Below are 57341 nucleotides of genomic sequence, written 5' to 3' on the forward strand. Positions count from 1 at the left end.
GACGACCGCGGTGGCGCCGATCTCGACCTTGGCGGTGTTGATCACGGCACCGATGCCGGTGGTGACGCCGCAGCCGATGTAGCAGATCTTGTCGAAGGGCGCGTCNGGNTTGACCTTGGCCAGNGCGATCTCGGGCAGCACGGTGAAGTTGGAGAAGGTCGAGCAGCCCATATAGTGAAAGATCTTGTCCTTGCCGATCGAGAAGCGCGANGAACCATCGGGCATNAGGCCCTGGCCCTGCGTGGCGCGGATCGCCGTGCAGAGGTTCGTCTTTCTCGACAGGCAGGACGGGCACTGGCGGCATTCGGGCGTATAGAGCGGGATGACGTGGTCGCCCTTCTTGAGCGAGGTGACACCCTTGCCGACATCGACGACGACGCCGGCGCCTTCATGGCCGAGGATGGCCGGAAACAGACCTTCCGGATCGGCGCCCGACAGCGTGAATTCATCGGTGTGGCAAATGCCTGTCGCCTTGATCTCGACCAGCACTTCGCCCTCGCGCGGGCCCTCGAGGTCGACCTCCATGATCTCCAGCGGCTTTCCGGCGGCGACAGCGACAGCGGCGCGGGTTTTCATCAGGCGTCCTCCAATACGAATTTTTTTCCAAGGTTTCAGGTTTTGCCGACACGATCAACTGGCAGCTGGCTCCCCGACTGGGCCACAGCGATGAATTGGAATCGCAAGTCGATTGAAAGGCAGTGAATTGCATGGTCGGCTTGACCCTGCAAGCACAGGCCATAAAAGGAACGGCCGACCCGAGGGATGACATTTCGCATGTTCACCAAGATCCTGATCGCCAATCGCGGCGAAATTGCCTGCCGCGTCATTAAGACGGCGCGCAAGATGGGCATTGCCACGGTCGCGGTCTATTCCGATGCCGATCGCGACGCCGTGCATGTCGAGATGGCCGACGAGGCGGTGCATATCGGGCCTTCGCCAGCCGCGCTGAGCTATCTCGTCCCTGAAAAGATCATCGCCGCGTGCAAGGAGACGGGAGCCCAGGCCGTGCACCCCGGCTACGGATTCCTGTCCGAGCGGGCGGCCTTCTGTGAGGCGCTGGAAGCGGAAGGCATCATTTTCATCGGCCCGAAGCCCAAGGCGATCAAGGCGATGGGCGACAAGATCGAATCGAAGAAGTTCGCCAACGCCGCCAAGGTTTCCACCGTGCCCGGCTGGCTCGGCGTCATCGAGAATGCCGATCATGCCGAAAAGATCGCCGGCGAAATCGGTTATCCCGTGATGATCAAGGCTTCGGCCGGCGGCGGCGGCAAGGGCATGCGCATCGCCTGGAGCGAAGCCGAAGTGCGCGATGGCTTCGACCGCGCGCGCTCGGAAGCCAAGAGTTCGTTCGGCGACGATCGTCTCTTCATCGAGAAATTCGTCGTCGATCCGCGCCACATCGAAATCCAGGTGCTGGCCGACGCGCATGGCAACGCGCTCTATCTCGGCGAGCGCGAATGCTCGATCCAGCGACGCAACCAGAAGGTCGCCGAAGAGGCGCCGTCGCCATTCCTGGACGCAGCGACACGCAAGGCCATGGGCGAGCAGTCTGTGGCGCTGGCCAAGGCCGTCGACTACCAGAGCGCCGGCACGGTCGAATTCATCGTCGACAATGACAAGAACTTCTATTTCCTTGAAATGAATACACGATTGCAGGTCGAGCACCCGGTGACGGAGCTCATCACCGGCATCGATCTGGTCGAGCAGATGATCCGCGTCGCCGCCGGCGAAAAGCTTGGCCTGAAGCAAAGCGACATCGAGCTGAACGGCTGGGCGGTGGAAAGCCGGCTCTATGCCGAAGACCCTTACCGCAATTTCCTGCCTTCGATCGGCCGGCTGACGCGCTACCGGCCGCCGGAGGAAGGACAATTCGGCGATGTCGTCATCCGCAACGACACCGGCGTCACCGAAGGCTCCGAAATCTCGATGTTCTACGATCCGATGCTGGCCAAGCTGTGCACCTGGGCGCCGACGCGTCTGGAAGCCATCGATGCCATGTCGGAAGCGCTCGACAGCTTCGTCGTCGACGGAATCGAGCACAACATTCCGTTCCTGGCTGCCTTGATGCAGCATCAGCGTTGGCGGGAAGGGCGGATATCGACCGCTTTCATATCGGAGGAATATCCCGACGGTTTCGCGCCGGTCGTGTCGAACGACGACGAGAAAGCGGTGCTGGCGTCGATCGCGACCGCAGTGGAACTGCTGCGACGTGATCGGCTTGATCGGCTGGGCGGGCGCCTGGCGCCGCATTCGGGAGCGCTGAAGCGCGACTGGGTCGTGAAGATCGATGATGACTATCTGTCGGCGTCCATCATCGAGGGCATGATTTCCATTCCGATGGAAGTCGATCTGTCGATCGCGGGCGGCAAGGCGCTGACCGTTGCATCCGACTGGCGGCCGGGCGATCTGGTCTGGCGCGGTACGGTCGGCAAGCGCAAGGTTACGGCTCAGGTCAGGCCGGTCGCCAATGGCTTTCGCATCGCCTGGAAAGGCATGTCGGTGACCGCGCGCCCCATGCTGCCGCGCACCGCCGAACTGGAAAGGCTGATGCCCGAAAAGGTAGCGCCGGACACGTCGAAGCTGCTGCTTTGCCCGATGCCCGGCCTTGTCGTGTCGATTGCCGTTGCCGAAGGCCAGGAGGTCAAGGCAGGCGAGACATTGGCGGTGGTCGAAGCGATGAAGATGGAAAACGTGCTGCGCGCCGAACGCGACCTTGTCGTCTCCAAACTCAACGCCAAGCCTGGCGACAGCCTGGCTGTCGACGCTGTGATCATGGAGTTTGCTTAGGGCTAGCCGGGCAGGCAGCCTGTGATCAGCAGTGGTTTGTGCTGGACTGGCATCGCGCGGTCCCGGACAATACATCTCCATCGACTCAAGGACCTTCACGCAGCACCATGGCCGACGAAAAACTCCCCCGCGATCCCTTGAAGCGCGAAGCGGCGATTGCTGCGGCGCGGCCGGAGGCCCCGGCGCGGCCCTTCGTCCATTTGCGCGTGCATTCGGCCTATTCGCTGCTGGAAGGCGCCTTGCAGATCGGCAAGGTGGTGGCTCATGCGGTCAAGGACGAAGCCCCGGCCATCGCCGTCACCGACACCAACAACCTGTTCGGCGCGCTCGAATTCGCGCAGAAGGCGGTGAAGGACGGCATCCAGCCGATCATCGGCTGCCAGACGGCGCTCGCCTTTTCCGGCGAAAACAGCGATGGCCAGCGCGACCGCCGACGGCAAGGTCCCGATATGCGGCCGGTCGTCCTGCTTGCCGCGACCGAGGCGGGCTATTCCAATCTGGTCAGGCTGGTCAGCCGCGTCTACCTCGAAACGCCGCCGGGCGAAGCCGTGCACCTGACCACCGAAATGATGGAAAGCTATTGTGACGGGTTGATCTGCCTCAGCGGCGGACCGCGCGGACCGATCGGCACCGCGCTCAAGGAAGATCGCCGCGATCTGGCCGAAGCCCGGCTTTTGACTCTCAAGGAGATGTTCGGCGACCGGCTCTATGTCGAGCTTGACCGGGTTTCCGGTTATGATCGCCTGATCGAAAAATCCTCGATCGATCTGGCCTATGCCCATGAACTGCCGCTGGTCGCCACCAACGAGGCGTTCTTTTCCTCTCGCGACGACTATGACGCACATGACGCGCTGATTGCCATTGCCGAGGGATCGGTCGTTGCCGCTGACAACCGCCGCCGGCTGTCGCCCGACAATTTCCTGCGCAGCCAGGCCGATATGGCAAGGCTCTTTGCCGACCTGCCGGAGGCGATCGACAACACTGTCGAGATCGCGCTGCGTTGCTCCTATTACCCGAAGAACCGCAATCCGATCCTGCCGCGCTTCACCGGCGGCGATGTCGCCGACAATGACGCCGCCGTGCAGGCGGAAGCCGACGAACTGGCCCGCCAGGCCCATGAGGGGCTCGACGCGCGCCTTGCCATGCATGGCCCGACCGCGGGCTATACGGTCGAGCAATACCGCGAGCGGTTGAACTTCGAGCTTGGCATCATCACCAAGATGAAGTTTCCCGGCTACTTCCTGATCGTTGCCGACTTCATCAAATGGGCCAAGGCGCAAGGCATTCCGGTCGGGCCTGGCCGCGGTTCGGGCGCAGGCTCGCTGGTCGCCTATTCGACCACCATCACCGACATTGATCCGCTGCGCTTCTCGCTGCTGTTCGAGCGCTTCCTCAATCCCGACCGCGTGTCGATGCCCGACTTCGACATCGACTTCTGCCAGGATCGGCGCGAGGAGGTCATCCGCTACGTCCAGCAGAAATACGGCCGCGACCAGGTCGGCCAGATCATCACCTTCGGTACGCTGCAGGCGCGCGCCGTGCTGCGCGACGTCGGCCGCGTCCTGCAGATGCCCTATGGCCAGGTCGACAAGCTCTCCAAGATGGTGCCGCAGAACCCGGCCAATCCGGTCAAGCTCGCCGACGCCATCGCCAACGAGCCGCGCTTTGCCGAAGAGGCCGAGAGGGAGCCGATCGTCCAGACGCTGCTCGACATGGCGCAGAAGCTGGAAGGCCTCTACCGCCATGCCTCGACGCACGCCGCCGGCATCGTTATCGGCGACCGGCCGCTGTCGGAGCTGGTGCCGATGTACCGCGATCCGCGCTCGGACATGCCCGTCACCCAGTTCAACATGAAATATGTCGAGCAGGCCGGACTGGTGAAGTTCGACTTCCTCGGCCTGAAGACGCTGACCGTGCTGGAGACGGCGGTGAAGCTGATCCGCCGGCGCGGCATCGAGATCGACCTGGCAACCATCCCGCTCGACGATCCCGAGACCTACGCCATGCTGTCGCGCGGCGAAGTGGTCGGCGTGTTCCAGGTGGAAAGTGCCGGCATGCGCAAGGCGCTGATCGGCATGCGGCCCGACTGCATCGAGGATATCATCGCGCTGGTCGCACTGTATCGACCCGGCCCGATGGAAAACATCCCGACCTACAACGCCCGCAAGCATGGCGAGGAGGAGATGGCCTCGATCCATCCCAAGATCGACCATCTGGTGAAGGAGACGCAAGGCGTCATCGTCTACCAGGAACAGGTGATGCAGATCGCGCAGGAGCTGTCGGGCTACTCGCTCGGCGAAGCCGATCTGCTGCGCCGCGCCATGGGCAAGAAGATTCGCGCCGAGATGGACAAGCAGCGTGAGCGCTTCGTCTCCGGCGCGGTCGAGCGTGGCGTCGGCAAGCCGCAAGCCGACTTCATTTTCGACCTGCTGGCCAAGTTCGCCGACTATGGTTTCAACAAATCGCACGCCGCCGCCTATGCGGTGGTTTCATACCAGACCGCCTATCTCAAGGCGCATTATCCGGTCGAGTTCCTGGCGGCGTCGATGACGCTCGATATGGGCAACACCGACAAGCTCGCCGATTTCCGCCAGGACGCGCTGCGCCTCGGCATCGAGGTTCTGGCGCCGTCGGTGACATCGAGCTTTCGCCCCTTCGAGGTCGGCGAGAACCGCATCTACTATTCGCTGGCAGCGCTCAAGGGCGTCGGCGACGCGGCGGTCGAGCACATCGTTGCCCAGCGTGGCGAAAAGCCGTTCAAGAGCCTCGCCGATTTCTGCGAGCGGGTCGATCCCAAGATCGTCGGCAAGCGCGTCTTCGAAAGCCTGATCATGGCCGGCGCGCTCGACTGCTTCGGCCACGACCGCGCGTCGATGATGGCGGGCGTGGAACGCATGATGGGGCTGGCGTCGCTGGCGCAGCAGAACGCGGTTTCCGGACAGCACGACATCTTCGGCGCCTCGCTCGGCGCCCAGTCGCAGGCACTCAATCTGCCGGCGACAGAGCCGTGGCTCGCCGCCGACCGGCTGCACCGTGAATTCCAGGTGGTCGGCTTCTACCTCTCGGCCCACCCGCTCGACGAGTACAAGGCGGCCCTGCAGAAGATGCGGGTGCAAACGTGGGCCGAGTTCTCGGCGGCCGTCAAACGCGGTGCCGCCGCCGGCCGCCTGGCCGGCACGGTGACATCCAAGCAAGAACGCAAGACGCGCACCGGCAACAAGATGGGCGTCATCGCCTTTTCGGATACATCAGGCCAGTACGAAGCCGTGCTGTTTTCGGAAGGACTGGCACAGTATCGCGACCTGCTCGAGGCCGGCCGCTCCGTCGTCATCACCGTTGCGGCCGAGGACAGGCCGGAAGGCGTCAATCTGCGCATCAACTCGGTGCAGTCGCTGGAGGATGAGGCAAGTCGCATCCAGAAGGCGCTGCGTATCTTCGTGCGCAACGCCACGCCGATCAACACGCTGGCCGGCCAACTGACCGTCAGGGGCGAAGGCCAGGTCAGTTTCGTGCTGATCAAGGAAGAAGGCGAGGGTGAAATCGAGATAGAGCTGCCGAACCGCTACCGTATCTCGCCGCAGATCGCCTCGGCGATGCGCGCGGTGCCGGGCGTGGTCGAAGTGGAATTGGTGTGACCCCCGCTCGTTTCGGCGCGCGGCAATCAGCCGGGCGGTCGCTGCCGCCAACGCCGGCGCAGTCAGCATGAAGCCGGCGCAGAGGAATGGGTCGCAGGCGGTTTCGGTCTTGGCGCGGCTGCGTGACCGGCTGCGCAGGCTTTATCATGGGCGCACGCCGGCCGCTTTCCGGTTCCAACTGGTGGCCGTCGTCATCGACCTCGCCATCATCGCCTTCTTCATCGCGACGCCGGTTCTCCAGGACAAGCCGTCATTCCTCTGGCTCGACTATTCGGCGGCCGCGCTGGTTGCCGCGGACCTCGCTGCCCGCCTGCTTGCCTCCAAGAACATGCTGCGGCTGATGAAGCAGCCGACGTCGTGGGTCGATGTCTTCATCCTCTTGACGCTGCTGATGCCAACGGCGTTTGCCAATCTCGCCTTCCTGCGCATCCTGCGGCTGTGGTCGCTGTCGCGCAGCGGTTCGCTCTGGCGGCATTTCGAGATGCGAGGACTGCGGCCGTGGCGAGAGGCCAGCCACGCGGTCATCAACCTTTTGACCTTCCTGTTCGTCATCACCGGCTTCGTCTACACGTTCTTCTTTCGCACTGGCGCCGGCCTGGAAAACTATATCGACGCGCTTTATTTCACTGTCGCCACGGTGACGACGACCGGCTTCGGCGACATCGTGCTGCCGGGCATGGCCGGCAAGCTGACGGCAATCGTCACCATGATCATCGGCATATCGCTGTTTGTCAGACTGGCTCAGGCGATCTTCCGGCCAGCCAAGGTGTTGTTTCCCTGTCCGCAGTGCGGCTTGCGGCGGCACGAGCCGGACGCCGTGCATTGCAAGGCCTGCGGCCATCTTCTCAACATACCCGACGAAGGGAACTGACGGCCGGCGGGACTACGACGCCGCCACTTCGGCCGGCTTTATCTGCCTGCGCTGCAGATTGAGCAGATTGCCCATCAGGATCAGCAGCGCGCCGCCGGCGGTGAAGGCGTCGATCTGCTCGCTATAGAGCAGCCAGCCGATCAGTGCCGATAGCGGCACGCGTAGAAAATCCATCGGCGAGACGATGGTCGCGTCGGCATAGCCAAGCGCGCGGGCCATGCAGAAATGCGACGACATGCCGGTGAAGGCGATCAGCACGATCCATGGCCATAGCTCCAGTGGCGGGTTGCGCCACGTATAGAGCGCCGGGATGAGACCGACCACCGACTGGACAATCAGCATCCAGCAGATGATGCGTACGACGCTGTCCGTCCGGGTCAGCGACTTGACGGTGACCACCGAGATGCCGAAGCAGGCCGCGGCGCCCAGCACGACGAGATGTCCAGGATCGACCGAGCCGACACCGGGGCGCACGATGATCACCACGCCGATCAGCCCCAGCGCGATCGCTGCCAACTTGGGCCGGTTCAGCCTTTCGCCCAGAAAGATCACCGCCAGGATAGCTGTCCAGATCGGAGTGGTGAATTCGATCGAGATCAACACGGCCAGCGGAATCAAGGTGAGGGCGTAGAGCCATGCCGCCTGGCCCGTGTAATGGATGACGTTGCGGGCGATATGGGCAACCGGGCGCTGCGTGCGCATGGCTTGAAAGCCGCCACTCATCATCACCAGCGGCAGCAGGATGAAGAAGCCGATCACGGAGCGCAACTCCAGCACTTGGAAGACGTTGAGCTCCGCTGTCGTGGCCCGGCCGGCGACCGTCATGCCAAGGAACGAGGCGATAGACAGCGCCATCCAGAACGCGGCCTTGGGGATCGAGGGGGTGGGTGCCATTCGCGCTATGTCGCAGGCCAGCACCTCTGCCGCAACCGCTAGCCAAGGCATTCTTCTGGGCCAGTCGCGACTGGCTCGATGTTGTAAAACAGTCATGTGGCGGACGGAACCTGAAACGGTAGGTGGCGTTGAGTCCCGATGGTCAGCCGTGCTCGTGGATCGCCCCGCCTTTTTTCGAAAACGACAAGGAGAGCTTCGATGAGATCCTTCGCGCAATTCGCGCTTACCGGCGGTCTATTGGTTGCGGCAGGCGCAGCACATGCCGACGAGACCCAATTTCTCCAGTCGTTCAAGGGCAATTTCGCCGGCAAGGGCACTGTCCAGGTAACCACGGATGCTCCGAACGTCAGCGTATCGTGCAGCTTCAAGTCGAATGCGACCTCAACCTCGCTATCGCTGGATGGAAATTGCCGCGGTCTCATTGTGGTGTCGCGGGCCATCAGCGCCAATCTGAAAGTTACAGGTGCCAAATACAGCGGCACCTATGTCGGCTCTCGCACGGGGCCGGCGCAACTCAACGGCAGCCGTTCGGGCAATGCGATCAACCTGGGCATTCGCTGGGCCAAGGAGGTCAATGGCGACCGAAGGGCGCAGATGAAGGTCGAGAAACGCGGCGAGAACGGCATGCGGCTGACCGTCATCGACACCGACCCGAAAACCGGCAAGAGCGTGGTGACGAGCAGGATAGACTTGCAGCGCACCTAATCCTCGAGCGGCTCCGGCGGATGGGCATCGCGGCCCTTGCCGAATGTGTAGCCGGTTTCCACCGCCTTGCGGCCGAACTTGTCGCGCAAGGCATCGATGGCGCCTTCAGCCATGGCGCGCTTGCGCGACTGGATGTCGACCAGATCGGGCGGGTCGGCCTTGTCGTCGTCCGAGAGGTCGCTGACGCCGATGCCGAGCAGCCGATACTTCGTGCCGTCGGTTTCCTTGCGCAGAAGCTCCACCCCAGTCTGAAAGATGCGGTCGGCGAGCCGGGTCGGGTCGCCGAGCTGGCGATTGCGCGTGCGCAGCTTGAAATCCTGGCTCTTCAGTTTCAGCACCACGGTGCGCCCGGCAATGCCTGACTTTTTCAGCCGTGCCGAAACCTTTTCCGAAAGCCCCCTCAGCACCGCCACCAGCTCTTCCAGCGACGCGATGTCGGTATCGAAGGTGGTTTCGGCCGATACGCTCTTGGCATCCTGATCGGGATCGACGCGGCGGACATCCTCGCCGCGCGAAAGGTGGTAGAGCCGGTCGCCCATCGTGCCGTAGCGGCGCATGAGATCGCCGCGATCCATCTGCTGCAGCTGGCCGATGGTGCGGATGCCGTCACGCTCCAGCGTTGCGTTGAACGCCTTGCCGACACCCCAGATCATGGTCACCGGCTGCGCCGCCAGGAAGCCGACCGCCTCGGCTTCGCCGATGACCGAGAAGCCGCGCGGTTTACGGAAGTCCGACGCTATCTTGGCGAGGAACTTGCAGTAGGACAGGCCGGCCGAAACGGTGATGCCGATCTCCTTCTCGACCGCCAGCGCAAAGCGCGCCAGCACCACAGCGGGTGGCAGGCCGTGCAGCCGTTCGGTGCCGGCGAGGTCGAGAAACGCCTCGTCGATCGACAGCGGCTCGACCAGCGGCGTCAGCGCCTGCATCATGGCGCGCACCTCGCGGCCGACGCGGACGTATTTTTCCATGTTGGGGCTGATGACCACCGCCTCCGGGCAGGCTTCGAGCGCCTTGAACATCGGCATGGCCGAGCGCACCCCCTGGATGCGGGCGATGTAGCATGCGGTGGAGACGACGCCGCGCTTGCCGCCGCCGATGATCAGCGGCTTGTCCTTGAGCGCCGGATTGTCGCGCTTTTCGATTGCCGCATAGAAGGCGTCGCAATCGATATGGGCCAGATGCAGCCGGTAAAGCTCGGGATGACGCGCAAGCCGGGGGCTGCCGCAGCGCTCGCAGCGGCGCGTCTGGCTGCGCTGAAGCATCAGGCAGTCGCGGCAAAAACCGTGATCGGGATTGTTGACAGGGGCCGCCATCGCTGCGAACATAAAGAGAACAGAGGCAATGGTACGACAGTGCAAGGCCAGCGACAAGGCTGGCCTGGGGAGAACGCATGAGCACGACCATAGCGCCGCTTGCGCCCGAGCTTTGGGCTGAATTCGAGGACCTCTTCGGCAAGCAAGGTGCCTGCTACGGTTGCTGGTGCACGCATTTCCGGCTGGCGCCGGCGATGCGCCGCGAGAGCAGCCGGGAACGCAACAAGGACCACATCAAGGCGCGCATCGAGGCCGGCCCGCCGCCGGGCCTGCTGGCATTCGAGGACGGTCAGGCGGTTGGCTGGATGCAGATCGGACCGCGCGCCGACGTGCCCGAATGGAACAACCAGGGCAGGGGGTCGGCACCGGTCGATCCTGCCGACGCCACGGATCCGGCCGTCTGGGCGATCTCCTGCTTTTTCATCCGCGGCAAGGCGCGCGGCAGGGGCATCACGCATCGCCTCGTCGAAGGCGGCATCGATTTTGCCCGCCAGAACGGTGCACGGCTGCTCGAGGCTTGTCCGATAGATCTGTCTCGCGATTCGCGTTCGATCGGCCTGTTCGTCGGCTCGTCGCGGGTCTTCGAGAAGGCTGGTTTCGAGAGGCTGTTGGAACGCAAGGCCGGTCGGCCGCTGATGCGGCTGGTGCTTTGATCGAGATTGCCTGCCCGGATGCCGTTGTCGATCTCACCTTGCGGTTGCAGCGGTAATTTCATACCAGACGGACAAAGCCTTTCTTCTCGGTCAAACGGAGAATTCGCGTGAACCGTGCCCTGCCATTCGTGTTCCTTCTTGCGTTGAGTGCCCCTGCTCTCAGTCAGACCGTCGACAGTCAGGGTGCGAAGCAATTGTCCGACGACTTGTCCCGCTATGTCGGCAAGCAGGCGATCGACAAAGGCATTTTGAAGGTTTCGCTGGAAGGTGGTGCTTACAAGATCCTGTTCGATTTCAAGGCACTTGCCGCATCATTTCCGGACCAGAAACTGCTGAAGTTCGACTTCGCGCCCTATGCCCTGATGGTCAAGCCGCGCAGCGACGGATCCTGGGATGTCTCGATGGATTTCTCCCAGAGCGCCTCCTTCGAGTTCAACGGACCCGAAGGGCTGCAAAGCACTCAGTTTTCGATCAAGGACGGCAAGGGCTCGGGCGTCTACGATCCAAATCTGGCGGCCTTCACCAGCGGCACCAGTTCGATGGCCGGCATGACGATGACGTCGAAGGATGCCAAGCAGCACATGGAGGCCAGCGCCGGCGCTGGCATCGCGACCGTTGCCGCGACCAAGTCGGCGACCGGGGGCGTCGATTTCACAACCTCGCAGAAGGTGTCGAGTTTTGTCGAAGCGATCAATTTCGATGACCCCGAGAGCGGGCTGAAATTCCCGGTCACCGTCAGGTCGCCGGAACTATCGGTCGAAGCCAGCGGCAAGGGCGTGCAGATCAAGCCATTGCTCGATCTCCTGGCATTTGCAGTGGCCAATGAGGACGAGGCGACGCTGAAGGCCAACCAGGCGCAGCTCAAATCGCTTTTGTTCGCCGCCTTACCGCTTTGGCAGCGTATCGACGGGACCTATGGTTTCAAGGATTTCGCGGTGGAAAGCCCGGTCGGCAATTTCGGCGCCACCCAGCTCAGCACCGTGTTCGGCTCCGACGGCGTCGCCCAAAATGGCACGATCACCTACGGCATCAAGGCATCGGGACTGACCGTGCCGACCCAGCTTCTCCCGAGCTGGAGCGTGGGGTTGTTGCCCACCGATGTCGATTTGAACTTTGGCGGCGCCAATATCGATCTCGACAGCATGGCGAAGAAGGCGATCGAAGCCTTTGATCTCAATAAGAATCCGCCGCTGTCTGCCGAATTCGGCGAGCAGCTTAAGGCCGACTTCATGGCCAAGACGCCGAAGGTCGTGCTTGGCCACAGCACCGTGAAGAACAAGGATACGGAGATCGCCCTGGAAGGCGAGATGACATTCCCAGGCGAAAAGCCCGAAGGTAGCGTGACCGTCGATGTCGCCGGCTTCGACAAGCTTGTCGAAGGCCTGCAGGAAGCGGCAAAGTCGGAACCGGAAGTGGCCCAATACGTGCCAGTCGCTCTCATGGCGAAGGGCTTTGGCAAGACGCTGCCCGATGGCCGGCTGGAATGGATCGTCAACGCCAAGGCCGACGGTTCGGTCACCGTCAATGGCGTCATGCTGAAGCCTGCCGATCCGGCCGTGGACGACAGCGTGGACGATGGTGACGGCGACGATGACAGTGGGGACGACAGCGGCGGCGCAGGTGCGAAACTGAACCCCTGAAGGCTGGAGTTTAGAGCCCCAGCGCGCTTGCGATCTTCGGCGCGGCTTCGTGCCAGTCCTGGACGACGACCACATCGTCCGTCACCGGGGGCAGGAATGCGCGCAGCGAATTATCGGCCATCAGGTGGAACAGTTCGGCGTCGGCGACCGATTCCCGCACCGACGCCAGATTGTGCGGCTGATCGTCGACGAAGACCACCGGTCGGCCGGCCTTGCCGCGAAGTTTGGCCACTGCGGGTCCTTTGGCCATTTCAGTGGTCAGAAGCGGGTAGCTCAGTCCAAGCGCGTCGAGATGGACACGACGCACGGCACGGTGTTTGTGTGGCATGGCCGTCAGCAAGATGATTTCCGCGCGGTCGCCAAGCCCTGCCAGGGCCTCTGCCGCGCCGTCCATAATGTTTTGCCAATCGGCTTGCGTGTCAAAGAAATCGCCCAGCAGTGCCGTGACTTCGGGCTGTTCGATCAGGCGGCCGCTGGCCGTCTCTGCGATGTTGCCGGTCAGCCGGAACGAGGCCAGCGTCAGGCCATAGCCACGCGTCTTGAGGAAATTCGGAAACGGGCGGATGAATTCGAGCACGACATCGTCGACATCGAGCACCAGCAACGGCCGGTTGTCGGCTGCCAGTTCTTCGATCTGGCGCGCTGTTTCTGGATCATCGCTCATATGGAATGCTCGTGGTTGTCATCGCCCAGCGGCAGCGACCGCAGGGCCTTGCCGACAGCAGCCGGCGGGGTGCCGGTTTCCTCGGCAAAGCGCATCAGCGTCGGCTCGTGGGCGAGGATGAATTGCAGGACACCAGCCAGGAAACCTGGCTCACTGGCGGCTTTGCGGATCGAATGGACCTCTATGCCGGTGATAGCCAGAAAGCGCGGCAAAAGCTCCGGATCGGAGGCGACAAAGCCCAGGGCCTTCACGGCAATCGATTCCGCTTCTTCGCGCATTGACGCTGCGTTTGCCATCACTACCTTCGGTGTGTGGATGAGTCTCTCCCGCAGTAATGGCAAGAGTTGCTTGCGGCAAGCCATTAGAGCGTGGCGCGCCCTTTGGACGCGCAGGCGACGAGGTGGAATTCGCGCTGTTTTCCAGCCGCGGATTTCCGTTTCGTCAATCATATTGCCGTAAAGTGAAGCAGGGTTTGGTGCGTTCAGACATGGGCGCATGACGGTCGCCTTCGAAGCGGAAGGGCGGCCGGGACGGGATATCGATGCCGAAGAAGGTTATGATCGTCGAGGACAATGAGCTCAACATGAAGCTCTTTCGGGACCTCATCGAGGCAAGCGGTTACGAGACCGTGCGCACCCGCAACGGTCTGGAAGCGCTCGATCTGGCACGCCAGCACCGGCCGGATCTCATCTTGATGGATATCCAGTTGCCTGAGGTGTCGGGGCTTGAAGTGACCAAATGGCTGAAGGAGGACGACGAACTGCACGTCATCCCCGTCATCGCCGTGACCGCCTTCGCCATGAAAGGCGACGAGGAACGTATCCGCCAGGGTGGCTGCGAGGCTTATATTTCGAAGCCGATCTCGGTGCCGCGTTTCATCGAAACCATCAAATCCTATCTGGGCGATGCGTGATGTGCCCCTTCAGCCGAGTCGGAGCGTTATGAAATGACTGCGCGGATCCTCGTCGTCGACGATATCCCTGCCAATGTGCGGCTGCTGGAAGTGCGGCTGCTGGCCGAATATTTCGAAGTGTTGACCGCCACCAACGGGCCGGATGCGATCGAGACCTGCGAGAACGGCAAGGTCGATGTCGTGCTGCTCGATGTGATGATGCCTGATATGGACGGCTTCGAGGTCTGTCGGCGGCTGAAGAGCGATCCGGCGACATCGCACATTCCGGTGGTGATGATCACCGCACTGGACCAGGTTTCCGACCGCGTCCGCGGGCTTGAGGCCGGCGCCGACGACTTCCTGACCAAGCCGGTCAACGACCTGCAGCTGATGACGCGCGTCAAGAGCCTGGTTCGGCTGAAGTCGCTGACCGACGAGTTGCGGCTGCGCGCCTCGACGACGCGCAATATCGGCATCGAGGAGTTGCTCAGCCGCAATTTCGCATCCGAGGACACGACGCCGAAAGTGCTTTTGATCGACGAGCGCAAAACATCCGTCGAGCGCATCCAGAAGATGCTGCGCGACCGGGCCGACCTCGACGTCACGCATGATCCGCATGCCGGTTTCTTCCAGGCCGCCGAGACATCCTATGAATGCGTGATGATCTCGACCGCGTTCGCCGATTTCGATCCGCTGAGGCTCTGTTCGCAGTTGCGCTCGCTCGATCGCACCCGCTTCGTGCCGATTATCCTGCTGGCGGAGGAGGGCGAGGAGGAACGCATCATTCGCGGCCTGGAACTCGGCATCAACGACTATCTCATGCGGCCGATCGACCAGCAGGAACTGACGGCACGGCTGCGCACGCAGGTGCGCCGTAAGCGCTACAACGACCAGCTACGGGCCAGCGTCACTCAGACAATCGAAATGGCGGTGACCGACGGTCTGACCGGGCTGCACAATCGCCGCTATCTGGACAGCCATCTGCAGACGCTGTTCGATCGCGCCGTGGCACGGCGCCGGCCGCTGTCGGTGATGATCACCGACCTCGATCGCTTCAAGGCGATCAACGACGCGCACGGTCATGATGGCGGCGACGAGGTGCTGCGGGAATTCGCACGGCGGCTGCGCAAGAATGTCAGGGGTATCGACCTTGCCTGCCGCTTTGGCGGCGAGGAGTTCGTCGTGGTGATGCCGGATACCGAGGGCGCGGTGGCCGAGAAGGTGGCCGAGCGCATTCGCGCCGAAATCGCCCAGGCGGCTTTCGCCATTGGCCAGGACGGCAAGGCGATCGAAGTCACGGTCAGCGTCGGCGTGTCGTCGGTGCTGAAGGGCGTGGACACGGTGGCGGCGCTGATGAAGCGTGCCGATCTCGCGCTCTACGAAGCCAAAAGCGGCGGCCGCAATCGGGTCGTCGCCAAGGCGGCGTAGTGATCCAGCCCCGATTATCCAGTCAACCCGACAGGGTTACCCGTTTACCTTAATCCAAGCGATTCGCGAGCCTTGGTTAAGAAACTGTTGATTTTTATAAGCTCTTGCGCGACTGTGCAGGCCAAGACGAAGCCGGCACGAGGATAGACCGCCGGCTCCGGTCCCTGGGAATACCCCATGATGCTCAGGTCCGCCGCATCTCCTGGGTCCGTGGGGTCGGCCGGCCGGCGCTGGCACATAGTGGCCTCCTCGTACCGCTGCCAAACGCCGACCGGCCCCCTTCTTTCCAATGAACATCAGAGCTCCGTGCCAAAGCACGGAAGACTCTGGGTTTTTGCGCCTGAAAATCTGGATATCGTTACGGGAAACTGCCCCGAGCGCTTGTTCCGCGGCAACCAACAGGGGGAACAATACCGTTCCCTTCCATTTCATACATATGGCGCACAAGGGGCTTGCGGCAAGACCCGGCTCCTCCCGTAAAACCGACCCGAACCAAGGTGCGGAAAACGGGAGTGATGATAATGGTTTCAGATCATGCGGTGGTGATCGCCGGGGGTGGTCCGACGGGATTGATGCTGGCGGGCGAACTGGCGCTAGCAGGCGTCGACGTTGCCATTGTCGAAAGGCGGCCGGATCAGAAACTTGCCGGCCTGCGCGCAGGCGGCCTCCATGCACGCACCATCGAGGTGCTCGACCAGCGCGGAATTGCCGATCGGTTCCTCTCGCAGGGCCAAGTGAGCCCGGCCGTAGGTTTTCACATGATCCGCCTGGACATCAGCGATTTCCCAACCCGGCACAATTACCTGTTGGCGTTGCGGCAGAACCACATCGAGCGCATCCTGGCCGACTGGGTCGGCGAGTTGAAGGTGCCGATCTATCGTGAACACGAGGTTGCGGGGTTTATCCAGGACGACAGCGGCGTCAACGTCGAACTGTCCACCGGTCACCGCCTGAGGGCCGCATATCTGGTCGGCTGCGACGGAGGCCGCAGCACCATTCGCAAGGCGGCCGGTATCGAGTTCGCCGGATGGGATCCGACGATGAGCTGGATGATTGCCGAGGTCGAAATGTCGGAAGAACCGCCATGGGGCTTCCGCAGCAACGCCTCCGGAATTCATGCCCTGGGTAAGATCGAGGACGGCAAGAAGGTTGGCGTCGTGCTGACGGAGCCCCGCCTGGAGGCGCGCGAAGAACCGACGCTACGCGAGCTCAGCGAGGCGCTGGCTGCCATCTATGGCGCCGATTTCGGGGTCCACAGCCCGACCTGGCTCTCCCGCTTCACCGACATGACGCGCCAGGCTGCCGCATATCGCGACAGACGCGTGCTCCTGGCCGGCGATGCCGCCCACGTCCATCCGCCGATGGGTGGACAGGGCCTCAACATCGGCGTGCAGGATGCGGTGAACCTTGGATGGAAGCTTGCCCAGGTCATCAAGGGGATATCGCCGGAAAGCCTTCTCGACAGCTATCATGCCGAGCGCCATCCGGTTGCCGCCCGCGTGTTGCGTAACACGATGGCGCAGGTCGCGCTTCGCCGCACGGATGACCGCAGCAAGGCCTTGGCCGACACCGTTGCCGAGTTGCTCGGTATGGATGAACCCCGCAAAAAGATCGCAGCCGAGATGTCCGGCCTGTGTGTCCACTACGACCTCGGCGAGGGGCACCCGCTGCTTGGGCGGCGAATGCCCGATCTCGATCTGACCACCGCCGGCGGACCGTTGCGGGTCTTCACCTTGCTGCACGACGCGCGGCCCGTGCTGCTCAACCTCGGTGAGCCCGGCAGACTGGACATCGCGCCCTGGGCAGAACGGGTTCGGCAGATCGACGCCGGTTACGCCGGTATCTGGGACCTGCCGGCTCTCGGGAGTGTCGTTGCGCCCGACGCGGTCTTGATCCGGCCCGATGGTTATGTGGCTTGGGCCGGGGCGGGAACCCAACGGGGCCTTGTGGACGCGCTGACCACCTGGTTCGGGCCGCCTGCTGCCGCAGGTTAGCAGACGCGATCGAAGCGATCGCGCGACCGCCTTGAGAATATTGCGTCGCTTCCTCCGACAGTGCTCCTGACAGTTGGTTGACAGGAGTTTTCAACTGTGCAGAATTGGTTGGACCATTGGACCACTCGGAGGAAATGTGGACCAGAACAGCCTGCCACCCATTCAAATCACGGCGCGCGACGACGCCGTGTTGAAGGCGTTGGTGGGATTTGTTCGCGCCGAAGCCCTGCAGCTGGGCGACAGACTCCCAACCGAACGCATTCTCGCCGAGCGGCTGAAGGTCAGCCGCAACACCGTGCGCGAGGCTCTGACACGCTGGGAAGGGCTCGGCCTCGTCGAACGCCGGCAAGGCAGCGGCACCTATCTCAAGGCGGCTGTTTCGCCTGATATGCTGCACATGCCGCTGACACTGGCCGGCGGCAATGATTTCACCAGCCTGATGCAGACGCTGGAGATCCGCCGCGCGCTGGAGGCGGAGGCAGCAGCCCTTTGCGCCGAACGCGCCAGCCAAGCCGATATTGCCGAGATCGCACGCAAGCTCGACATCATGGAACAGGCGTTCCGCACGCGCGAGGGCATGTCGTCGGAAGAGGATTGGGAGTTCCACCAGGCGATCTACCGGGTCTCGGGCAATCCGCTGTTCGAGCAGATCATCGCCGCCATGCATGAGCTGTTTCACCGCTTCTGGGAGCATCCGCTCGGCGTGCGTGACTTCGGCCACGCCAGCTTTCCCTATCACCGGACCATCTACGAACGCATTGCTGCCCGCGATCCGCAGGGCGCTCGCGCCGAGGCGCTCAAGCTGATCGCCACCGTCGAGGACGACCTCAAGCGCGGCGCGGCCAAACTCAAACTCTCGAGCCAGACATGAACGAGCATCCATCAGGTTTCGATTACGACTATCTCGCCGAAGCGGCGACGCTTTTGGCGCATGACGAACCGTTCCCCGGCGGTGCGGTGGTGCCGCCGATCTACCAGACCTCGCTGTTCACCTTCGCCAACTATGCCGAGATGGCCGATACCTTTGCCGGCAAACGAAGGCAGCCGATCTATTCGCGCGGCGACAATCCCACGGTGATGGAGTTCGAGGCGCGCGTGGCAGCGCTCGAGGGCGCAGAAGCCGCGCGCGGCTTTTCCAGTGGTATGGCGGCGATCAGCGCCACGGTGCTTGCGTTCGTCGGTGCGGGCGAGCGCATCGTGGCGGTGCGCAATTGCTATGGCGATGCCTACCGTTTGTTCGAGCGGCTGTTGCCGCGGCTCAACATCAAGGTCGATTATGTCGACGGCTCCGACCCGGATGCGGTCGCGGCGGCACTTCCCGGCGCCAAGCTGCTTTATCTGGAAAGCCCGACCTCGATGATGTTCGAGCTGCAGGACATCGCGCATCTGACACGGTTGGCCAAGGAACAGGGCATCGTCACCACGATCGACAATTCCTGGGCGACGCCGGTGTTCCAGAAGCCGATCACGCATGGCGTCGACCTGGTGCTGCATTCGGCCTCGAAATACCTTGGCGGCCACAGCGATACGGTCGCGGGCGTCGTGGCGGGTTCGGCTGCCCACATCAAGCACATCAACGAGCAGACCTATTCCTATCTCGGCGGCAAGCTGTCACCGTTCGAGGCGTGGCTTTTGCTGCGCGGCCTGCGCACGCTGCCGCTGCGCCTGCCGCACCACATGAAGAGCGGCCTGACCATCGCCGAACGGCTGAAGGCGCATGCCAATGTCGAGCGGGTCAACCACCCCGTCTACTCGAACCATCCGGGCAAGGCGACGCTGGCCGGCTATGCCGGTCTGTTCTCCTTCGAGGTGACGGACGATATCGACATCCCCGTCTTCGTCGACGCGCTGAAATATTTCCGCATCGGCGTCAGCTGGGGCGGGCATGAAAGCCTGGTCGTGCCGGCCAAGGCGTCGCTGGAGCAGACGCCGGGCCTGAATTCGATGGCGCGCTTCGGCGTCAGCCCCCGAACCATCCGCTTCAATGTCGGATTGGAGAGTGTCGAAGACCTGTGGGCGGATGTCGCCCAAGCCTTCGAAAAAGCCAGAAAATAACAAGCGGGTTCAAAATGGGAGTCTTGAACATGAAAAAACTGACCGTCATGCTTGCCGCCGTTGCGGGACTGGCGATTTCCGCCGGAAATGCTGTGGCCGATTCGACCCTGAAAATGGTCGAAGTCATCACCAGCCCGCCACGCACCGAATTCCTGAAGAAGCAGATCGCCGAGTTCGAAACGGCCAATCCAGGCATCAAGGTCGAGCTGATCTCGCTGCCCTGGGGGCAGGCGTTCGAGAAATTCCTGACCATGGTGCAGGCCGGCGATACGCCCGACGTGGTCGAGATGCCGGAGCGCTGGATGGGCCTCTATGCCAACAATGCCCAACTCGAGGATCTCGGCCCGTATATGGCCAAATGGGATGACGCCAAGACGCTTGGCGACCGCGCCAAACAGTTCGGCTCGACCGTCAACAACACCCAGTTCATGATCCCCTACGGCTACTATGTGAACGCGCTGTTCTGGAACAAGAAACTGTTCAAGGAGGCCGGCCTCGATGGCCCGCCGGCGACGCTTGAAGATTTCGTCGCCGATTCCAAGAAGATTTCCGCGCTCCCGGGCAAGTACGGCTACTGCCTGCGCGGCGGGCCGGGCGCCTTCAATGGCATGCACATGTTCATGAACATCGCCGCCGGCAAGGGCGGTTACTTCAACGAGGACGGCACTTCGACGATCAACGAGGAGGGCTCGGTCAAGGGCCTGCAGATGCTGGCCGACATGTACAAGGACGGACTGGCGCCGAAGGATGCGGTGAGCTGGGGTTTCAACGAAACGGTCACCGGCTTCTATTCCGGCACCTGCGCCATGCTCAACCAGGATCCGGACGCGCTGCTCGGCATCGCCGACAAGATGAGCGCCGACGATTTCGCGGTAGCGCCATTGCCGGTCGGGCCGAGCGGCAAATCCTATCCGACACTCGGCTATGCCGGTTGGGCCATGTTCGCCAACTCGCAGCACAAGGACGACGCCTGGAAGCTGATGGCGACCCTTTTGTCGCCGAAGGACAATCTGGAATGGGCCAAGGAAGTCGGCGTCGTCCCGATCCACAACGGTGCCGACCAAGATCCCCATTTCAAGACCGAGCAGTTCAAGGGCTGGTTCACGGAGCTCAGCGACAGCTCCAGATATGAAATGGTCACCCCGCCGACGCATCTGGAGAACCTCGGCAATTTCGTCGACCAGGTGGCGATCAAGAATTTTCAGGAAGTGCTGCTTGGCCAGAAGACGGCCAAGGACGTCGCCGACCAGTGGGCTGCCTTCCTGACCAAGGAACAGCAGGACTGGCTGGCGAAGAACAAGAAGTAGTTTTTCTTCCCTTCTCCCCGTTTGCGGGGAGAAGGTGTCACGAAGTGACGGATGAGGGGCGGCGCTATGCCTCGATAGGTTCGCGCTGCCCCTCATCTGCCTGCCCGTCTTCCGCAGCAGCTGCGGAGGGTGGACCGGCATCTTCTCCGCGTGAAACGGGGAGAAGGACGCTTGTCATCAGCCCCGACGCCGTTCCAGGAGCGCCCCCGAGCCAATGACCTACGCCGTGTCCGAAATACGATCCGTCGGCAAGCCGCGTCGCAAGCGGCTATCCCATGCCGCTATCGAGCCATGGCTCTATCTCAGCCCGGCGATCATCCTGCTGGTCGTGGTGCTTCTGGTGCCGCTGGTCATCGGCATCAGCTACTCCTTCCGCAAGTTCTCGGCGTTCAAGTCCGAATATGTCGGGCTCGGCCAGTATCAGGCGATGCTGTCGGATCAGGTGCTGGGCCAGGCGCTGGTCAACACGTTGTGGTGGACGGTCGCCAGCCTTTTTTTCCAGTTCTTCCTCGGCCTTGGCCTGGCGCTTCTGCTCGACAAGCCGTTTCACGGCCGCAAGGCTGTACAAGCCCTGGTGTTCCTGCCCTGGGCGGTGCCGTCCTTCCTGTCGGGCCTGACTTGGGCCTGGCTGTTCAATCCGATCATCGGCCCGCTGCCGCACTGGCTGTTTGCATTGGGGCTGAAGGCCGAGCCGACCAATGTGCTGTCCGATCCGTCAACCGCCATGTGGGGGCCGATCGTCGCCAATATCTGGTTCGGCATTCCTTTCTTCGCCATCACGCTCTTGGCGGCGCTGAAGTCGATCCCGTCGGAACTGCATGAGGCGGCGGCGATCGACGGCGCTTCGCCCTGGCAGCGCTTCACCAAGGTGACGCTGCCGTTTCTGGCGCCGACCATCGCCATCACCGTGATGTTGCGCACCATCTGGATCGCCACCTTCGCCGACCTGATCTTCGTCATGACCGAAGGCGGACCGGCCGGCTCGACCAACACGGTGCCGGTCTACATCTATGGCAGCGCCTTCAAATCGCTGGACAAAGGCTATGCCTCGGCGGTGGCCGTGCTGTTATTGGTCCTGCTCATTGCCTATGCGATTGCGCTGATCGGTATCCGCCGCACGCTGGTGAGGCACGTCTGATGATCGCAGGACGCACAGCCTCGCAGCGCTTCTTCGGCGGCATCGGCCTCTACGCGGCAATCGCGGCTTACGTGCTCTTTGCCTTGTTCCCGATCTACTGGACGCTGAAGATCTCGGTCACGCCGGAGCGGCTGCTTTATTCCGAAGGCATCACCTTCTGGCCGTCGCACATGACGCTGCAGAACTTCGTCACCGTGCTCGAGGCCACCGATTTCCCCCGCTATTTCCTCAACAGCGTCATCGTCTCGGTATCGACGGCGGCACTGGTGACAATCATCGCCACGCTTGCCGGTTATGCCATGTCGCGCTTCACCTTTCGCGGCAAGGCAGCACTGGCGCTGATGTTGCTTTTGACCCAGACCTTTCCGCTGGTGATGGTCATTCCGCCGATCTACCGCGTGATGGGTCAGATCGGACTGATCAACAGCCTGACCGGGCTGATCATCATCTACACCGCCTTCAACACGGCTTTTGCCACCTTCCTCATGCAGTCCTTTTTCGACGGCATCCCCAAGGATCTGGAGGAAGCGGCGATGATCGACGGCTGCACGCGTGCGCAGGCGATGCGCAAGGTGATTGTACCGCTGACGCTGCCGGGCATGGGCGCCACGCTCGGCTTCGTCTTCACCGCCGCCTGGAGCGAGCTTCTGTTCGCGCTGATGCTGATTTCCAGCGACGACCAGAAGACCTTCGCCGTCGGCTTGCTCACCTTCATCGGCAAGTTCGCCGTCGACTGGGGACAGATGATGGCGGCATCCATCCTGGCGTTGATCCCGGTCTGCATCTTCTTCGCCTTCCTGCAACGCTATCTCGTCACCGGCCTGACCGCCGGCGCCGTCAAAGGATAGATCGATGGCCTCTGTTACGCTCGAGAAGGTCCGCAAGGACTATGGCGCCGTCCGCGTCCTGCATGCGGTCGATCTTGAAATCGCCGATGGCGAATTCGTAGTGCTGGTCGGGCCGTCAGGCTGCGGCAAGTCCACGCTTTTGCGCATGATCGCCGGGTTGGAGGAGGCTTCCGGCGGCGAGATCCGCATTGGCGAGCGGCTGGTCAATGACGTAGCACCCAAGGACCGCGACATCGCAATGGTGTTCCAGTCCTATGCGCTCTATCCGCATATGGACGTGTCGAAAAACATGGGCTTCAGCCTGCTCCTGAAGAAGGCGGAGAAGGCGACGATCGACGCCAGGGTGGACGGCGCCGCCAAGCGGCTCGGGCTCGACACCTTCCTGCAGCGCCTGCCGCGGCAATTGTCCGGCGGCCAGCGCCAGCGCGTCGCCATGGGCCGGGCGATCGTGCGCGACCCCAAGGTCTTCCTGTTCGACGAGCCGCTGTCGAACCTCGACGCCAAGCTGCGCGTCCATATGCGAGCCGAGATCAAGGCGCTGCACCAGCAACTGAAGACGACATCGGTCTATGTCACGCACGACCAGATCGAGGCGATGACCATGGCCGACCGGATCGTCGTCATGCATGACGGGCTGATCCAGCAGGTCGGCGCGCCGCTCGATCTCTACGACCGGCCGGCCAACATGTTCGTTGCAGGTTTCATCGGTTCGCCCGGCATGAATTTTCTGCCGGCGACGGTTCGCAAGGGCGCTACGTTGGAGGCCGTACTGGCCGACGGCCAGGCGCTGCGGCTGCCGGAAGACTTGCCACTGACCCACGGTGACGCCATCACCGTCGGTTTGCGGCCCGAGCATATCAAGCTGGCGGACGACGGTGCGTTGAAGGGCGAGGTGGGTGTGGTCGAGCCGCTCGGCCTTTCGACGCAGTTCTACGTCAAGCTAGCCAGCCAGCAGCTGTGCGTCTTTGCCATGGGCCGTGCCGGCGTCAAGTCCGGCGACGTGGTGGGGTTGGCGGCCGAACCGGACCAGCTGCATCTGTTCGATGCGAAAAGCGGCGAGCGCATCGGCTGAGGGGACGCAGCCGGGTCGGATGCGGGCAGCCGGATCAGGCGCCGCTATCGGGCGGGACATACACGGTAACGCTACATTTCAATTGGATAAAATAGCGGAACGTCCAAGAGACATTTCCGGAACCTAACAGGATCGCTCGGACCTTTGCGTCTAGGGCGCAAGACCTTAGTCCCGCCGTCTTCTCAAAAGAACGGAGGTCATTTTGCCGCGAACTAGGCCACCGTCGGAGTTAGTCAACACCGACGGTGGCCCCTGCAATATGGGCGAGTGGGTTGTGTGCGGATATGGTGTGATCGCGGAAGGCGATTGTAGACCGCTAACCGCGAGGGCTTCTTTTGGACAGCGGCGAGCTGTCCAACGGGTTTTCAGCCGATTTGGCCGATCGCCGCTCCTTCAGCCACAGGGACTTCTTTCTCCTTGCCAGGTTCTCGTCTCGAACGCTGTCTTCGGCGGTCACTCCGCCATGCATCGCGGCAATCACGTAGTCGGCTCTGTTGGTTCGAAAGTCGCCTTTTTGTACGGACATCGTTTTCTCCCAGTGCGAGGCATTTCCCCCCTTTTTGCCTGACGCTGAAACTAACTACTTATCCGTGGTGCAAGTCTACCAATTGGCGATTGTATTAAAACGATACACTCAGATGGCGCGATCGCACGAGAGGAGCCCATCCTGGCGAGGCTTCTTCATTGACCCTGTTGTGATCCTTGCGGGGGTGCCGCGGCGGGAGGTGTCGGAGCCTGCGGTGCGGGTTCCGTGGAAGGCGTGGCGGGGCTGTCAGGCTGAGGTGCAGGCGGTGCGGCCTCTTCCTCAGTCAGAACCTGGTCAGTCCTGGCCTTGATCTCATCGGCCGTCTGCTGGCTTATCAGCCCGTTGCTGACGGCAAAGCCAGCAGCCAGAGCGACAAGGGCTGCAATGATTGCAGCTTTCAACTTCTTCGACATCCATAGGCGCCTTATTCGTGACACCCAACCCACGGCCAAGGGTGCCGCAACCATGGCTAAGGGTCAATCCTTTGGCTGGAGTCTCTGCTCGGATGCAACGAAATCAACTGTTACAAACGAAAAACGCCGCCCATTGGGCGGCGTTTCGGCATTGCGGCGGGAAACCCGGATTACTTGATCTTGGTTTCCTTGAACTCGACGTGCTTCTTGGCGACCGGGTCGTACTTGCGGAACGACAGCTTGTCGGTCTTGGTGCGGCTGTTCTTGCTGGTCACGTAGAAGAAACCGGTGTCGGCGGTCGACAGAAGCTTGATCTTGATGTTTGCGGCTTTGGCCATGATATCAGTCCGTTTGTTCGTGGGGTTTTGGCCGCTGGAGCACGGGGAAACACCCGGACGCGGGAAACTTGGCGCGACACATAAAGAACGCGCCCGGAAAGTCAAGCCCGGTAGGCCTTGTGCGACCCACCAGAGCCGGCTCGGGAGCGGAAATCATGCGGTTTCCGTAGCCGATGCCGCAACCTTCTTCCAGTCTCCGGTCGTGTTCCACCAGCGATTCGGATTGGCGCGGTCGTCCAGCCCCTTGGAACGGCTGGCGAGAATCGGCTGAATGCGGATCACTGGTTCCTGGTAGGAGTGCGCCTGGAAAATCGCCTCGACGACGCGGGCGGCCAGCGCCTGGTCGTCCGGCAGTTCGAAGGAAACCTCGACCGTGCCGGGGCGCCGCCGCAATTCGGTTTCGGCGCCGGCGGCCGCACCGTCAAGCGGCCTGTAGCGTTCGATGCCGTGCGCCGACTGATAGGCATTGCGGTCATATTTGCCCATGGCCAGCGGCGCGATCGCCACCACGGCATCCATGATGCGGTCGACGTCGGCGGCCGGAGCCTGGAAGGTCACGAGCAGAAGCAGTGTCATTCGTAGCGATGTGGTTTCAAAGCCGCTGTCGATCATGGAAGTGTCCTCAAGTGTTTTGGGACACCTTTTTAGCCCTGTGCTCCTGACACGGTTCTGTCAGCAGCCTGTCACCGTGCCGTGCCAAATGCATGGCAGGCCGCAGTCGCGCTACAGCAGGATCTTGCGAACCAACCTGACGGCGACCAAAGCGATATAGGCGGCGAAGAACAGGCCGAGCGACCAGCCGAAGCCGGACGGGCCGAACGCATCCATGCCGATGCCGATCGCCTGCGGCCCGAGCACCATGCCGACGCCGTAGCACAGCACGAAGGCGGCATTGGCCGACGCCAGTTCATGGCCGGAAAGCTGCGAGCCGAGATGGGCAAGGCCGATCGTGTACATGGCAGCGACGACGCCGCCCCAGACGAACAGAAGCGCGGCCATCAAATGCCAATTCTGGGCGAAGAAGGGCATGAACACGGTGCCGATAAGACCGACCGTCGCGCAGGCAATCAGCAGGTAGCGGCGATCGCTGACGCGGTCGCTGATCATGCCGATCGGGATCTGCAACAACACATTGCCGAGGCCGATCATGGTCAGCAGAAGGGCCGCATCGGCCTCGGAATAGCCGATTCGGCTGCCGTAGATCGGGAACAGCGCAAAGCCGCCGGTTTCCACCGCGCCGAACACCAGCACGGCAGCGGTCGCCGACGGCACCAGCCAGATGTAGCGCAGGAAATTGCTGGTTTCGCCATCCGAGGCGATCGACGGGCTCTCGTTGCGTGCTGCCAGCACGGGTATGGCCGCCAGCGTCACCAACGCGATGATGACGCCGAACGGCCTGAAGCCGGAACTGCCGAGATGAGCGAACAGCCACGGTCCGGCGGCAAAGCCGAGCGACAGGACAGTGGCGTAGATGCCAAGGACAAGGCCGCGCCGGTGCGGCGGCGCCGAGGTGCTGATCCAGAATTCAGACAGGATGAACAGCACCGTCAGCGCAATGTGCAGCACGATGCGCAGTGGAAACCACATCCAGAAATCGGGTGCGAAATGGAAGCCGACAAAGGCCAGCGCGCCGGCGGCGATCATGGCGATCATGGTCCAGGCAACGCCGAAGCGCATGGCGAGCGGGGTCGCCAGCGGCGCACCGGCGATCGAGGCGAGGCCGGCGACGGCGGTGTTGAGGCCGATCATCGAAGCCGAGTGGCCGCGTGTTTCAAGGATGACGCTGAGCAGCGGCATGCCGAGGCCGATGGCGATGCCGACGACGCTGATCGACGAGATCGCCGCCACCATCGGCAGCCAGTGTACGCGCTCGTCGCCCTTTGGTTGGGTATCGACCGTCATGGATGCTGAATACTCTGTCTGTTTGATCTTACGCAATTCGGACGGAAAACCGCGTCACACTTTCCTGGAATTGCTCTAGAGAAGTTCGCGGATGAAGCGGCTGCGGACCAGCCGGTAGAAGGGCACGGGACCGCCTGGACGCAACAGCGGATCATGGGCGAGGCGCTTTTCCAACTCGTCCAGGATCATTCGGGTGATGTCGGGTATGTCGGCTTCCCTGGCCTTGGCAAGCGGCAGCCAGACCAGCTCTTCCAGTTCGTTGGTCGGACCGCCACCGGGCAGCTCGACCGCGACGTCGTCACGCCAGGCGCTGAAGAAACGGGTGTCGAAGCGGCGCACCCGGTTGGGCGGCGTGATGGCGCGCGCGACAAAGCGCAGCATGTCGAGAGAGGGTTGCACGCCGTGTTCGGCAAAGCCTTGCCAGTCGGATCTGGGGGTTGCGAAAGCACCCTTGCGGCCGATCAGCAGCCCGGCTTCCTCATAGGTCTCTCGGATGGCCGACAGGGCGATGGCGCGGGCTCGTGCGGCGCTTGTGCGCCCCGGCCCGGCGATCAGCTTGGCTTCCTGCTCCGGGTGCAGGGCGGCGACGACCGGTATGCGGCTATCGGCCGGATCGGTGCGGCCGCCGGGAAAGACGAACTTGCCCGGCATGAAGGCGTGGCCGGCATGGCGGCGACCCATCAGAACCAGTACGTCGTCGTCCTTGCGGTCGAGCAGGATGAGGGTTGCCGCGTCGCGCGGGCGAATTGGCCGGTCGCTATGAGCGATCATGCTCCGCTCGATCCTGTCGACTTCCGCCTTGGTCATACCGTCCATGCGCAGGACCTAGCGGAAACTTCTGGCAAGCGAAAGTGGCCTTTCACGGTCGGTATGTTGCGCCAGGCAGCATTCTTGGCTGCGGCCTAGGCTCCGGGATGCGGCTCGATCACGTCGTGCTCGCCGCCGAAGCCGTGCATATAGAAGGCCCATTGCAGTCCGATGACGGCACCCTTGACCGGCTGCAGCAGCGCAACCGACAAAAGGATGGTCAGCGGCACCCAGATGGCGATGTGCTGCCATATGGACAAAGTCGACGTCGCCTCAACGCCCATGAAGGCGCCCAGCACGATGTGGCCGACAATGACGATGACGAGGTAGGCCGGCAGGTCGTCGGCCCGGTGGTGATGCAATTCCTCGCCGCAGACGCCGCATGTGTCGACGGTCTTGGTAAAAGCGCGAAACAGCTTGCCTTCGCCGCAATGCGGGCAGCGGCCGAGCAGGCCGCGCTTCATCGCCGTCCACAGCGGGCGTGCGGCCCGGCCCGAGTGATGTTCTCCGCCGAAAACCTGTTCTTCCATGGCTGTTGTCATCATCGTCTCCTGCCGCGCGAACCCGGTCGCGATTGCGACGCGCGGACGCGGCCCTTGGCCTTGTGAAACGACCGCTTGGAGCCCGGCAGAGGCTTTGGGTCGGTCAACATCTCGAAGCGCATTGCGCCGGCCATCGGCGCCACCTCGATAAGCCGGACCTCGACGCGGTCCGCGAGTTGGTAGCCTTTGCCAGAGCGTTCTCCGAACAGGGAGCGAGCCGTTTCATCGTATATATAGTAATCGCCGCCCAGAGTTGACACCGGGATGAAACCATCCGCGCCGTACTGCGGCAATTGGACAAATAGTCCTGATTTGGTGACGCCGGAGATGCGGGCATCGAAGCGGTCATCGACGCGTTCGGCGAGATAGGCGGCGATCAGACGGTCGACCGTGTCCCGCTCGGCCGCCATTGCGCGGCGTTCCGTGCCGGAGATCAGCACCGCGACATCTTCGAGCCGTGCCGCTTCGTCCTGCGTCAGCCCACCCGGACCCAGTCCGAGTGCGGCAATAAGTCCGCGATGCACGATCAAATCGGCATAGCGGCGGATCGGCGAGGTGAAATGGGCGTAGCGGCGGAGGTTGAGACCGAAATGGCCGATGTTCTTTGGCGAGTATTCGGCCTGGCTCTGCGAGCGCAGCACCACTTCGTTGACAAGGCCTTCATTGTCGGCGCCGCGCACGCGCTCCAAAATGCCGTTGAACTGGCTTGGCTGCATCTGCGCGCCGCGCGCCAGTGACAGGCCCAATGTCTGCAGGAACTCGCGCAGCGATTCCTGCTTGGCGAGCGACGGCGCGTCGTGGACGCGATAGACCAGCTCCTGCTTCTTCGCCTCCAGCGTCTCGGCCGCGGCGACATTGGCCTGGATCATGAATTCTTCGATGAGCTTGTGGGCATCGAGCCGCTCCGGCACGATGACGCGGTCGACGGTGCCGTCCGGCTTGAGTACGATCTTGCGCTCCGGCAGATCGAGTTCGAGCGGCTGGCGGCCATCGCGGCCGCGCTTCAGGATCGCATAGGCGTCCCACAGTGGCTTCAGCACGGTTTCGAGGATCGGGCCTGTCTTGTCGTCCGGCGCGCCGTCGATCGCCGCCTGAGCCTGTTGGTAGGCGAGCTTTGCCGCCGACTTCATCATGACGCGATGGAAGGTGTGCCTGAGCTTGCGGCCCTCGGCCGAAAAGATCATGCGCACTGCCAATGCCGGCCGGTCCTGGCCCTCGCGCAGCGAGCAGAGATCGTTGGAGATGCGCTCGGGCAGCATCGGCACGACACGATCCGGGAAATAGACCGAGTTGCCGCGCTTCAGCGCTTCGCGGTCGAGTGCAGTGCCATAGCGCACATAGGCGGCGACGTCGGCGATTGCGACAGTGGCAACCACGCCGCCGGGGTTCTTCTCGTCGGGATCCGGCGCGGCGAAGACGGCGTCGTCATGGTCCTTGGCGTCGGCCGGATCGATGGTGACCAGCGGCAGGTCGCGCCAATCCTCGCGATGGTCAAGCGTCGCCGGTTTGACGGCTTCGGATTCTGCGATGACGTCGGCCGGGAAGATATGCGGAATGTCGTGCGCATGGATGGCGATCATAGAGACCGCCTTTTCGCTGGTCAGAGAGCCCAGCACGTTGAGCACCTTGGCTCTCGGCAAGCCGAAACGGGAGGCTCGCGCCGGCTCGACCTCGACCAGGTCGCCATTCTTGGCGCCGTTCTGGAATTCCTTGTCGACGATCAGTTCGGGCTGGCGCCGTTCCACCGGTTCGATGCGGAAGGTGCCGTCCTGCAGGATGCGAAAGATACCGAGCACGGCATCGGTACGTTTTTCGAAAATCTTCACCACCCGCCCGGTGTAGGCGGGGCCGCCCAGGGCGACGTTCGTGTCGTCGGCCGGAAAGGTCTTGGCCAGCACGCGGTCGCCAATGCCGGGCGCCGGTCCACTGCCACTGCGCGACAGGCGGATGGAAACGATAGGCGGCGGCCCATTGGCTGTGTGTTCGGTTGGGCGCGCCAAGAGCACGCCATCGGCATCGCGGTCGAAAATATCGAGGACCGTGACATGGGGCAGGGCACCGACGCGGGCCAGCCCCTTGCGCTCCTTGGTGAGGACGCCTTCGTCCTGCAGGTCGCGCAAAATATCCTTCAGCCAGATGCGGTCGTCGCCGCGCAGCGCGAACGCCTTGGCGATGTCGCGCTTGCCGGCGCGATCAGGATTTTCGGCAATGTAGCGCAGGATTTCGTCACGCGACGGCCGATAGTCGTCCTTGACCTTGGCCCTGGTGTCGGCGGTGCGCGGATCGCCGTGGGTTCTGCCGGTGATCTTGCGCGCCACGCTGTCCTACCCTTTTTTCTTCGCGGCCGGCTTCTTAGCAGCCGGCTTCTTGGCGGCTACTTTCTTGGTTGCCGGAGCTTTGGCCGCGGCCGCCTTGCGGAACGGCTTTTTGCCGCCGCCGCCCTTGGCTTCCTTCTCGGCAATCAGCGCCAGCGCATCCTCCATCGTCACCGACTGGGGATCCTTGCCCTTGGGCAGCGTAGCATTGACCTTGCCGAAATTCACGTAAGGCCCGTATTTGCCGTCGCGCACGACGATCTTGCCGCCGCCATCGGGGTGGTCGCCGAGCTCCTTGAGCGCAGCGGCCGTGCCGCCATTGCGGCCGCCCTTGCCCTTCAGCTGCTTCTCGGCGATCACCGACACGGCGCGGTTGAGGCCGATCGAGAACACGTCCTCGATGCTTTCGAGATTGGCATAGGTGCCGTCATGCAGCACGAACGGGCCGTAACGGCCGAGCCCGGCCGAGATCATCTTGGCCGTTTCCGGATGCTGGCCGACATCGCGCGGCAATGACAGCAGCGCCAGCGCCTTTTCGTGGTCGATCGACTCTGCCGTCCAGCCCTTGGGCAGGCTGGAGCGCTTGGCTTCCTTGCCGTCGCCGCGTTGCAGATAGGGGCCGAAGCGGCCGCTGCGTAGCGTGATTTCCTCTGACGTATAGGGGTCCTTGCCGATGACCTTGGTGCCGTCTTCGCCGCCGCCATTCTCACCATGGGGGTTGGCGGCGTCGCCGAGCTGACGGGTGAAGGAGCATTCGGGATAGTTGGAGCAGCCGACAAAGGCGCCGAACTTGCCGAGCTTCAGCGACAGATTGCCGGTGCCGCATTTCGGGCAGATGCGCGGATTCGAACCGTCTTCGCGCGCGGGGAACACCAGCGGCGCCAGCTCTTCATTGAGCGCATCCAGCACGTCGGTGACGCGCAGTTCCTTGATGTCGGCGACGGCGCCGGAAAAATCCTTCCAGAAATCGCGCAGCACGTCCTTCCAGGCGAGCTTGCCGTCCGAAATCTCGTCGAGCTTTTCCTCGAGGGACGCGGTGAAGTCGTACTCGACATAGCGCTTGAAGAAGCTTTCGAGGAAAGCCGACAGCAGCCGGCCCTTGGCCTGCGGCACCAGCCGGCGCTTGTCGATGGTGACATAGTCGCGGTCCTCGAGCGTCTTCAGGATCGCCGTATAGGTAGAAGGCCGGCCGATGCCGAGCTCTTCCAGCTTCTTGATCAGCGACGCCTCGGAATAGCGCGGCGGCGGCTCGGTGGTGTGCTGGGTGGCGTTGATCGCCTGGCGCGCTAGCTGCTCGCCGGCACGGATCTCGGGCAGCCGACGATTTTCCTCGTCTTCCGCATCGTCGTCCTTCTGGTCGGTGTATGCGGCGATGAAACCGTCGAACCGAACGACCGAACCGATGGCACGCAGCTCCGCGGTGCGCGATCCATTGACCGCCTCGATCTCGGCGGTGGTGCGCTCGATTTCGGCCGGCTGCATCTGGCTGGCGATGGCGCGCTTCCAGATCAGCTCATAGAGCCGCATCTGGTCGGAATCGAGATATTGCCTGACCGATGCCGGGGTGCGCATGAAATCCGTCGGGCGGATCGCTTCGTGCGCTTCCTGGGCGTTCTTGGCTTTGGCCGTATATTGGCGCGGCTTTTCCGGCAGGTATTTCGGACCGAATTCCTTGGCAATGGCATCGCGTGCGGCGTCGATCGCCTCGGGTGCCATCTGCACGCCGTCGGTTCGCATATAGGTGATCAAACCGGTGGTCTCGCCGCCGATCTCCATGCCTTCATAGAGGCGTTGCGCCACCTGCATGGTGCGGCTGGCCGAGAAGCCGAGACCCGACGAGGCGGCCTGCTGCAGCGTCGAGGTGGTGAAGGGCGGGCCGGGATTGCGCTTGGTCGGCTTGGCTTCTACCGACACCGCCTTAAAGGTTGCGCCTTCGAGCATCGACTTGATGTCGTCGGCCTGCGCCTTGTTTGAAATGTCGAGCTTTTGCAGCTTCTTGCGATCGAAGGCGGTCAGCCGCGCTTCGAAATTCTCGTTGCGCGGCGTGCCCAGCAGTGCAGCGATCTGCCAGTATTCCTCGCGGATGAAGCGCTCGATCTCGGATTCGCGGTCGCAGACGAGACGCAGCGCAACCGACTGGACGCGTCCGGCCGAACGGGCGCCCGGCAGCTTGCGCCACAGCACCGGCGACAGCGTGAAGCCGACGAGATAATCCAGCGCCCGGCGGGCGAGATAGGCATCAACCAGCGGCGCATCGATCTGGCGCGGATTGGCCATCGCTTCCAGCACCGACGATTTGGTAATGGCGTTGAAGACGACGCGGCTGACCGGCTTGTCCTTCAGCGCGCGCTTCTGCTTCAGAACTTCCAGCACATGCCAGGAAATCGCTTCGCCTTCGCGATCCGGATCGGTGGCGAGGATCAGGCCGTCGGCGTCCTTGACCGCCTTGGCGATGTCGGCGAGGCGCTTGCCGGAGGCGGTGTCGACCGCCCAGGACATGGCGAAATCCTCATCCGGACGCACCGAGCCATCCTTGGCCGGCAAGTCCCTGATATGGCCGAACGAGGCCAGAACCTTGTAGTTCTTGCCGAGGTATTTGTTGATTGTCTTCGCCTTGGCCGGCGATTCGACGACGACGACGTCCATGAGGTCTCATATCAGCTGTGGTGCGGCAGAAGAATTCCGCTGCGCGCGACGAAATCTCGTTCTATTTGTCGCTCACATGGCCGCGCTTTTGCATCCGGTCAAGGGGAAGCGCCCAAATTGCGGGCCGGTCCGCAGCAATACACTCTTAGAGTGTATGGAGAAAATCACAGAATTTGGGAAAGGCAGATGGTGGGTCTGAGTCAGCGGAAACGACCCGATTCATTTTTCCGCCGAGTCGTTGAAATGCTGCCCAAACCAGGACGGGCGACATTATAACGGGCTGTTCGATGCCGGCCGCCGGATGGCATGGAGATGCCCGGCGACCAGCCCTTGTCCCGCCAGCAGCGGGACTGGCGTGCTTAGTCGGCCTTGACGATATGCCAGACTTCGCCGACGCCGTCGCCGGTCACATCGCCGGGCTTCTTGTCCTTTATGAAGGTGTAGACCGGCTTGCCGTCATAGGCCCACATCTTGGTGCCGTCGGTGCGGTCGACGACGCTCCACTCGTCATCCGCCTTGGCGCCGGCTTCGGCTTTCAGCGGCGGCCAGTTGGTGGCGCATTTGTCGTAGCAGTTGCTCTTGCCCTTCTCGTCCTTGTCATAGGTGTAAAGCGTCATGCCGTTGGCGTCGGTGTAGATCTTGGCGCCATTGACCTCGGCTTCCTTCCACGCGTCGGCAGCGAAGGATGCGGCGGTGCTGAGCAGAAGCGCTGCCAGTCCTGCGGTTATGGTTTTCATGGAAATCTCCTGACTGATATCTGGAGACGCGCGGGAATCGCGGCCTCACAGCGTCAACGCCTGCGGGCTGTCGTTTCTTCCAGGCAAGTGCGTCGGGCAATGGATGATCTTGCCAACACAATGGTGATTGGTGGACAAGGCTGCGCGTCGCTATATCGGCGTCACGACATTGGAGTTCTTGGAAATGGCATTGGACATCGGCTATGTCAGCGCGGTCGGGGCTGGGGCGATTTCGTTCCTGTCGCCTTGCGTGCTGCCGCTGGTGCCGCCTTATCTCTGTTATATGGCCGGCGTCTCGGTCGACGATTTCCGTGGCAATGCGGGTGCGACAGCGCGTGAAGGCGCACGCGGCGCGCTGATCTATTCTTCGATCGCCTTCGTGCTCGGCTTCTCGACCGTCTTTGTCGCGCTCGGCGCCGGCGCCTCGACCATCGGCCGGCTGCTGCGCGTCTGGCAGGAGCCGCTGGCCATGGGCGCAGGCGTGCTGATCATCCTGATGGGCCTGAATTTCCTCGGCGTCCTGCGCATTCCGCTGCTGTCACGCGAGGCGCGCTTCCAGTCACAGGGAAAGCCGGCAAGTGCGGTCGCGGCTTATGTCATGGGGCTGGCTTTCGCCTTCGGCTGGACGCCGTGCATCGGCCCGGTTCTGGGACCGATCCTGACGCTGGCCGGCGGCCGTGAAACGGTGGGCGAGGGCGCGCTGCTGCTCGCCGCCTATTCGCTGGGGCTGGGCATCCCGTTCCTGATCGCAGCGCTGTTTTCCGGCGCCTTCATGCGCTTCCTCGGCAAATTCCGCGTCCATCTCGGCCGCGTCGAAAAGGCCATCGGCGCGCTGCTGGTGATCGCCGGCGTGTTTTTTCTGACTGGTGGCGTGCAGACCGTGTCGTATTGGCTGCTGGAGAATTTTCCAGTGCTGGGGCGGCTGGGGTAGTCTCCCCCCGCACGGGAACGATGCACACCAGCCCGCATTTGCAGTGCCGTTGACCAACACTTTTTCGAGCCGGGAGGCGAGAATGGTAGCCAAGGCGGATGTGCGAAAATTCTTCAAGGCCTATGAGAAAATCTACAATGACGCGATCGCCGACATCGTCGATCTCAACGACGTCGCGGACATGTATTCGGCGGGTTTTGTCTCGGTGACGCCGGCGGCGGTCATGGTTGGCGAGAATGGCGAGCAGTTGAAGGCCATTATGACAAAGGGTTTTGAGGCCTATAGTGCCCTCGGCAGCAAGAGAATGACCTGCGTCGATGTCTCGGTGATGCCAATCGATCAGGACCATTGCGTGGCTGAGGTAAACTGGTCCGGTGACTATGAACGCAAGGATGGGAGTCTCGTGACCATCGACTTTGCGGTCACCTATCTCGTCGAAAAGCGCGATGGCAAGCTGAAGGTGTTTGGCTGGATATCGGGTGACGAGCAGGCGGAATTCAGGAAACACGGCCTGTTGTAGGGGTGCTGACTGCCGAATTCTGTCCTAAGACCCGCTGATTAAGAGTCAGCTGCTCCGCCATCTCACCGGAATTTAACCGCATTGGTGAAGCATGGGCCCACTGCTATCCTGTCTTGATTCCCAACCCTTTCATATGGTTGCCGTCCCATGAGCCAGAGATCCTGCCTGTCCGTCATCCTCGCCGCCGGCGAAGGCACGCGCATGAAGAGCGTGCTGCCGAAGGTGCTGCACCAGATTGCCGGGCTGCCGATGGTCGCCCATGTGGTGAAGGCAGCGGAAGAGGCGGGTGCCGGCAGCCAGGCGCTGGTGATCGGCCATGGCGCCGACGAGATGCGCAAGGCCGCGGCAAAGTTCGCGCCCAAGGCCGAGACTTTCGTGCAGGAAAAGCGCCTTGGCACCGCGCACGCCGTGCTTGCCGCGCGCGATGCAATATCAAAGGGTTATGACGATATCCTGATCATGTTCGGGGACACGCCGCTGATCGACGCAGATGCGCTGACCGTGGCGCGGCTGAAACTGGCTGAAGGCGCTGCCGTCGTCGTGATCGGATTCCGTCCGCCCAGTCCGACTGGTTATGGCCGGTTGATCGAAAAGGACGGCAAGCTGATTGCCATCCGCGAGGAGAAGGACTGCTCCGAGGAGGAGAGGAAAATAACCTTCTGCAATGCCGGCATGATGGCGGTGGCCGGCGCCCATGCGCTGGCGCTGCTCGATCGGGTCGGCAACAAGAATGCCAAGGGCGAGTATTACCTTACCGATATTGTCGAGATCGCCAGTGCGCGAGGCCTCGATGTCGTGGCCACCGAAGCCAGTTTCGAAAGCGCGCTCGGCATCAACAACCGCGCCGAACTGGCGCAAGCCGAAGCCATCTGGCAGGCGCGCCGGCGGCATGAGGCGATGCTGTCGGGCGTGACGCTGATCGCGCCGGAGACCGTGTATTTCTCGCACGACACCGAGATCGGCACTGACACGATCGTCGAGCCCCATGTCTGGTTCGGTCCGGGCGTGAAGATTGCCACGGGCGCCAAGGTCCATGCCTTCAGCCATATCGAGGGCGCCACCATTGCGTCCAATTGCGATGTCGGGCCGTACGCGCGGCTGCGGCCGGGCGCCGATCTCAGGAACAAGGCCAAGGTCGGCAATTTCTGCGAGGTCAAGCAGGCGGTTATCGAAGAGGGCGCCAAGGTCAACCATTTGACCTATATCGGTGACGCCCGTGTCGGTGCTGGGGCCAATATCGGCGCCGGCACCATTACCTGCAATTATGACGGCTATTCGAAATTCTTCACCGACATCGGCGAGGGCGCTTTTGTCGGCTCCAATTCGTCGCTGGTGGCGCCTGTCACCATCGGCAAGGGCGGCTACATCGCCTCAGGCAGCGTGATCACCGAAAGCGTGCCCGACGACGCGCTGGCCTTCGGCCGCGCCCGCCAGAAGACCATTCCAGGCAAGGGCAAGGAGTTGCGCGAGCGCTTTGCTTCGGCGGCGGCGGCGAAGAAAAAGTAAGACCAGCCCGCAAACCGAACGATTGCAGTAACCGGATTGCAAGAGCGGCCTGTCATGGTGCATCGACAGAATGAGCGTTCCGTTATACGGGACGAAATGCAATGTGACTTTCCACGGCAGGCCGGCCATCCCTAAATAGCGCTGGTTTTCCGGGGAATCGGGGGCTTTCTGCATGTGCGGTATCGTTGGAATCGTCGGCCACTCGCAGGTTGCGCCGCTCATCGTCGATGCGCTGAAGCGGTTGGAGTACCGTGGCTATGATTCGGCCGGCGTCGCGACCATCGAGCGTGGTGAACTCGCCCGCCGCCGTGCCGAAGGCAAGTTGATCAACCTGGAGCGCCGGCTCAAGGACGAGCCGCTCGATGGCACGATCGGCATCGGCCACACGCGCTGGGCGACGCATGGCGTGCCCAACGAGACCAATGCGCATCCGCATTTTTCCGACGGCGTCGCCATCGTCCACAACGGCATCATCGAGAATTTCGCCGAACTGCGCGACGAACTGGTCCGCGACGGCTATTCTTTTTCGTCGCAGACCGACACCGAGGTCGTGGCGCATCTGGTGGCCCGCGAACTCGCCAAGGGGCTGAATCCGGTCGAAGCCGCGCACCAGGCGCTGAAGCGGCTGGAAGGCGCCTTTGCGCTGGCGATCATGTTCAAAGGCGACGAGGATTTGATCGTCGGCGCCCGCAACGGTCCGCCTTTGGCCGTCGGCCATGGCGATGGCGAGATGTTCCTGGGCTCCGACGCCATCGCGCTCGCCCCGTTCACCAATTCGATCACCTATCTGGAAGATGGCGACTGGGCGGTGGTACGCCGCGACGGCGTGGAGATCTTCGATATCGGCGGCACAAAGGTAGAGCGCAAACGCCAGCAGTCGCTGTCGACCAGCTTCATGGTCGACAAGGGCAACCGGCGCCATTTCATGGAAAAGGAAATCCATGAGCAGCCCGAGGTGATCTCGCACACGCTGGCGCATTACGTGGATTTCGTCTCCGGAGTGTCGAAGCCGCTCGACCTGCCGTTCGACTTCGCCAAAATTGGTCGGCTGGCGATCTCGGCCTGCGGCACGGCGTATCTGGCCGGCCTGATCGGCAAGTACTGGTTCGAACGCTACGCGCGCCTGCCCGTCGACATCGATGTCGCCTCCGAATTCCGTTACCGCGAAATGCCGCTGTCGAAGAACGATGCGGCGTTTTTCATCTCGCAATCGGGCGAGACCGCCGACACGCTGGCCTCGCTGCGTTATTGCCGCAAAGCCGGCATGAAGATCGGCGCGATCGTCAATGTGCGCGAATCGACCATGGCGCGCGAATCCGACGTCGTGCTGCCGACACTTGCCGGACCCGAGATCGGCGTCGCCTCGACCAAGGCCTTCACCTGCCAGCTTTCCGTGCTGGCCGCGCTTGCGGTGCGCGCCGGCGTGGCGCGCGGTATGATTTCGAAGGAACAGGAGAAAACCCTGGTGCGCGCGCTTTCGGAGGCGCCGCGCTACGCCAACCAGGTGCTCAAGCTTGAAGAGCAGATCGAGCGGATCGCGCGCGAACTCTCGCGCTACAAGGACGTGCTCTATCTCGGCCGCGACACCAACTTCCCGCTGGCCATGGAAGGCGCGCTGAAACTCAAGGAAATCTCCTACATCCACGCCGAAGGCTATGCAGCCGGCGAACTGAAGCATGGGCCGATCGCGCTGATCGACGAGAACATGCCGGTCATCGTCATCGCGCCGCATGACCGGATCTTCGAGAAAACCGTTTCCAACATGCAGGAGGTGGCGGCGCGCGGCGGCAAGATCATCCTGATCACCGACAGCAAGGGCGCAGCGCAGGTGAGCGTGAAGACGATGGAAACAATCGTGCTGCCGGATGTGCCCGAAATCATCTCGCCGATCATCTATGCGCTGCCGATACAGATGCTGGCCTATTTCACCGCCGTGTTCATGGGCACCGACGTCGACCAGCCACGCAATCTGGCGAAATCGGTGACGGTGGAATAGGTTTTGCCCTTCCAGACCGGAGGTTGAGCCGAATGGCATCGAAGTTCGCACGTCCAGTTCATCCTGGAGAATTCCTGCGTGAAGAATATCTCGTCCCGCTCGGCATGAGTGCAGGCGCGCTGGCGAAAAAGCTCAACCTTCCGCGCACCCGTATCGAACGCATTGCCAAGGAAGAGATCGGCCTGACTCCCGATACCGCTCTTCGCCTCGCCAGATTTTTCAACACCACGCCCGAATTCTGGATGAATTTTCAACAGGCCTATGAGCTTGAAACCGAAGCCAGAAAGCTGGCGCCGGAGCTCGAGAAGATTGAGCCGTTGGAAGTAGCGGCATAATCGGCTCTTTAAAAACTTCGCAGTTCCAAAGCTTCGTCCGGTTCACTAATGTTGCGCTGCAACCCGCGCTCCGGTGAACCATGTCCGACGCTCCCAAGACCTCCGGCATGACCCGGCTGAGGAACTATTTCCTCACGGGCTTCATCGTCTGCGCGCCCTTGGCGATCACCGCCTACATTGCCTGGTCGTTCATCGGTTGGGTCGATTCCTGGGTGAAGCCTTATATTCCGGCCCGCTACAGCCCTGACACCTACCTGTCGTTTCCGGTGCCGGGGTTCGGACTGATCGTGGCGCTTATCCTGATCACGCTGATCGGTTTCCTGACGGCAAACATCGTCGGCCGCGCCATCGTCAATTTCGGCGAGCGCCTGCTTGGCCGCATGCCGCTGGTGCGCGGCATCTACGGCTCGCTGAAACAGATTTTCGAGACCGTGCTGTCGAACAAGGGTGACATGTTCCGCCAGGTCGGGCTGGTCGAATATCCGCGCAAGGGCGTGTGGTCGCTGGTGTTCGTCGCCAGTGAAAAGGAAACCGAGATCAACCAGAAGCTCGACCAGGAAGGCGATCCGCTGATTGCCGTATTCATGCCGTGCACGCCAAACCCGACCACGGGCTTCCTGATGTATGTGCCGAAGTCGGACATCGTGCTGCTCGACATGACGATCGAGGATGGCGCCAAGCTGATCGTCTCCGCCGGTCTGGTGGCGCCCGAAGTAAAGCAAATGGTTGTCGTGAATGGCGAGCCGATCGAAGGGATGCTCGCCAACCCTTCGGTTGCCGCCCTGGCTCAGCCGGCGCGCAGAAGCCGCACGGCTTCGTCGCGACCGAACAAGTAAAGCAGCAGGCGCAACGCCTCACCACGCTGCGATTGCAGCTCCGGATCGCGTGACAGGATCAGCCTGGCATCGTCGCGGGCGGCCTCCAGAAGGTCGGCATGCGCCTCGATGCGAGCCACCTGGAAGCCCGGCGTGCCCGACTGGCGGGTGCCCAGCAATTCGCCTTCGCCGCGCAGCTTCAGGTCCTCCTCGGCGATCAGGAACCCATCCTCGGTCTCGCGCATCACCGACAGCCGGCGTTTTGCGGTCTCGCCGAGCGGGTCCTTGTAGAGCAGCACGCATGAGGAAGGCTTGTCACCGCGTCCGACCCGGCCGCGAAGCTGGTGCAGTTGGGCAAGGCCGAAGCGCTCTGCATGCTCGATGACCATGACGGTGGCGTCCGGCACGTCGACGCCGACCTCGATGACGGTGGTGGCGATCAGGATGCGTGTCTCGCCCTGCTTGAAGGCGCGCATCGCCTCGTCCTTCTCGGCACCCTTCATGCGGCCGTGAACGAGACCGATGCGATCGCCGAACAATGGTTTCAGCGAGGCGAAGCGGTCTTCGGCCGACATCAGTTTGATCTCTTCGGATTCCTCGACCAGCGGACAGATCCAGTAGATCTTCTGGCCGCCGGCGACGGCGTCCACCATGCGGTCGACCAGTTCGTCGAGCCGCTCGAGCGGCAGCGTAACGGTACGGATCGGCTGGCGGCCGGCCGGTTTTTCCGTCAGTTTCGACACGTCCATGTCACCGAAAGCGGTCAGCACCAGGGTGCGCGGGATAGGAGTGGCCGTCATCACCAGCATGTCTGGCGCGTCGCCCTTGGCGGTGATGGCAAGCCGCTGATGGACGCCGAAACGATGCTGCTCGTCGATGACGGCGAAGACGAGGTCTTTGAAGGTGACGGTCTCCTGGAACAGCGCGTGGGTGCCGACGACGATGTCGATCTCGCCGCTTGCCAGGCCGGCCAGCGTATCCGTGCGTTCGCGGCCCTTCTCGCGACCGGTGAGGATGGCGATGCGAAGCCCTACCTTGGCGGCAAGCGGCGTGATGGTCGCCAGATGCTGGCGCGCCAGGATTTCGGTCGGTGCCATCAAGGCTGCCTGGCCGCCGGCCTCGACGGCACGCGCCATGGCCAGCAGCGCGACGACGGTCTTGCCGGAACCGACATCGCCCTGCAGAAGCCGCAGCATGCGCTCTGGGTCGGCGAGGTCGGCATTGATTTCGGCCAGCGCAAACTCCTGGCTTGATGTCAGCGAATAGGGCAGTGCGGCCCGCAGTTTTTCGACGATGCGGCCGTCGCCGACCAGGGGTCGCCCGGACAGCCTGCGGACTTTCGCTCGCACCAGCGCCAGCGAGACCTGGCCCGCCAGCAACTCGTCATAGGCGAGCCGCCGCCAGGCGGCACCATCGATGGAGACGTCAATCGGGTCGGCCGGATTGTGGATGCGGGCAAGCGCATCGCCAAAGGCCGCAAAGGTGTGCCGCCGCATGAAGGCGCCGTCCTGCCATTCGGGAAATTCAGGCACGCGCGTCAGCGCCTGGCCGATCGCCCGGCGCAGCACCTTGCCCGAGAGCCCGGTTGTCAGGGGATAGACCGGTTCGACCAGCGGCAGGTTTTCCGCCTCGCTGGCCAGCGCAATATGGTCGGGGTGGACCATGCTCGGGCGGCCGTTGAACCATTCCATGCGGCCCGAGACCACGACATGCTCGCCCTCGGGCATCGCCTTTTCGAGATAGGAGGCGTGAGCATGGAAGAAGGTCAGCGCGATCTCTCCGGTATCGTCATGGGCGAAGACCCGGTAGGGCACCGACCTATTGCCACGCGGTGGCGGCTGGTGGCGGTCGATGCGCACATCGAGCGTGACGATCTGGCCTTCCGCGGATCCCGCGATACCAGGCCGACTGCGCCGGTCGATGACGGTGTGCGGCAGCACGAACAGAAGATCGCCGGCACGCGCCGCGCGGTCGCCGAGATCGGCCGGAACAACCTTCTCGATCAGCGCGCCGACTTTCGGTCCGACGCCTGCAAGCGACGTGATCGGGACAAACAAGGGATCGAGGATGGTCGGGCGCATGATGTCAGCTTATGTTGCGACGGCGGCAGCGCAAGGCTGACAGCCCCTTCTATCCACGCTATATGCGCCGCAGCAAGCAAGGATGCGGTACGATGACCGGAACGACGAGATCAAGCGAGGGGCTGGACGTGCGCCGCCGCAAGCTTCTGTTTCGCTCCTGGCATCGCGGCATGCGCGAAATGGACCTGATCCTCGGCACTTTCGCCGACGCTGAGATCGGCGTCTTGACCAACGAGGAAATCGACCAATATGAGAGGCTCCTCGACATTCCCGATACCGAATTCCTGCCCATGGTCACCGGCGAACGCCCGGTTCCGGCCGATATCGATTGTGCCGTCCTGCGAAAGATCCTGGCTTTCCGCCGCTCTCTGACATTCTGAACACAAGCAATTCCAGGAAAAGTAACGAAGCGGTTTTCCGTTCGGAATTGCGATAAAACAAGACCGTGATTTCATGAGCCTCATTCCCACCATCGGTCTGCCGAAAGGCCGCGCCGGTCAGTTCATCGTCGATGGCGTCGCCGACGGCTACGAAGCCTTTGCGCTGGTGCAGGCGGCGCTCGAGATCGCGCCCGACAAGCCGGTTCTGTTCGTCGCGCGCGACGGTCAGCGCCTGCCGGCGATCATCGAGGCATTGTCCTTCGCGGCCCCCGGCCTGCCGGTGCTGGAACTGCCGGCCTGGGATTGCTTGCCCTACGACCGCGTCTCGCCCGGCTCCGATGCGGCCGCCAAGCGCCTCGACGCGCTGACCGCCATGATCGCTCTGGCGAAGAAGCCGCACCGCGCCGTCATCCTCACCACCGCCAATGCGCTGCTGCAGCGCATTCCGCCGTCCGAGTTGGTCGAGGCGCAGACTTTTCATGCCAGGCCCGGCAACCAGATCGACATGAACGCACTGGTCTCGCGGCTGGAAACGTCCGGTTTCGAGCGTGTGCCGACAGTGCGCGGCATCGGCGAGTTCGCGGTGCGCGGCGGCATTCTCGACCTGTTCGCTCCCGGCTGGACCGAGGCGCTCAGGCTCGATTTCTTCGGCGACACGCTGGAATCGATCCGTGTGTTCGACGCCGCCACGCAGCGCACCACCGGTCAACGCAAGTCGATGGCGCTGCAAGCGATGAGCGAGGTGGCGCTGACGCCGGAAACCATCAGTCGCTTCCGCCGCTCCTATATCGAAGCCTTCGGCGCACCGCAGCGCGACGACGGGCTCTATGCGGCGGTCAGCGAAGGGCGTCGCTTCGCTGGCATGGAGCACTGGCTGCCGTTCTTTTACGAACGGCTGGAGACGGTGTTCGACTATCTGCCTGACACGCCTGTCATCTTCGACCATCTGGCGCATGAGGCGCTGGCCGAGCGCCACACGCTGATCCTCGATCACTACGAGGCGCGCAGGAAGCAGGCCGACGGCGCGCTGAAGGATGCGGTGCCCTATAAGCCAGTCGCGCCGGACCTGCTCTATCTCTCCCCGGAAAACCTGATCACCTCGCTCGGGCCGCGCGAAGCGATCGACTTTACGCCATTCGACGCGCCCGACATTGGCGCCAAGAAGGTCTATCACGCCGGTTCGCGCCACGGCCGCAGCTTCGTCGAGGAGCGCGCCGATCCGAACGCCAACGTGTTCGATGTCGTCGTCAAACACATCGCCGATGAGCGCGCGGCGCGCCGCCGCGTCGTCATCGCCGGGTGGACCGAAGGCTCGCTCGACCGGCTTGGCCAGATCCTCGCCGAACACCATCTCGGCAACCTCAAGCAGGTCGTGACGCTGGCGGAAGCCGAAAAGCTCGAGCCGGGGCAGGCGGCCCTGGCGGTGCTGCCGCTCGAATCCGGCTTCGAGACCGAAAAACTGGTCGTCGTCGCCGAACAGGACATTTTGGGCGACCGGCTGATCCGGCGCTCGAAACGCAAGAAGCGTCCCTCGGATTTCATTGCCGAGGCCTCGGCGCTGTCGGCCGGCGACATTGTCGTCCATGCCGACCACGGCATTGGCCGTTTCATTGGCCTGCGCACCATCGAAGCGGTCGGCGCACCGCATGACTGCCTGGAAATCCACTATGCCGGCGACGACCGGCTGTTCCTGCCGGTGGAAAACATCGAACTCCTGTCGCGCTACGGTTCTGACACGGCCGAGGCGACGCTGGACAAGCTTGGCGGCGGCGCCTGGCAGTCGCGCAAAGCGCGGCTGAGGAAGCGCCTGCTCGACATGGCCGGTCAGTTGATCCGCATCGCCGCCGAGCGGCAGATGCGCTCGGCGCCGCCACTGGTGCCGGCAGAAGGCCTCTATGGCGAGTTCGCCGCCCGCTTTCCCTATGAAGAGACCGACGACCAACAGACGGCCATCGATTCGGTGCGCGACGATCTTGCTGCCGGCAAGCCGATGGACCGGCTGATTTGCGGCGATGTCGGTTTCGGCAAGACCGAAGTGGCGCTGCGTGCCGCCTTCATCGCGGCAATGGAAGGTTTTCAGGTGGCGGTGGTGGTGCCGACGACATTGCTGTCACGCCAGCATTTCAAGACGTTTTCGCAGCGGTTTTCCGGCCTGCCGATCCGCGTCGCCCAGGCGTCGCGGCTGGTCGGCGCCAAGGAACTGGCCGAGACCAAGAAAGGCATCGCCGAAGGCCAGGTCGACATCGTCATCGGCACGCACGCGCTGCTCGGTTCCGCGATCTCGTTCAAGAACCTTGGTCTGCTGATCATCGACGAAGAGCAGCATTTTGGCGTCAAGCACAAGGAACGGCTGAAGGACCTGAAGACCGACGTGCACGTGCTGACGCTGTCGGCGACGCCGATCCCGCGAACGCTGCAACTGGCGTTGACCGGGGTGCGCGAGCTGTCGCTGATCGCCACGCCGCCGGTCGATCGCATGGCGGTGCGCACCTTCATATCGCCCTTCGATCCGCTGGTGATCCGCGAGACGCTGCTGCGCGAACGCTATCGCGGTGGCCATTCCTTCTATGTGGTGCCGCGCATCAGCGATCTCTCGGAAATACATGATTTCCTGAAGGAATCCGTGCCGGAGTTGAAGGTGGCGGTGGCTCATGGCCAGATGCCGCCGGGCGAACTCGACGACATCATGAATGCCTTTTATGACGGCCAGTACGACGTGCTGTTGTCGACCACCATCGTCGAATCCGGCCTTGATATTCCGACCGCCAACACGCTGATCATCCACCGCGCCGACATGTTCGGCCTGTCGCAGCTCTACCAATTGCGCGGCCGCGTCGGCCGTTCGAAGGTGCGGGCCTACGCGCTGTTCACGCTGCCGGCCAACCGCAAGCTGACGGACACCGCCGAGCGGAGGCTCAAGGTGCTGCAATCGCTCGACACTCTGGGCGCCGGCTTCCAACTGGCCAGCCACGACCTCGATATCAGAGGCGCCGGCAATCTTCTCGGCGAGGAGCAGTCCGGACACATCAAGGAGGTCGGCTTCGAACTCTACCAGCAGATGCTGGAAGAAGCCGTCGCCGAGGTGAAGGATTCGGGCGAGGTGCAGGATGGCGGCTGGTCGCCGCAGATTGCCGTCGGCACGGCGGTGATGATCCCGGAAAGCTATGTTCCGGACCTGCAGCTCCGGCTGGCGCTTTATCGCCGTCTCGGCGATCTCGAAAACACCGAGGAAATCGACGCTTTCGGCGCCGAGCTGATCGACCGCTTCGGCCCGCTGCCGGAGGAGGTGAAGCATCTGTTGAAGATCGTCTTCATCAAGGCGCTCTGCCGCAAGGCCAATGTCGAAAAACTCGACGCCGGGCCGAAGGGCGTCGTCATCCATTTCCGCAAGCGCGAATTCTCCAACCCGGTCGGGCTGGTCAAGTTCATTGGCGAACAGGGATCGTTGGCCAAGATCCGGCCGGACCACAGTGTCGTCTTCGTGCGCGACTGGCCGACAGCCGAGAAGAGGCTGGCGGGCTCGGCGGTCGTCATGACGCAGTTGGCACGGCTGGTGGAGAAGGCGGCGTAGCTAGCCTCGGACCATTCGCCAGCGCTGAAATTCCGGTCTAGAATAGGAAATCGGCTTCGTGTATGGAGCCGCGATCCCCAATTGGGGCGGGAATGGCGGAGTATAGGCCGCTGGAAAGAGCGTTGGGTGCAGCGATGACGAAATGGTCGCCGAATTCGTGGAGAGCAAAGCCGATCAAGCAGGTTCCTGCTTATCCGGACCTCGCCGCGCTGAAGAACACGGAAGCCCAGCTCGCAACCTTTCCGCCGCTGGTTTTTGCCGGTGAGGCGCGCAAGCTCAAGAAGCAGCTCGCTTCGGTCGCTGCCGGTGACGCATTCCTCCTTCAGGGTGGCGATTGCGCCGAGAGCTTCGCCGAGCACGGCGCGGACAACATCCGCGACTTCTTCCGCGTCTTCCTGCAGATGTCGGTGGTGCTGACCTTCGCCGGCGCGCAGCCGGTGGTCAAGGTCGGCCGCGTTGCCGGCCAGTTCGCCAAGCCGCGCTCGTCCGACAACGAGACCAAGGGCGAGGTGACGCTGCCCAGCTATCGCGGCGACATCATCAACGGCATCGAATTCGACCCGAAGTCGCGCATTCCGGATCCCGCTCGCCAGGAGATGGCGTACCGCCAGTCGGCGGCGACGCTCAACCTTCTGCGCGCCTTCGCGCAAGGCGGCTATGCCAGCCTGGAGAATGTGCACCGCTGGATGCTCGGCTTCGTGTCCGACAGCCCGCAGGGCGAGAAATACGAGTCGCTCGCCAACCGCATCACCGAGACGATGGACTTCATGAAGGCCGTCGGCATCACTTCGGAAACCAACTACGCGCTGCGCGAGACCGATTTCTATACCAGCCATGAGGCGCTGCTGCTCGGCTACGAGGAGGCGCTGACGCGTGTCGATTCGACCTCCGGCGACTGGTACGCTACCTCGGGCCATATGATCTGGATCGGCGACCGCACCCGCCAGCCCGACCATGCGCATGTCGAATATTGCCGCGGCATCAAGAACCCGCTCGGCCTGAAATGCGGTCCGTCGCTGACGCCGGACGGCTTGCTGGAACTGATCGACTTGCTCAACCCCGAAAATGAACCCGGCCGGCTGACGCTGATTGCACGTTTCGGCTCCGACAAGGTCGCCGACCATCTGCCGAAGCTGGTTCGCGCGGTGCAGAAGGAAGGCCGCTCCGTGGTGTGGTCGTCGGACCCGATGCACGGCAACACGATCGAGGCCGCCGGCTACAAGACGCGGCCGTTCGACCGCATCCTGAAGGAGGTTCAGACCTTCTTCGAAGTGCACCGCGCCGAAGGCACGCATCCGGGCGGCATCCATGTCGAGATGACCGGCAAGAACGTCACCGAATGCACCGGTGGCGCGCGCGCCATCACCGCCGAGGAGTTGCAGGACCGCTACCACACCCATTGCGACCCGCGCCTCAACGCCGACCAGGCGATCGAACTGGCGTTCCTGGTGTCAGACCTGCTCAAGAAGAGCCACCCGGTGCAGCACAAGCAGGTTGCGAACGGTTAAGCTCGATTTCGGCCTGAACGGCTGACGGAAAAAGCGCTGGAGAAATCCGGCGCTTTTCTTTTGGTTGGTTCAGTGCCCGCGTTCCCAGCGCAGGCCGGCGAGTCTGGGGTCAGCAAACGCCGTCCTTGAAAACTCGATGCGCTTTTCCGGAAACTCGCAGATCGCCTGCACGCCGAACGCACCAAGCCGGATGCGCCAGGTCCGCGGCTCCAGCGGCTTTGCCTTGGCAAAGCCGCGGCAGGTCAGCAGCGCAATGTTGGCGCCCTTGGGATCGCGCGCCGAGCGGTAGCGGATCGCCTCCAGCCCGGCCTCGCGGGCAGTATCGGCAATGGCTTGGCAAGCGGCATAGTCGGTCGGATGCGTCCATGCCGTTGCGTCACGATCGAGCGGCGGCCGGGTGAGATCGATCACCTTGGCGCATTTGATCGCGGCCGCAAAGGCCGTGTATTCGGCGGCGTCGCTTGGCCAGGGTGTTTTGGGCGACTCGGCAAAGAACAGCAGCCGGTAGAAGGCCATTTCGGCCACCGCGGTCATCATGGTCTCGGCCGCATAGTAGACGCCCTTGGTCCTGCCGGCACGGCGGAAGCGCGAACCGTGCGGATAGACCGAGCCGTAGCGGAAGGGCGTCGCCAGGAGATAGTGGAGATGGCGGCATTCAATTGGGATCTGCGGCTTGGTTTCCTCGATCAGGTCTTCCAGCATCGCCTGTTCGTCGAGCGTGTCGACGATTTTCAGCGTCGAGACATGGTGCTGCGCTTCGACCATGCGCCAGTACTTGCTGTCGATGCCGACGGTCTCAGACGAGAGCGCGTCGGGAGTCCAGATAGGCAATGACATCGACGAGCCCGGTGATGGTGAGGATCTTTTCAAGCGGAGCAGCGTCGAACGCCGTGTTGGCGTTCTTCAGCCATGCCCGGGCGACGACCGCGTCGCCGCCGACAATGGCGTCGAGCGAGCGGAACAGCCTGACGAACAACACGGCAAGCTCGAATGGCTTGGTGCCGCGCTCGAGCAGGAATTCGTCCCTGCGCATGCGCGAAACCGTGGCCTCCGAAACTCCGATCACCGAGGCCAGCATTCTGGCGGTGATGTCCAGCAGATCGGCCGCGCGCAGCGTGGCCTTGGTCAGGACTGCATTCTCGGCTGTCTTGGCGGCGGTTTGAGATTGCATTGCGACGCCTTCCTGTTTCTGTGGAAAATATAGCCACAAAAATTCATATGGAAAGGGACGGACGCAAAACAATCTGCAAACGGGAGACTCAGTCCTTCTTGTAGAGCAGCCAGCTCTTGCCGGCTCGGCCAGCCATCGTCGAGTGTCTGGTGACGCGGTTGCGGCCGCTGACCTTCGAGCGATAGAGCGCCCGGTCGGCCTTGGTGTAGAGATCTTCGGGTCCTTCGGCTTCGGACGCCATGCAGATACCCATCGAGACGGTGACGGTGCCGTAATTCGTGCCCGTCTGGCTGCTGGTGAACGGCGTCTGCTCGATCAGGGCACGAATACGCTCTGCAACGTCATAGGTGGCGTCCTCGCTGGCGCCCTCGACGATCAGCGCGAACTCCTCGCCGCCGGTGCGAGCAACGAACATGTCGCCGCGAATGCTGGTCTGGAAGATATCGGCGATGCTCTGGATGATCTTGTCGCCGACCGGGTGGCCGAAGCGGTCATTGATGTCCTTGAAGCGGTCGATGTCGGCAAGGACCAGGGCGTTGAACAGGATACCCCTGTTGCTGTTGTAGATCCTGGTGATTTCCTTGTCGAAGGCGCGGCGATTCCAGATGTGGGTCAAGGGATCGGTGTCGGCCAACCGTTTGTATTCCTCGAGCTTCGATTTGACGGTCTCGAGTTCGGCCGTCTTGTCGCTGAGCGTCGAGGCCACCTGCCGGCCGTGATCGATCGTCGAATTGGTGGCAACCGCCATGGCGTTGGCGATCTTGTGCAAAAGATCCTGGGAGAGAAGGCTGCGGCCGTTGAGGCCGCTCGATGTCTCATCGAGGATCCTGCCGTATTTCTCGATATGGCTGCGCTCGCTCCGCAGCAGTGAAGCAACCTCCTCGAGCTCCCTGGCAATGACGTCTCGGGCATGCTCGACGATGCCAGGACCATGGTTGTGGGCAAAGAAAGTGCGCCCGATCTGATCCAGTTCATCCTGTGTCGGCCGGCTGCTCAGCGAAACGACGGCCAGGCTGAGTTCGCGATTGGTGCCGCTCAGGGCCTCATAGAAGATCTCGTAATTGCGCGGCAGGCCGAGCACGCCCAACTGGCGCATTGTCGCGACAACAGTGGCTGCGATGTCGGTGCGTTCGGTCGGGACAGCTGCCGGCTGCATTATGGTTCTTCCCCCGGATGATCCGCGGAATTCGCGGATCCCCTTTTGTCGCCGAACCCTGGGGAATGCGACCGACGCTTCGGAACAACTTGCGAAGGGATGCGTCCCCACCCACGGCCTTCACTTGCAGGGTGACCATAAATGCGCTGTCGCTAAAGTTCTCTTAACTGGCGAAGGTTCCGCGGGTTTTCTCTGTCTGCGGGCTGTAAAAGCTCTGGTTCGCGCGTCCAACAGTTGGAAACAACGCCGGTGCAGCGGCCTGAATTCGCGATTCGCGCATCGCACGCTTCAAAATGAAACCGAATTTTCGGATTCTCCACGCCAGTACATGTCGCATTTGCTTGCGTGCGTGCGCCGCAAAGCTGGAATCCTGAAGGCGATGCCAGGCACTTTTCTTTCAAGGAGGATCGACGTGAGTGGTGGTCACCAAGGATCGTGTCTGTGTGGAGCCGTCCGCTTCAGAACGAACGGAGCGTTGCGTGGCGTCGTCTATTGTCATTGCTCGCAATGCCGCAAGCAGAGCGGACATTTCTATGCCGCGACCAATGTTGCCAATGTCGACATCGTGATCGATGGCGTGGAAAGTATCACCTGGTACGAAGCCTCTACCTTCGCCAGGCGTGGGTTCTGCAAGGCATGCGGGTCGGTGCTGTTCTGGAAGCCGCGAGACCAGGACTACGTTTCAGTCATGGCGGGATCGTTCGACAAGCCGACAGGTCTTGAGGGGGAATGCCATATCTTCGTCGGTGACAAGGGCGACTATTATTCGATCGACGACGGGCTGCCGCAGTTTGAAAAGTCGACATCGTCCATACCGGTTGCTGAATGAATCTTGGACAAGTCACCTTATTCCATTGATCTGGCCAGCCATTGCATTATCCCGTGCCGGTGATTCGCAAAGGGGTTTGGCATGCAGCGGCTGATCGACGCTTATTTCAATTCGGTGCGGGCGTTTCGCAAGCTGGCTGCCAGCGAGAAGGCTTTCCAGCAGGAGCTGATGCTGCTGGCGCTGGCACTGCCGCTCGGCTGGTTCGTTTCGATCTCGTGGCGCGGTTATGCCTTGCTGATCGGCGCGGTGCTGCTCTTGATCATGGTCGAGGTGCTTAACACCGGCATCGAGGCGGCATGCGACGCTTTCAGCCGCGAGTTCAATGTCGACATCCAGTTGGCCAAGGATTGCGGTTCGCTGGCGGTGCTGATTTCGGTGCTCATCGTCGCCGGTGTCTGGGGCATCGCCATTATCGAGCGGATCACTGGGCTACCGATCTAGCCTTTCGATGCCTATATGCCAGTCACCAAAGGAGACTGTCATGGCCGGGGCCGTCAATTTTCTGCTTCTCGAACGCGTGGGCCTGCCAGACGATCTGCGCTGGCTCGTCGAAAAATACCCGCGTGAAAACTGGCAGGACCATGCCAACGTCCACGGCATCGCCAATATGTGGCTGCAGCGGCACGACATGTTCCGCGAACTCGGCGGCATGCTGGCCAACGGCATTGACGACTTCCGTGAGGGACGGCTGACGGCGCCTGATTTCGCGCGCTGGTTCGCGCCGCGCCTCAATCATTTTCTTGGGCATCTCGACGGTCACCACAATGTCGAGGATTATCAATATTTCCCGGTATTCGCCAAGGCCGAGCCCCGTTTGAAGCGCGGCTTCGAGATTCTCGATGCCGACCACCACACCATCCATGAAGGGCTGGAGCGCAATGCCGAGGCGGCCAATGCCTTCATCAAGACGCTGCAGGAGAGCGAAGACAGACAGCGCTTTGCAGCCGACGCCTATGCCGACGAAAACAGCCGGCTGATCGCCATGCTGACAAGACATCTTGCCGACGAGGAAGACCTGATCGTCCCGCTCATCCTCGATCGGGGGGATCGGGCGCTCGGGGTGGATTGACGATCAGCCTTCCCTGGCGCGTTCCCTCCTGGCGATGTGACGGGCGACGAGCCATGCCAGAACGGCCACGGTCAGGCCGATGCCAAGACCGATCAGCAACCGTTCGTGATGCATCAGCGCCTGGCCGATGAAGTGCTCTGCGCCAAGTCCAAAGACATAACCGATCGTACCGAACAGCACCGCCCAGACCGCCGATGAAAGCGCGTTGAGGATGACGAAGCGCGGCGCTGTGATATTGGAGAGCCCGGCTGCAATGCCGCCGACGAGACGCATGCCGTAGATATAGCGGTTCGACAGCACGAAAATGTCGGGATGGGTGTTGAGCAGGCGAAAGGCGCGGCGAAAGCCGGGCCGCTTGCGCAATCTGACGACATAGGGATGGTCGGCAAAGCTTCGTCCGAGGATGAAGAAAAAAGTGTCGCCGACAAAGGCGCCGAGGCCGGCCGCAAGGACGGCGTGCCACAGCACGAAGACCTGCTGGTGGGCGAAGAAGCCGCCGAGAATGGCAGCACTTTCGCCCTCCGCGATGCAACCGACAAAGACCGCGAGCAGCCCGTATTGTTCGATGAAATGGTGGATCGCGTCGGTCATGAAGCCGACTGCTGCGAAGACAGCCTTTCGTCGATCCGCTTGATCATCTCGGTCAGTTGCACGATCTCGTCGCGCATGCCGAGAATCTGGCCGTGGCGCAGTTCATCCAGCTTTTCATGCAGCGCCATGATCTCGATCTCGGCTTTCAGGTTGACCTCGTAATCGTGGGCGGCGTCGATGCGGTCGCGTTCGGTCTGGCGGTTCTGCGCCATCATGATCACAGGCGCCTGCAAGGCGGCTACCATCGACAAAACGAGATTGAGGAAGATGAACGGGTAGGGATCGAAGGCGTCACGCGACAGCAGCCAGACATTGCCCGCCGTCCATAAGACCAGAAAGGCGATGAAGGTCAGGATGAAGGACCATGACCCGCCGATGCGGGCGATCGTATCGGCAAGCCGGTCGCCGAAGGTCTGGTGGAAGGCAACGGCCTTGTTGGTGTCGCGCGAGATGGTGGTGCGTTCGAGCGTCGATTGCAGCACCCGGCTTTCGAGCTGGCTGAGGCCGTCCGGCCGCCGCTTGAGCCAGCGGTTCGCCAGATCGTCGATCGTCTTGTTCATGGCCATCTCCAGGGTCTTAGGCTTGCCGTAAGAGGTAGAGGCTGCCGGCTCACACGGGAAGTGTTAGATTGATTCCAGTTGCCGAGGGACCAATGGCCGATTTCAAGAAAATTCGCGCTCGCGCCGCAAAACGTAAGGGCGGCGAAGAGGAACTGACGTCGCTGCTTGGTCCGGCGCCTGACAATGCCGCCGTGGCTGACATCCCCGATGACCGCATTCTCTCCATTATGGCTGAGCGCGTCTTCGCCGCCGGTTTCGTCTGGCGCGTCATCGAGCAGAAATGGCCTGGCTTCGAGGAGGCGTTTCTGCGCTTCGAGCCGAAGCGGCTGTTGTTCCAGCCCGATGATTTCTGGCACGATCTGACGGCCGACCAGCGCATCGTACGCAACCCGCAGAAGATCAGATCCGTTCGCGACAATGCTGCCTTTGTCGCGCGTGTGTCGAAGGAATATGGCGGTTTCGGCAAATTCCTTGCGGAATGGCCCGATGATGACCAGGTCGGGCTGATGGCCTGGCTCGGCAAGCATGGCAGCCGGCTGGGCGGCAATACGGGCCAGTATTTCCTGCGCTGGCTGGGTTGGGATGCGTTCGTCATCTCGGGCGATATGGCCGCGGCGTTGCGCGACGCCGGCCTCGACATCGCCGAAAGCCCGACTTCGAAGAAGGACCTGGACAAGATCCAGAGGCAAATCAATCAATGGGCAGCAGAGACGCATTTGCCGCGCCGCCATATTTCACGCATCCTGGCGATGTCGATCGGCGAGAACCATTCGCCGCAAGCGCTGCGCGAATATATGGGCGACGACTGATACGTGGTCGCTTGCCACGATCGGCATTCGTCGATCGGTCAACACGATCGAATCGATGGGTCCGGACACGAATGACATTCGTCATTTGCTCCGAATTGGTCCAAACGAACGCCATTGCCCGAGCAATTTTGCCGCGCTAAGTCAGCAGGCATGACCAAGAAGCTCGACATCCTGCGCATCGCCGTCGCCCAGCTCAATCCGACTGTCGGCGACATATCAGGCAATCTCGCCAAAGCCCGCGAGGCGAGGGCGGATGCCGCACGTCAGGGCGCCGATCTCGTGCTCTATACCGAGCTTTTCCTCGCCGGCTACCCGCCGGAGGATCTGGTGCTGAAGCCGGCCTTTTTGAAAGCCTGCGAAAAGGCGGCACAGGACTTTGCCGCCGACACCGCGGATGGCGGTCCCGGCGTCATCATCGGCACGCCGTTGAAGCGCAAGAGCGGCACGCACAATTCGATCATCTTCGCCGACGGCGGCAAGATCATCGCCGAACGCTACAAGCTCGATCTGCCGAACTACGGCGAGTTCGACGAGAAGCGCGTCTTCCAGGCCGGACCCGAGATCCAGGGGCCGGTCAATTTCCGCGGCGTGCGCATCGGAATTCCGATCTGCGAGGACATCTGGGGCGATGTCGATATCTGCGAGACGCTGGCCGAAAGCGGGGCGGAAATCCTGCTGGTGCCGAACGGCTCACCCTATTATCGCGCCAAGATCGATGTCCGCCACCAGGTCGTCATCCGCCAGGTCATCGAATGCGGGCTGCCGATGATCTATGCCAACCAGCTCGGCGGCCAGGACGAGCTGATCTTCGACGGCGCTTCGTTTGCCATTGGCGCCGACAAGACGCTTGCCTTCCAGATGAGCCAGTTCGAGGAAGCGGTCGACGTCACCACCTGGAAGAGACAAGGCGATCACTGGGTCTGCTCGGAAGGGCCGATGTCGAAAATCCCGGACCGGGAGGAGGCTGACTATCGCGCCTGCATGCTGGGCCTGCGCGACTACGTCAACAAGAACGGCTTCAAGAACGTCGTGCTTGGTCTGTCCGGCGGCATCGATTCGGCGATCTGCGCGGCGCTGGCCGTCGATGCGCTCGGCGAGGAACGGCTGCGCGCGGTGATGATGCCCTACCGCTATACCTCGAAGGATTCGCTCAAAGATGCCGAGGATTGCGCCCGCGCTCTCGGCTGCCGCTATGACATCGTGCCCATCTTCGAGCCGGTCGAGGGCTTCCTGCACGCGCTGACGCAGATGTTCGAAGGCACCAAGGAAGGTATCACCGAGGAGAATTTGCAGAGCCGCGCACGCGGCACCATCCTGATGGCGATCTCCAACAAGTTCGGCTCAATGGTCGTTACCACCGGCAACAAGAGCGAGATGTCGGTCGGTTATGCCACGCTCTATGGCGACATGAATGGCGGCTTCAATCCGATCAAGGACCTCTACAAGATGCAGGTCTACGCGCTGTCGCGCTGGCGCAACAGCCACGTGCCGCCGGGTGCGCTGGGCCCCTCGGGCGAGGTGATCCCGAAGAACATCATCGACAAGGCACCGTCGGCGGAATTGCGCGAGAACCAGACCGACCAGGATTCGCTGCCGCCCTATCCGGTGCTGGACGATATCCTCGAATGCCTGGTCGAGAATGAGATGGGTGTCGACGACATCGTCGCGCGCGGCCATGACCGGGCGACGGTGACGCGCATCGAGCACCTGCTCTACATCGCAGAATACAAGCGACGGCAGGCGGCGCCGGGCGTGAAGATCACGAAAAAGAATTTTGGCCGCGACCGCCGCTACCCCATCACCAATCGTTTCAGGGATCGCAGCTAGGTACCGAAAGCGCACGCGGCGCGGCCGGAGACAACCATGCCCGATTGTGAGATCAGCTTCGACATGTCACGGATCGATTTCCGTGCGACATCGGACCTGTTGATGGCAAGCTATTGGGGCGCCGGACGCACTGACGAAGTCCATCGCCGCGCCTTTGCCAATTCGCTTTGCGTCGGCGCCTATGTCGATGGCAGGCAAGTCGGCTTCGGCCGGGCGATCACCGACCGCACCGTATTCGCCTATCTCGCCGATCTCATCATCTGGCCGGAGAATCGCGGGCAAGGCATAGGAAGCCGGCTCGTCCAGGCCCTGATCGACCATCCGGAGGTCAGGACCGTTTTCCATTGGAGCCTGTCGACCAGCGATGCCCATGGCATGTATGAAAAGCTCGGGTTCAAGCCATCGACCGATGGCCGCTACATGCGCTTGGATCGCGTTCCTGAATGAGGCGCGGCTTGCCCGCCATTGTTGCAAAATAATCGCAGTGGTTGGACCAGATACGCTTTTGGCGTCAGCCCGTCTTGGCGGTGCATCGGAGCGTCTCTATAAGAACCCCTCCGCAATTGTCTTGCGGGAGGTCCGAATGGCAGTATTTCACTTGGCAATGCGAGGCCGCGAAGCCTAGGTCTCATCCGGCGCTCCGCGAAGGTTTGCCCTTCGTGCCGATGCCGAATCGAGCACAGGCTTTTGCCGATGCCGGTCGCCGCCCGATTATGGGCGAGACGCCAAATATGCCACTCCGCTTTCCGGGCACTCATTGGCCCCTTGCGCGGCTTCTTCAATTTTCGACCTACTGGGATCGGGCTCGTTTGTGCCCGAATGACATCATGGCTCGTTTTAAGATCGATTTGCGCGCGAGCGCCTTTCGCAGCGTTCTCGGCTTCACGCTCACCCATTGGCGGCGCCAGCCGTGGCGGCTCTCGCTCATCATGGCCAGCTTCCTGCTGTCGACGCTGGCCGATGTGCTGACGCCGCTCTATTCCGGCCGGCTGGTCGACGCCGTCGCCAGCAGCGCCGGCGCCGACGCGATTGCCTGGAATGCCGCGCTGACGGCGTTCTCGATGTTGATGGCGCTGGCGCTGGCCGGCGTCGTGTTGCGCAACCTGGCGTTCATGGGCATCGTCGAGCTGACCTTGAAGATGATGGCCGACATCGCCGCCGATGCTTTCCATCGCGTTCAGCGCTTTTCCACCGACTGGCATGCCAACAGCTTTGCCGGCTCGACCGTCCGCAAGGTGACGCGCGGCATGTGGGCGCTCGACCTGCTCAACGACACCATCCTCATCGCACTGCTGCCGTCGGTCGTCATGCTGGTCGGGTCGACGTTGCTGCTCGGCTGGTTCTGGCCGTTGATGGGTGCGGTCGTTGCTGCCGGTTCGGTGCTGTTCATCACGGTGACGGCGCTGCTGTCACTTGGCTATGTCGCGCCGGCGGCAAGGCTCGCCAACACCTGGGATACCCGCCTCGGCGGCTCGCTGGCCGACGCGGTCAGCTGCAACGCCGTGGTCAAGGGCTTTGGCGCCGAGGAGCGCGAAGAACGCCGCCTGGCCAAGGTCGTCGCCAA

At 62.4% G+C, this 57341-nt stretch carries 51 protein-coding genes (1 of these 51 running past the window's edge); 31 read left to right on the top strand and 20 right to left on the bottom strand.

Annotation, left to right across the window (positions count from 1 at the left end; all coding sequences use genetic code 11):
• Positions 1-576: alcohol dehydrogenase catalytic domain-containing protein (locus tag M729_RS0109860; protein ID WP_027161662.1), on the bottom strand; the 576-nt coding region annotated here is incomplete at its 3' end.
• 198 nt (positions 577-774) lie between these two features.
• On the opposite strand from M729_RS0109860, the gene M729_RS0109865 reads away from it, so the two are divergent.
• The 3 genes from M729_RS0109865 (at position 775) to M729_RS0109875 (ending at position 7293) form a co-directional block, all read left to right on the top strand.
• On the top strand, positions 775-2787 hold the full coding sequence (locus M729_RS0109865) for an acetyl/propionyl/methylcrotonyl-CoA carboxylase subunit alpha (protein ID WP_027161461.1): 2013 nt from the start codon (positions 775-777) through the stop codon (positions 2785-2787).
• 107 nt (positions 2788-2894) lie between these two features.
• Positions 2895-6422 carry a DNA polymerase III subunit alpha gene (dnaE, locus tag M729_RS0109870; RefSeq protein WP_027161462.1) on the top strand — a complete coding sequence of 1176 codons (3528 nt, stop codon included), beginning with the start codon at positions 2895-2897 and terminating at the stop codon, positions 6420-6422.
• A 67-nt stretch (positions 6423-6489) separates the two neighbouring features.
• On the top strand, positions 6490-7293 hold the full coding sequence (locus M729_RS0109875) for a potassium channel family protein (RefSeq protein WP_027161463.1): 804 nt from the start codon (positions 6490-6492) through the stop codon (positions 7291-7293).
• Between the two features lie 12 nt (positions 7294-7305).
• On the opposite strand, the gene M729_RS0109880 is transcribed toward M729_RS0109875, so the two are convergent.
• Positions 7306-8187, bottom strand: a complete 882-nt coding sequence (locus tag M729_RS0109880; RefSeq protein WP_013531939.1) for a DMT family transporter — start codon at positions 8185-8187, stop codon at positions 7306-7308.
• 198 nt (positions 8188-8385) lie between these two features.
• On the opposite strand from M729_RS0109880, the gene M729_RS0109885 reads away from it, so the two are divergent.
• A complete protein-coding gene (locus M729_RS0109885) occupies positions 8386-8892 on the top strand; it encodes a hypothetical protein (protein ID WP_024503586.1) in 507 nt (168 codons plus the stop codon).
• On the opposite strand, the gene M729_RS0109890 is transcribed toward M729_RS0109885, so the two are convergent.
• A complete protein-coding gene (locus tag M729_RS0109890) occupies positions 8889-10217 on the bottom strand; it encodes a DNA polymerase IV (RefSeq protein WP_027161464.1) in 1329 nt (442 codons plus the stop codon). The two genes, M729_RS0109885 and M729_RS0109890, sit on opposite strands and share 4 nt — an antisense overlap.
• Positions 10218-10282: 65 nt before the next feature.
• On the opposite strand from M729_RS0109890, the gene M729_RS0109895 reads away from it, so the two are divergent.
• Together M729_RS0109895 and M729_RS0109900 are read left to right on the top strand one after the other, a co-directional pair.
• Positions 10283-10858, top strand: a complete 576-nt coding sequence (locus M729_RS0109895) for a GNAT family N-acetyltransferase (protein ID WP_024503584.1) — start codon at positions 10283-10285, stop codon at positions 10856-10858.
• Between the two features lie 107 nt (positions 10859-10965).
• Positions 10966-12498: a hypothetical protein gene (locus M729_RS0109900; RefSeq protein ID WP_027161465.1), complete on the top strand. Its 1533-nt coding sequence runs from the start codon at positions 10966-10968 to the stop codon at positions 12496-12498.
• A 10-nt stretch (positions 12499-12508) separates the two neighbouring features.
• Here the strand turns inward: M729_RS0109900 and M729_RS0109905 are convergent, their stop codons facing one another.
• The gene (locus M729_RS0109905; protein ID WP_027161466.1) at positions 12509-13162 is read right to left on the bottom strand and encodes a hypothetical protein; all 654 of its coding nucleotides are present in this window, start codon (positions 13160-13162) and stop codon (positions 12509-12511) included.
• On the bottom strand, positions 13159-13458 hold the full coding sequence (locus tag M729_RS01000000134810) for a DUF3572 domain-containing protein (RefSeq protein ID WP_024503583.1): 300 nt from the start codon (positions 13456-13458) through the stop codon (positions 13159-13161). The genes M729_RS0109905 and M729_RS01000000134810 overlap by 4 nt, the downstream gene beginning before the upstream one ends.
• Positions 13459-13703: 245 nt before the next feature.
• Here M729_RS01000000134810 and M729_RS0109920 point away from each other — a divergent pair, with 245 nt between their 5' ends.
• From M729_RS0109920 to ugpC, 9 genes are all read left to right on the top strand, one after another.
• Entirely contained in the window at positions 13704-14075 is a 372-nt protein-coding gene (locus tag M729_RS0109920) for a response regulator (RefSeq protein ID WP_013531932.1), read from the top strand.
• Positions 14076-14108: 33 nt separating this feature from the next.
• Entirely contained in the window at positions 14109-15482 is a 1374-nt protein-coding gene (locus tag M729_RS0109925) for a PleD family two-component system response regulator (protein ID WP_024503582.1), read from the top strand.
• A gap of 521 nt (positions 15483-16003) precedes the next feature.
• Positions 16004-17476: an FAD-dependent monooxygenase gene (locus tag M729_RS0109935; RefSeq protein ID WP_027161467.1), complete on the top strand. Its 1473-nt coding sequence runs from the start codon at positions 16004-16006 to the stop codon at positions 17474-17476.
• A gap of 136 nt (positions 17477-17612) precedes the next feature.
• On the top strand, positions 17613-18347 hold the full coding sequence (locus M729_RS0109940; RefSeq protein ID WP_013531928.1) for a FadR/GntR family transcriptional regulator: 735 nt from the start codon (positions 17613-17615) through the stop codon (positions 18345-18347).
• Positions 18344-19531 carry a PLP-dependent transferase gene (locus M729_RS0109945; RefSeq protein WP_027161468.1) on the top strand — a complete coding sequence of 396 codons (1188 nt, stop codon included), beginning with the start codon at positions 18344-18346 and terminating at the stop codon, positions 19529-19531. Before M729_RS0109940 ends, M729_RS0109945 begins: the two co-directional genes overlap by 4 nt.
• 29 nt (positions 19532-19560) lie before the next feature.
• The gene (locus M729_RS0109950; protein ID WP_027161469.1) at positions 19561-20838 is read left to right on the top strand and encodes a sugar ABC transporter substrate-binding protein; all 1278 of its coding nucleotides are present in this window, start codon (positions 19561-19563) and stop codon (positions 20836-20838) included.
• A 214-nt stretch (positions 20839-21052) separates the two neighbouring features.
• Positions 21053-21976 carry a sugar ABC transporter permease gene (locus M729_RS0109955; protein WP_027161470.1) on the top strand — a complete coding sequence of 308 codons (924 nt, stop codon included), beginning with the start codon at positions 21053-21055 and terminating at the stop codon, positions 21974-21976.
• Positions 21976-22824: a carbohydrate ABC transporter permease gene (locus M729_RS0109960; RefSeq protein ID WP_013531924.1), complete on the top strand. Its 849-nt coding sequence runs from the start codon at positions 21976-21978 to the stop codon at positions 22822-22824. Before M729_RS0109955 ends, M729_RS0109960 begins: the two co-directional genes overlap by 1 nt.
• Positions 22825-22828: 4 nt before the next feature.
• Positions 22829-23896 carry a sn-glycerol-3-phosphate ABC transporter ATP-binding protein UgpC gene (gene ugpC, locus M729_RS0109965; RefSeq protein ID WP_027161471.1) on the top strand — a complete coding sequence of 356 codons (1068 nt, stop codon included), beginning with the start codon at positions 22829-22831 and terminating at the stop codon, positions 23894-23896.
• Positions 23897-24212: 316 nt separating this feature from the next.
• On the opposite strand, the gene M729_RS0109970 is transcribed toward ugpC, so the two are convergent.
• The 9 genes from M729_RS0109970 to M729_RS0110010 form a co-directional block, all read right to left on the bottom strand.
• Positions 24213-24422, bottom strand: a complete 210-nt coding sequence (locus M729_RS0109970; RefSeq protein ID WP_013531922.1) for a hypothetical protein — start codon at positions 24420-24422, stop codon at positions 24213-24215.
• 583 nt (positions 24423-25005) lie between these two features.
• On the bottom strand, positions 25006-25173 hold the full coding sequence (rpmG, locus tag M729_RS0109975) for a 50S ribosomal protein L33 (RefSeq protein WP_006201775.1): 168 nt from the start codon (positions 25171-25173) through the stop codon (positions 25006-25008).
• Between the two features lie 153 nt (positions 25174-25326).
• Entirely contained in the window at positions 25327-25785 is a 459-nt protein-coding gene (locus tag M729_RS0109980; protein WP_024503577.1) for a hypothetical protein, read from the bottom strand.
• Between the two features lie 111 nt (positions 25786-25896).
• On the bottom strand, positions 25897-27075 hold the full coding sequence (locus M729_RS0109985) for an MFS transporter (protein WP_024503576.1): 1179 nt from the start codon (positions 27073-27075) through the stop codon (positions 25897-25899).
• 75 nt (positions 27076-27150) lie between these two features.
• Positions 27151-27891, bottom strand: a complete 741-nt coding sequence (locus tag M729_RS0109990) for an NUDIX domain-containing protein (RefSeq protein ID WP_027161472.1) — start codon at positions 27889-27891, stop codon at positions 27151-27153.
• A gap of 86 nt (positions 27892-27977) precedes the next feature.
• On the bottom strand, positions 27978-28412 hold the full coding sequence (locus M729_RS0109995; protein ID WP_024503574.1) for a DUF983 domain-containing protein: 435 nt from the start codon (positions 28410-28412) through the stop codon (positions 27978-27980).
• 11 nt (positions 28413-28423) lie between these two features.
• Complete coding sequence (gene rnr / locus M729_RS0110000) at positions 28424-30742, bottom strand: ribonuclease R (RefSeq protein ID WP_027161473.1); 2319 nt, start codon at positions 30740-30742, stop codon at positions 28424-28426.
• Between the two features lie 6 nt (positions 30743-30748).
• A complete protein-coding gene (gene topA, locus M729_RS0110005) occupies positions 30749-33385 on the bottom strand; it encodes a type I DNA topoisomerase (protein ID WP_027161474.1) in 2637 nt (878 codons plus the stop codon).
• A 359-nt stretch (positions 33386-33744) separates the two neighbouring features.
• A complete protein-coding gene (locus tag M729_RS0110010) occupies positions 33745-34122 on the bottom strand; it encodes a hypothetical protein (RefSeq protein WP_024503571.1) in 378 nt (125 codons plus the stop codon).
• Positions 34123-34306: 184 nt separating this feature from the next.
• On the opposite strand from M729_RS0110010, the gene M729_RS0110015 reads away from it, so the two are divergent.
• From M729_RS0110015 to M729_RS0110040, 6 genes are all read left to right on the top strand, one after another.
• Complete coding sequence (locus M729_RS0110015) at positions 34307-35053, top strand: cytochrome c biogenesis CcdA family protein (protein WP_013531914.1); 747 nt, start codon at positions 34307-34309, stop codon at positions 35051-35053.
• Positions 35054-35135: 82 nt separating this feature from the next.
• On the top strand, positions 35136-35573 hold the full coding sequence (locus M729_RS0110020; protein WP_027161475.1) for a hypothetical protein: 438 nt from the start codon (positions 35136-35138) through the stop codon (positions 35571-35573).
• 147 nt (positions 35574-35720) lie between these two features.
• Positions 35721-37079, top strand: a complete 1359-nt coding sequence (gene glmU, locus M729_RS0110025; RefSeq protein WP_027161476.1) for a bifunctional UDP-N-acetylglucosamine diphosphorylase/glucosamine-1-phosphate N-acetyltransferase GlmU — start codon at positions 35721-35723, stop codon at positions 37077-37079.
• Between the two features lie 172 nt (positions 37080-37251).
• A complete protein-coding gene (gene glmS / locus M729_RS0110030) occupies positions 37252-39075 on the top strand; it encodes a glutamine--fructose-6-phosphate transaminase (isomerizing) (RefSeq protein WP_027161477.1) in 1824 nt (607 codons plus the stop codon).
• A gap of 32 nt (positions 39076-39107) precedes the next feature.
• A complete protein-coding gene (locus tag M729_RS0110035) occupies positions 39108-39410 on the top strand; it encodes a HigA family addiction module antitoxin (RefSeq protein ID WP_027161478.1) in 303 nt (100 codons plus the stop codon).
• Between the two features lie 80 nt (positions 39411-39490).
• Positions 39491-40246, top strand: a complete 756-nt coding sequence (locus M729_RS0110040; RefSeq protein ID WP_013531909.1) for a DUF502 domain-containing protein — start codon at positions 39491-39493, stop codon at positions 40244-40246.
• On the opposite strand, the gene recG is transcribed toward M729_RS0110040, so the two are convergent.
• Entirely contained in the window at positions 40198-42306 is a 2109-nt protein-coding gene (recG, locus tag M729_RS0110045; protein ID WP_027161479.1) for an ATP-dependent DNA helicase RecG, read from the bottom strand. The two genes, M729_RS0110040 and recG, sit on opposite strands and share 49 nt — an antisense overlap.
• Before the next feature lie 92 nt (positions 42307-42398).
• On the opposite strand from recG, the gene M729_RS0110050 reads away from it, so the two are divergent.
• The 3 genes from M729_RS0110050 (at position 42399) to M729_RS0110060 (ending at position 47765) form a co-directional block, all read left to right on the top strand.
• Positions 42399-42686, top strand: coding sequence for a succinate dehydrogenase assembly factor 2 (locus M729_RS0110050; RefSeq protein WP_013531907.1), 288 nt, complete (start codon positions 42399-42401; stop codon positions 42684-42686).
• A gap of 73 nt (positions 42687-42759) precedes the next feature.
• Complete coding sequence (gene mfd, locus M729_RS0110055; protein ID WP_013531906.1) at positions 42760-46257, top strand: transcription-repair coupling factor; 3498 nt, start codon at positions 42760-42762, stop codon at positions 46255-46257.
• A gap of 134 nt (positions 46258-46391) precedes the next feature.
• A complete protein-coding gene (locus M729_RS0110060; RefSeq protein ID WP_013531905.1) occupies positions 46392-47765 on the top strand; it encodes a 3-deoxy-7-phosphoheptulonate synthase class II in 1374 nt (457 codons plus the stop codon).
• Positions 47766-47834: 69 nt separating this feature from the next.
• On the opposite strand, the gene M729_RS0110065 is transcribed toward M729_RS0110060, so the two are convergent.
• From M729_RS0110065 to M729_RS0110075, 3 genes are all read right to left on the bottom strand, one after another.
• Positions 47835-48602 (bottom strand): RES family NAD+ phosphorylase, encoded by a 768-nt coding sequence (locus tag M729_RS0110065; RefSeq protein WP_013531904.1) that lies wholly within the window; start codon positions 48600-48602, stop codon positions 47835-47837.
• Entirely contained in the window at positions 48562-48936 is a 375-nt protein-coding gene (locus tag M729_RS0110070) for an MbcA/ParS/Xre antitoxin family protein (RefSeq protein ID WP_027161480.1), read from the bottom strand. Before M729_RS0110070 ends, M729_RS0110065 begins: the two co-directional genes overlap by 41 nt.
• An 88-nt stretch (positions 48937-49024) precedes the next feature.
• On the bottom strand, positions 49025-50092 hold the full coding sequence (locus M729_RS0110075; protein ID WP_027161481.1) for a GGDEF domain-containing protein: 1068 nt from the start codon (positions 50090-50092) through the stop codon (positions 49025-49027).
• Between the two features lie 412 nt (positions 50093-50504).
• Here M729_RS0110075 and M729_RS0110080 point away from each other — a divergent pair, with 412 nt between their 5' ends.
• The 3 genes from M729_RS0110080 (at position 50505) to M729_RS0110090 (ending at position 51990) form a co-directional block, all read left to right on the top strand.
• Positions 50505-50921 carry a GFA family protein gene (locus tag M729_RS0110080; RefSeq protein ID WP_027161482.1) on the top strand — a complete coding sequence of 139 codons (417 nt, stop codon included), beginning with the start codon at positions 50505-50507 and terminating at the stop codon, positions 50919-50921.
• Between the two features lie 81 nt (positions 50922-51002).
• A complete protein-coding gene (locus M729_RS0110085) occupies positions 51003-51362 on the top strand; it encodes a diacylglycerol kinase (RefSeq protein ID WP_024503562.1) in 360 nt (119 codons plus the stop codon).
• Between the two features lie 40 nt (positions 51363-51402).
• Positions 51403-51990 (top strand): hemerythrin domain-containing protein, encoded by a 588-nt coding sequence (locus M729_RS0110090; protein WP_027161483.1) that lies wholly within the window; start codon positions 51403-51405, stop codon positions 51988-51990.
• Between the two features lie 3 nt (positions 51991-51993).
• On the opposite strand, the gene M729_RS0110095 is transcribed toward M729_RS0110090, so the two are convergent.
• Complete coding sequence (locus tag M729_RS0110095; protein ID WP_013531898.1) at positions 51994-52581, bottom strand: DedA family protein; 588 nt, start codon at positions 52579-52581, stop codon at positions 51994-51996.
• Positions 52578-53141, bottom strand: coding sequence for a DUF1003 domain-containing protein (locus M729_RS0110100; protein WP_024503559.1), 564 nt, complete (start codon positions 53139-53141; stop codon positions 52578-52580). Before M729_RS0110100 ends, M729_RS0110095 begins: the two co-directional genes overlap by 4 nt.
• A gap of 92 nt (positions 53142-53233) precedes the next feature.
• Between M729_RS0110100 and M729_RS0110105 the strand changes: the two genes are divergently transcribed.
• From M729_RS0110105 to M729_RS0110120, 4 genes are all read left to right on the top strand, one after another.
• Positions 53234-53950, top strand: a complete 717-nt coding sequence (locus M729_RS0110105) for a DNA-3-methyladenine glycosylase I (protein WP_027161484.1) — start codon at positions 53234-53236, stop codon at positions 53948-53950.
• A gap of 150 nt (positions 53951-54100) precedes the next feature.
• Positions 54101-55777 (top strand): NAD+ synthase, encoded by a 1677-nt coding sequence (locus M729_RS0110110; protein WP_013531895.1) that lies wholly within the window; start codon positions 54101-54103, stop codon positions 55775-55777.
• A 36-nt stretch (positions 55778-55813) separates the two neighbouring features.
• A complete protein-coding gene (locus M729_RS0110115) occupies positions 55814-56224 on the top strand; it encodes a GNAT family N-acetyltransferase (RefSeq protein ID WP_027161485.1) in 411 nt (136 codons plus the stop codon).
• Between the two features lie 380 nt (positions 56225-56604).
• Positions 56605-57341 carry the 5' end (the start) of an ABC transporter ATP-binding protein gene (locus tag M729_RS0110120; RefSeq protein ID WP_027161486.1) on the top strand. Its footprint extends 1069 nt past the window's final position, so the window shows 737 of its 1806 coding nt (coding positions 1-737); its start codon is at positions 56605-56607; its stop codon lies off the right edge, out of view.

This window comes from Mesorhizobium sp. WSM1293, from assembly GCF_000513875.1.
In the GTDB taxonomy this organism is placed as follows: Bacteria; Pseudomonadota; Alphaproteobacteria; order Rhizobiales; family Rhizobiaceae; genus Mesorhizobium; species Mesorhizobium ciceri.

Bases quoted from the DNA above. Each gene is read 5' to 3' on its own strand.
- rpmG (WP_006201775.1), bottom strand. From the start codon at position 25,173: ATGGCCAAAGCCGCAAACATCAAGATCAAGCTTCTGTCGACCGCCGAC.
- M729_RS0109895 (WP_024503584.1), top strand. From the start codon at position 10,283: ATGAGCACGACCATAGCGCCGCTTGCGCCCGAGCTTTGGGCTGAATTC.
- M729_RS0109945 (WP_027161468.1), top strand. From the start codon at position 18,344: ATGAACGAGCATCCATCAGGTTTCGATTACGACTATCTCGCCGAAGCG.
- M729_RS0110060 (WP_013531905.1), top strand. From the start codon at position 46,392: ATGACGAAATGGTCGCCGAATTCGTGGAGAGCAAAGCCGATCAAGCAG.
- M729_RS0109960 (WP_013531924.1), top strand. From the start codon at position 21,976: ATGATCGCAGGACGCACAGCCTCGCAGCGCTTCTTCGGCGGCATCGGC.
- ugpC (WP_027161471.1), top strand. From the start codon at position 22,829: ATGGCCTCTGTTACGCTCGAGAAGGTCCGCAAGGACTATGGCGCCGTC.
- M729_RS0110090 (WP_027161483.1), top strand. From the start codon at position 51,403: ATGGCCGGGGCCGTCAATTTTCTGCTTCTCGAACGCGTGGGCCTGCCA.
- topA (WP_027161474.1), bottom strand. From the start codon at position 33,385: ATGGACGTCGTCGTCGTCGAATCGCCGGCCAAGGCGAAGACAATCAAC.
- dnaE (WP_027161462.1), top strand. From the start codon at position 2,895: ATGGCCGACGAAAAACTCCCCCGCGATCCCTTGAAGCGCGAAGCGGCG.
- M729_RS0109985 (WP_024503576.1), bottom strand. From the start codon at position 27,075: ATGACGGTCGATACCCAACCAAAGGGCGACGAGCGCGTACACTGGCTG.
- M729_RS0110085 (WP_024503562.1), top strand. From the start codon at position 51,003: ATGCAGCGGCTGATCGACGCTTATTTCAATTCGGTGCGGGCGTTTCGC.
- glmU (WP_027161476.1), top strand. From the start codon at position 35,721: ATGAGCCAGAGATCCTGCCTGTCCGTCATCCTCGCCGCCGGCGAAGGC.
- M729_RS0110105 (WP_027161484.1), top strand. From the start codon at position 53,234: ATGGCCGATTTCAAGAAAATTCGCGCTCGCGCCGCAAAACGTAAGGGC.
- M729_RS0110050 (WP_013531907.1), top strand. From the start codon at position 42,399: ATGACCGGAACGACGAGATCAAGCGAGGGGCTGGACGTGCGCCGCCGC.
- M729_RS01000000134810 (WP_024503583.1), bottom strand. From the start codon at position 13,458: ATGGCAAACGCAGCGTCAATGCGCGAAGAAGCGGAATCGATTGCCGTG.
- M729_RS0109920 (WP_013531932.1), top strand. From the start codon at position 13,704: ATGCCGAAGAAGGTTATGATCGTCGAGGACAATGAGCTCAACATGAAG.
- M729_RS0109980 (WP_024503577.1), bottom strand. From the start codon at position 25,785: ATGATCGACAGCGGCTTTGAAACCACATCGCTACGAATGACACTGCTT.
- M729_RS0110035 (WP_027161478.1), top strand. From the start codon at position 39,108: ATGGCATCGAAGTTCGCACGTCCAGTTCATCCTGGAGAATTCCTGCGT.
- mfd (WP_013531906.1), top strand. From the start codon at position 42,760: ATGAGCCTCATTCCCACCATCGGTCTGCCGAAAGGCCGCGCCGGTCAG.
- M729_RS0109865 (WP_027161461.1), top strand. From the start codon at position 775: ATGTTCACCAAGATCCTGATCGCCAATCGCGGCGAAATTGCCTGCCGC.
- M729_RS0109970 (WP_013531922.1), bottom strand. From the start codon at position 24,422: ATGTCCGTACAAAAAGGCGACTTTCGAACCAACAGAGCCGACTACGTG.
- M729_RS0109885 (WP_024503586.1), top strand. From the start codon at position 8,386: ATGAGATCCTTCGCGCAATTCGCGCTTACCGGCGGTCTATTGGTTGCG.
- M729_RS0110075 (WP_027161481.1), bottom strand. From the start codon at position 50,092: ATGCAGCCGGCAGCTGTCCCGACCGAACGCACCGACATCGCAGCCACT.
- M729_RS0109935 (WP_027161467.1), top strand. From the start codon at position 16,004: ATGGTTTCAGATCATGCGGTGGTGATCGCCGGGGGTGGTCCGACGGGA.
- M729_RS0109990 (WP_027161472.1), bottom strand. From the start codon at position 27,891: ATGGACGGTATGACCAAGGCGGAAGTCGACAGGATCGAGCGGAGCATG.
- M729_RS0109880 (WP_013531939.1), bottom strand. From the start codon at position 8,187: ATGGCACCCACCCCCTCGATCCCCAAGGCCGCGTTCTGGATGGCGCTG.
- M729_RS0109950 (WP_027161469.1), top strand. From the start codon at position 19,561: ATGAAAAAACTGACCGTCATGCTTGCCGCCGTTGCGGGACTGGCGATT.
- M729_RS0110020 (WP_027161475.1), top strand. From the start codon at position 35,136: ATGGTAGCCAAGGCGGATGTGCGAAAATTCTTCAAGGCCTATGAGAAA.
- glmS (WP_027161477.1), top strand. From the start codon at position 37,252: ATGTGCGGTATCGTTGGAATCGTCGGCCACTCGCAGGTTGCGCCGCTC.
- M729_RS0110070 (WP_027161480.1), bottom strand. From the start codon at position 48,936: ATGCAATCTCAAACCGCCGCCAAGACAGCCGAGAATGCAGTCCTGACC.
- M729_RS0109875 (WP_027161463.1), top strand. From the start codon at position 6,490: ATGAAGCCGGCGCAGAGGAATGGGTCGCAGGCGGTTTCGGTCTTGGCG.
- M729_RS0109925 (WP_024503582.1), top strand. From the start codon at position 14,109: ATGACTGCGCGGATCCTCGTCGTCGACGATATCCCTGCCAATGTGCGG.
- M729_RS0110010 (WP_024503571.1), bottom strand. From the start codon at position 34,122: ATGAAAACCATAACCGCAGGACTGGCAGCGCTTCTGCTCAGCACCGCC.
- recG (WP_027161479.1), bottom strand. From the start codon at position 42,306: ATGCGCCCGACCATCCTCGATCCCTTGTTTGTCCCGATCACGTCGCTT.
- M729_RS0109890 (WP_027161464.1), bottom strand. From the start codon at position 10,217: ATGTTCGCAGCGATGGCGGCCCCTGTCAACAATCCCGATCACGGTTTT.
- M729_RS0109995 (WP_024503574.1), bottom strand. From the start codon at position 28,412: ATGGAAGAACAGGTTTTCGGCGGAGAACATCACTCGGGCCGGGCCGCA.
- M729_RS0109905 (WP_027161466.1), bottom strand. From the start codon at position 13,162: ATGAGCGATGATCCAGAAACAGCGCGCCAGATCGAAGAACTGGCAGCC.
- M729_RS0109955 (WP_027161470.1), top strand. From the start codon at position 21,053: ATGACCTACGCCGTGTCCGAAATACGATCCGTCGGCAAGCCGCGTCGC.
- M729_RS0110115 (WP_027161485.1), top strand. From the start codon at position 55,814: ATGCCCGATTGTGAGATCAGCTTCGACATGTCACGGATCGATTTCCGT.
- M729_RS0110095 (WP_013531898.1), bottom strand. From the start codon at position 52,581: ATGACCGACGCGATCCACCATTTCATCGAACAATACGGGCTGCTCGCG.
- M729_RS0110065 (WP_013531904.1), bottom strand. From the start codon at position 48,602: ATGTCATTGCCTATCTGGACTCCCGACGCGCTCTCGTCTGAGACCGTC.
- M729_RS0110015 (WP_013531914.1), top strand. From the start codon at position 34,307: ATGGCATTGGACATCGGCTATGTCAGCGCGGTCGGGGCTGGGGCGATT.
- M729_RS0110040 (WP_013531909.1), top strand. From the start codon at position 39,491: ATGTCCGACGCTCCCAAGACCTCCGGCATGACCCGGCTGAGGAACTAT.
- M729_RS0110100 (WP_024503559.1), bottom strand. From the start codon at position 53,141: ATGAACAAGACGATCGACGATCTGGCGAACCGCTGGCTCAAGCGGCGG.
- M729_RS0110110 (WP_013531895.1), top strand. From the start codon at position 54,101: ATGACCAAGAAGCTCGACATCCTGCGCATCGCCGTCGCCCAGCTCAAT.